Origin of the sequence: Acinetobacter haemolyticus CIP 64.3 = MTCC 9819 (genome assembly GCF_000369065.1) — a bacterium.
Taxonomy (GTDB): domain Bacteria; phylum Pseudomonadota; class Gammaproteobacteria; order Pseudomonadales; family Moraxellaceae; genus Acinetobacter; species Acinetobacter haemolyticus.
Genome location: NZ_KB849803.1, coordinates 172,782 through 230,452, shown reverse-complemented (window position 1 = coordinate 230,452; position 57,671 = coordinate 172,782). Strand labels below are relative to the sequence as shown.

At 40.1% G+C, this 57,671-nt stretch carries 47 protein-coding genes and 5 tRNA genes (2 of these 52 cut by a window edge); 37 read left to right on the top strand and 15 right to left on the bottom strand.

Annotated elements, in window-relative coordinates:
- The 18 genes from F927_RS09380 to F927_RS09295 form a co-directional block, all read left to right on the top strand.
- Positions 1-611: the 3' portion of a phosphoglycolate phosphatase gene (locus tag F927_RS09380; RefSeq protein WP_004637634.1), read on the top strand. Its footprint begins 82 nt before the window's first position; only the last 611 of its 693 coding nucleotides appear in the window; the start codon falls outside the window, past its left edge; it ends in the stop codon at positions 609-611.
- An 82-nt stretch (positions 612-693) separates the two neighbouring features.
- On the top strand, positions 694-2,187 hold the full coding sequence (trpE, locus tag F927_RS09375) for an anthranilate synthase component I (protein ID WP_005083913.1): 1,494 nt from the start codon (positions 694-696) through the stop codon (positions 2,185-2,187).
- A gap of 98 nt (positions 2,188-2,285) precedes the next feature.
- Positions 2,286-2,361: transfer RNA gene (locus F927_RS09370), tRNA-Thr, on the top strand.
- A gap of 52 nt (positions 2,362-2,413) precedes the next feature.
- A tRNA-Tyr gene (locus F927_RS09365) sits at positions 2,414-2,497 on the top strand.
- Between the two features lie 34 nt (positions 2,498-2,531).
- Positions 2,532-2,607, top strand: a tRNA-Gly gene (locus F927_RS09360).
- An 11-nt stretch (positions 2,608-2,618) separates the two neighbouring features.
- Positions 2,619-2,693 (top strand) — tRNA-Thr (locus F927_RS09355).
- 164 nt (positions 2,694-2,857) lie between these two features.
- Positions 2,858-4,048 (top strand): elongation factor Tu, encoded by a 1,191-nt coding sequence (gene tuf, locus F927_RS09350; RefSeq protein WP_005081540.1) that lies wholly within the window; start codon positions 2,858-2,860, stop codon positions 4,046-4,048.
- Positions 4,049-4,096: 48 nt separating this feature from the next.
- A tRNA-Trp gene (locus tag F927_RS09345) sits at positions 4,097-4,172 on the top strand.
- Between the two features lie 76 nt (positions 4,173-4,248).
- Positions 4,249-4,689 (top strand): preprotein translocase subunit SecE, encoded by a 441-nt coding sequence (gene secE, locus F927_RS09340; RefSeq protein WP_004637637.1) that lies wholly within the window; start codon positions 4,249-4,251, stop codon positions 4,687-4,689.
- Positions 4,690-4,695: 6 nt separating this feature from the next.
- Positions 4,696-5,229: a transcription termination/antitermination protein NusG gene (gene nusG / locus F927_RS09335; RefSeq protein ID WP_004637638.1), complete on the top strand. Its 534-nt coding sequence runs from the start codon at positions 4,696-4,698 to the stop codon at positions 5,227-5,229.
- A 111-nt stretch (positions 5,230-5,340) separates the two neighbouring features.
- Positions 5,341-5,769 carry a 50S ribosomal protein L11 gene (rplK, locus tag F927_RS09330; protein ID WP_004637639.1) on the top strand — a complete coding sequence of 143 codons (429 nt, stop codon included), beginning with the start codon at positions 5,341-5,343 and terminating at the stop codon, positions 5,767-5,769.
- Positions 5,770-5,772: 3 nt separating this feature from the next.
- Positions 5,773-6,468 (top strand): 50S ribosomal protein L1, encoded by a 696-nt coding sequence (gene rplA / locus F927_RS09325; RefSeq protein WP_004637640.1) that lies wholly within the window; start codon positions 5,773-5,775, stop codon positions 6,466-6,468.
- A 249-nt stretch (positions 6,469-6,717) separates the two neighbouring features.
- The gene (gene rplJ / locus F927_RS09320) at positions 6,718-7,224 is read left to right on the top strand and encodes a 50S ribosomal protein L10 (protein WP_004876417.1); all 507 of its coding nucleotides are present in this window, start codon (positions 6,718-6,720) and stop codon (positions 7,222-7,224) included.
- 42 nt (positions 7,225-7,266) lie between these two features.
- Positions 7,267-7,638 (top strand): 50S ribosomal protein L7/L12, encoded by a 372-nt coding sequence (gene rplL, locus F927_RS09315; RefSeq protein ID WP_004637642.1) that lies wholly within the window; start codon positions 7,267-7,269, stop codon positions 7,636-7,638.
- Between the two features lie 308 nt (positions 7,639-7,946).
- On the top strand, positions 7,947-12,035 hold the full coding sequence (gene rpoB, locus F927_RS09310) for a DNA-directed RNA polymerase subunit beta (RefSeq protein WP_004637643.1): 4,089 nt from the start codon (positions 7,947-7,949) through the stop codon (positions 12,033-12,035).
- Between the two features lie 172 nt (positions 12,036-12,207).
- The gene (gene rpoC / locus F927_RS09305; protein WP_004637644.1) at positions 12,208-16,401 is read left to right on the top strand and encodes a DNA-directed RNA polymerase subunit beta'; all 4,194 of its coding nucleotides are present in this window, start codon (positions 12,208-12,210) and stop codon (positions 16,399-16,401) included.
- 166 nt (positions 16,402-16,567) lie between these two features.
- Positions 16,568-16,933: a hypothetical protein gene (locus F927_RS09300; protein ID WP_004637645.1), complete on the top strand. Its 366-nt coding sequence runs from the start codon at positions 16,568-16,570 to the stop codon at positions 16,931-16,933.
- Between the two features lie 204 nt (positions 16,934-17,137).
- The gene (locus F927_RS09295; RefSeq protein ID WP_005083909.1) at positions 17,138-17,494 is read left to right on the top strand and encodes a YMGG-like glycine zipper-containing protein; all 357 of its coding nucleotides are present in this window, start codon (positions 17,138-17,140) and stop codon (positions 17,492-17,494) included.
- A gap of 76 nt (positions 17,495-17,570) precedes the next feature.
- On the opposite strand, the gene F927_RS09290 is transcribed toward F927_RS09295, so the two are convergent.
- The gene (locus tag F927_RS09290) at positions 17,571-18,086 is read right to left on the bottom strand and encodes a DUF4442 domain-containing protein (RefSeq protein WP_005083908.1); all 516 of its coding nucleotides are present in this window, start codon (positions 18,084-18,086) and stop codon (positions 17,571-17,573) included.
- Positions 18,087-18,180: 94 nt separating this feature from the next.
- Between F927_RS09290 and F927_RS09285 the strand changes: the two genes are divergently transcribed.
- The 4 genes from F927_RS09285 (at position 18,181) to htpG (ending at position 23,668) form a co-directional block, all read left to right on the top strand.
- Positions 18,181-19,053: an alpha/beta fold hydrolase gene (locus F927_RS09285; RefSeq protein ID WP_005083906.1), complete on the top strand. Its 873-nt coding sequence runs from the start codon at positions 18,181-18,183 to the stop codon at positions 19,051-19,053.
- A 76-nt stretch (positions 19,054-19,129) separates the two neighbouring features.
- Complete coding sequence (locus F927_RS09280) at positions 19,130-20,494, top strand: Na+/H+ antiporter family protein (RefSeq protein ID WP_004637649.1); 1,365 nt, start codon at positions 19,130-19,132, stop codon at positions 20,492-20,494.
- Positions 20,495-20,976: 482 nt separating this feature from the next.
- Positions 20,977-21,579 carry an OmpW/AlkL family protein gene (locus tag F927_RS09275; protein WP_004637650.1) on the top strand — a complete coding sequence of 201 codons (603 nt, stop codon included), beginning with the start codon at positions 20,977-20,979 and terminating at the stop codon, positions 21,577-21,579.
- A gap of 169 nt (positions 21,580-21,748) precedes the next feature.
- On the top strand, positions 21,749-23,668 hold the full coding sequence (gene htpG / locus F927_RS09270) for a molecular chaperone HtpG (protein WP_005083903.1): 1,920 nt from the start codon (positions 21,749-21,751) through the stop codon (positions 23,666-23,668).
- A gap of 100 nt (positions 23,669-23,768) precedes the next feature.
- Here htpG and F927_RS09265 read toward each other — a convergent pair whose 3' ends face one another.
- The 3 genes from F927_RS09265 to F927_RS09255 all read right to left on the bottom strand — a co-directional run bounded on the left by F927_RS09265 (position 23,769) and on the right by F927_RS09255 (position 27,782).
- Complete coding sequence (locus F927_RS09265; protein ID WP_005083899.1) at positions 23,769-24,905, bottom strand: hypothetical protein; 1,137 nt, start codon at positions 24,903-24,905, stop codon at positions 23,769-23,771.
- 211 nt (positions 24,906-25,116) lie between these two features.
- Positions 25,117-26,529: a hypothetical protein gene (locus F927_RS09260; RefSeq protein WP_005083897.1), complete on the bottom strand. Its 1,413-nt coding sequence runs from the start codon at positions 26,527-26,529 to the stop codon at positions 25,117-25,119.
- 557 nt (positions 26,530-27,086) lie between these two features.
- Entirely contained in the window at positions 27,087-27,782 is a 696-nt protein-coding gene (locus F927_RS09255) for a DsbA family oxidoreductase (RefSeq protein ID WP_005083895.1), read from the bottom strand.
- Positions 27,783-27,958: 176 nt separating this feature from the next.
- Here F927_RS09255 and F927_RS09250 point away from each other — a divergent pair, with 176 nt between their 5' ends.
- Together F927_RS09250 and F927_RS09245 are read left to right on the top strand one after the other, a co-directional pair.
- On the top strand, positions 27,959-28,708 hold the full coding sequence (locus F927_RS09250; protein ID WP_005083893.1) for a hypothetical protein: 750 nt from the start codon (positions 27,959-27,961) through the stop codon (positions 28,706-28,708).
- A 115-nt stretch (positions 28,709-28,823) separates the two neighbouring features.
- Entirely contained in the window at positions 28,824-30,629 is a 1,806-nt protein-coding gene (locus F927_RS09245) for an ABC transporter ATP-binding protein (RefSeq protein ID WP_004637656.1), read from the top strand.
- 78 nt (positions 30,630-30,707) lie between these two features.
- Here the strand turns inward: F927_RS09245 and F927_RS09240 are convergent, their stop codons facing one another.
- Positions 30,708-31,409 carry a YidX family protein gene (locus F927_RS09240; protein ID WP_005083891.1) on the bottom strand — a complete coding sequence of 234 codons (702 nt, stop codon included), beginning with the start codon at positions 31,407-31,409 and terminating at the stop codon, positions 30,708-30,710.
- Positions 31,410-31,710: 301 nt separating this feature from the next.
- Between F927_RS09240 and F927_RS09235 the strand changes: the two genes are divergently transcribed.
- Complete coding sequence (locus F927_RS09235; RefSeq protein WP_005083888.1) at positions 31,711-32,226, top strand: hypothetical protein; 516 nt, start codon at positions 31,711-31,713, stop codon at positions 32,224-32,226.
- A gap of 129 nt (positions 32,227-32,355) precedes the next feature.
- Positions 32,356-35,268: an HD domain-containing protein gene (locus tag F927_RS09230; RefSeq protein ID WP_005083887.1), complete on the top strand. Its 2,913-nt coding sequence runs from the start codon at positions 32,356-32,358 to the stop codon at positions 35,266-35,268.
- 48 nt (positions 35,269-35,316) lie between these two features.
- On the opposite strand, the gene fadA is transcribed toward F927_RS09230, so the two are convergent.
- Positions 35,317-36,489 carry an acetyl-CoA C-acyltransferase FadA gene (fadA, locus tag F927_RS09225; RefSeq protein ID WP_005083884.1) on the bottom strand — a complete coding sequence of 391 codons (1,173 nt, stop codon included), beginning with the start codon at positions 36,487-36,489 and terminating at the stop codon, positions 35,317-35,319.
- A gap of 12 nt (positions 36,490-36,501) precedes the next feature.
- A complete protein-coding gene (gene fadB / locus F927_RS09220; protein WP_005083882.1) occupies positions 36,502-38,655 on the bottom strand; it encodes a fatty acid oxidation complex subunit alpha FadB in 2,154 nt (717 codons plus the stop codon).
- A 459-nt stretch (positions 38,656-39,114) separates the two neighbouring features.
- On the opposite strand from fadB, the gene F927_RS09215 reads away from it, so the two are divergent.
- From F927_RS09215 to pgsA, 5 genes are all read left to right on the top strand, one after another.
- Positions 39,115-40,134: a hypothetical protein gene (locus tag F927_RS09215; RefSeq protein WP_005083880.1), complete on the top strand. Its 1,020-nt coding sequence runs from the start codon at positions 39,115-39,117 to the stop codon at positions 40,132-40,134.
- Positions 40,135-40,300: 166 nt separating this feature from the next.
- The gene (lpxO, locus tag F927_RS09210) at positions 40,301-41,215 is read left to right on the top strand and encodes a lipid A hydroxylase LpxO (protein ID WP_004637663.1); all 915 of its coding nucleotides are present in this window, start codon (positions 40,301-40,303) and stop codon (positions 41,213-41,215) included.
- 160 nt (positions 41,216-41,375) lie between these two features.
- Entirely contained in the window at positions 41,376-43,175 is a 1,800-nt protein-coding gene (uvrC, locus tag F927_RS09205) for an excinuclease ABC subunit UvrC (RefSeq protein WP_005083879.1), read from the top strand.
- 105 nt (positions 43,176-43,280) lie between these two features.
- Entirely contained in the window at positions 43,281-44,078 is a 798-nt protein-coding gene (locus F927_RS09200) for a thioesterase family protein (protein ID WP_005083877.1), read from the top strand.
- A 105-nt stretch (positions 44,079-44,183) separates the two neighbouring features.
- Positions 44,184-44,768, top strand: coding sequence for a CDP-diacylglycerol--glycerol-3-phosphate 3-phosphatidyltransferase (gene pgsA, locus F927_RS09195; RefSeq protein WP_005083874.1), 585 nt, complete (start codon positions 44,184-44,186; stop codon positions 44,766-44,768).
- Positions 44,769-45,005: 237 nt separating this feature from the next.
- Here the strand turns inward: pgsA and F927_RS09190 are convergent, their stop codons facing one another.
- Positions 45,006-45,773, bottom strand: a complete 768-nt coding sequence (locus tag F927_RS09190) for an IclR family transcriptional regulator (protein ID WP_005083871.1) — start codon at positions 45,771-45,773, stop codon at positions 45,006-45,008.
- Positions 45,774-46,207: 434 nt separating this feature from the next.
- Here F927_RS09190 and F927_RS09185 point away from each other — a divergent pair, with 434 nt between their 5' ends.
- The 3 genes from F927_RS09185 to F927_RS09175 all read left to right on the top strand — a co-directional run bounded on the left by F927_RS09185 (position 46,208) and on the right by F927_RS09175 (position 49,568).
- Positions 46,208-48,301, top strand: coding sequence for an FUSC family protein (locus tag F927_RS09185; protein ID WP_005083868.1), 2,094 nt, complete (start codon positions 46,208-46,210; stop codon positions 48,299-48,301).
- Positions 48,294-48,500, top strand: coding sequence for a DUF1656 domain-containing protein (locus F927_RS09180; protein ID WP_005083867.1), 207 nt, complete (start codon positions 48,294-48,296; stop codon positions 48,498-48,500). Before F927_RS09185 ends, F927_RS09180 begins: the two co-directional genes overlap by 8 nt.
- 66 nt (positions 48,501-48,566) lie before the next feature.
- Complete coding sequence (locus F927_RS09175) at positions 48,567-49,568, top strand: HlyD family secretion protein (RefSeq protein WP_004637673.1); 1,002 nt, start codon at positions 48,567-48,569, stop codon at positions 49,566-49,568.
- A gap of 1 nt (position 49,569) precedes the next feature.
- Here the strand turns inward: F927_RS09175 and ruvX are convergent, their stop codons facing one another.
- The 3 genes from ruvX to recN form a co-directional block, all read right to left on the bottom strand.
- Entirely contained in the window at positions 49,570-50,013 is a 444-nt protein-coding gene (gene ruvX, locus F927_RS09170) for a Holliday junction resolvase RuvX (RefSeq protein WP_005083865.1), read from the bottom strand.
- The gene (locus F927_RS09165) at positions 50,006-50,560 is read right to left on the bottom strand and encodes a YqgE/AlgH family protein (protein ID WP_004637675.1); all 555 of its coding nucleotides are present in this window, start codon (positions 50,558-50,560) and stop codon (positions 50,006-50,008) included. Before F927_RS09165 ends, ruvX begins: the two co-directional genes overlap by 8 nt.
- Positions 50,561-50,674: 114 nt before the next feature.
- The gene (recN, locus tag F927_RS09160) at positions 50,675-52,336 is read right to left on the bottom strand and encodes a DNA repair protein RecN (protein ID WP_005083862.1); all 1,662 of its coding nucleotides are present in this window, start codon (positions 52,334-52,336) and stop codon (positions 50,675-50,677) included.
- A gap of 333 nt (positions 52,337-52,669) precedes the next feature.
- Here recN and ppnP point away from each other — a divergent pair, with 333 nt between their 5' ends.
- The 3 genes from ppnP to F927_RS09145 all read left to right on the top strand — a co-directional run bounded on the left by ppnP (position 52,670) and on the right by F927_RS09145 (position 54,802).
- A complete protein-coding gene (ppnP, locus tag F927_RS09155) occupies positions 52,670-52,996 on the top strand; it encodes a pyrimidine/purine nucleoside phosphorylase (RefSeq protein ID WP_004637677.1) in 327 nt (108 codons plus the stop codon).
- Positions 52,997-53,104: 108 nt separating this feature from the next.
- A complete protein-coding gene (gene rlmB / locus F927_RS09150) occupies positions 53,105-53,851 on the top strand; it encodes a 23S rRNA (guanosine(2251)-2'-O)-methyltransferase RlmB (protein WP_004637678.1) in 747 nt (248 codons plus the stop codon).
- Positions 53,852-53,890: 39 nt separating this feature from the next.
- The gene (locus tag F927_RS09145; RefSeq protein WP_017394516.1) at positions 53,891-54,802 is read left to right on the top strand and encodes a DMT family transporter; all 912 of its coding nucleotides are present in this window, start codon (positions 53,891-53,893) and stop codon (positions 54,800-54,802) included.
- Here the strand turns inward: F927_RS09145 and coaE are convergent.
- The 4 genes in view from coaE to pilB are tightly spaced (at most 24 nt apart) and all read right to left on the bottom strand, a layout consistent with a single transcriptional unit that may run on beyond the window.
- Positions 54,799-55,404: a dephospho-CoA kinase gene (gene coaE, locus F927_RS09140; protein ID WP_005083857.1), complete on the bottom strand. Its 606-nt coding sequence runs from the start codon at positions 55,402-55,404 to the stop codon at positions 54,799-54,801. The genes F927_RS09145 and coaE overlap by 4 nt on opposite strands.
- A 1-nt stretch (position 55,405) precedes the next feature.
- The gene (locus F927_RS09135) at positions 55,406-56,266 is read right to left on the bottom strand and encodes a prepilin peptidase (protein ID WP_005083855.1); all 861 of its coding nucleotides are present in this window, start codon (positions 56,264-56,266) and stop codon (positions 55,406-55,408) included.
- Positions 56,266-57,492: a type II secretion system F family protein gene (locus tag F927_RS09130; protein WP_005083853.1), complete on the bottom strand. Its 1,227-nt coding sequence runs from the start codon at positions 57,490-57,492 to the stop codon at positions 56,266-56,268. Before F927_RS09130 ends, F927_RS09135 begins: the two co-directional genes overlap by 1 nt.
- A 24-nt stretch (positions 57,493-57,516) precedes the next feature.
- Positions 57,517-57,671, bottom strand: the final stretch of a protein-coding gene (gene pilB / locus F927_RS09125; RefSeq protein WP_005083851.1) for a type IV-A pilus assembly ATPase PilB. Its footprint extends 1,561 nt past the window's final position; only the last 155 of its 1,716 coding nucleotides appear in the window; its start codon lies off the right edge, out of view; its stop codon occupies positions 57,517-57,519.

Here is a 57,671-nt window from a genome sequence, read left to right as displayed (position 1 = left end):
ATCGTGCAATGAATATTAGTTTGGAAAAATTGCACTTTCCTGTAGTTACTGAAGATCAGATACGAGCATGGGTTGGAAAGGGCGCCGCAAAACTTTGTGAAACAGTCCTTGAATATTTATTTGAGGATGCAAGCCCTCAGCAACATGCGCTCTTGTTAAACACATTCGTTGATGTCTATGCACAAGAGTTATGTGTCAATACTCAGGTATATGAAGGTGTTTTACCTTTCTTGGATTATTGTCAAGCGCATGGGATTATCATGGCATGTGTGACCAATAAACCAGAGCAGTTGGCGAGAGGTATTTTGGATATTTTATCACTTTCATCTTATTTTAAGATGGTGGTTGGTGGTGATACCTTGCCTGAGCGTAAACCTCATCCCTTGCCATTATTGCACTGTATGCAGAGCCAAAATGTTGCTGCCGCACAAACACTAATGATTGGTGATTCAAGTAATGATGTTGAAGCTGCACGACGTGCAGGTATAGATTGTATTGTGGTCAGCTATGGCTATAATCATGGGGAGAATATTTACGATTGCCAACCGCAACAGGTGGTGGATCGTTTGGTGGAACTCGTTGAAGAAGATCAGATCAGGAGACAGGCATGAAAGTAGTTATGGTTTTTCGATGGCGGGCTTGAAAGAGCACTAAAGAAAAAACGCACAGAAATTAAAACCATAGAGAATATCCATGACTACCTTAGTACAATTTGAACAGTTAAAATCAGCCGGCTATAACACCATTCCCGTTTACCGCCAACGTTTAGCCGATACTGAAACCCCACTTTCCGTTTTTGCTCGATTTAAAACACATAAACATGCCTATCTTTTCGAGTCTGTTGAAGGTGGTGAAAATTGGGCGAGATACTCAATGATCGGTTTGGGTGAATCTACGGTTTTCTCATGTAATGCAGGTGTGCTTACCGTTCAGCAAACTGATGGTACCGTTACCCAACAAAATTGTACCGACCCATTTCAATATATTCGCGACTTTCAGCATCAATTTAAAGTACCAAGTAAAAAAGAATTGCCTGAACTACCGAGTTTTACAGGTGGTTTAGTGGGTTATCTGGGTTACGACGCTGTACGCTATATCGAGCCAAAATTAAAAAATGTTCCAGCAGACGATCCTGTGACATTGCCAGACTTATGGTTAATGCTGTCAAAAACAGTGATCGTATTTGATAATTTAAAAGATACTTTATTTTTAATCCATCATGCTGATGCAAATCAAGATGATGCTTATGCGCAAGCACAACAAAAATTGGATCAATTAGAGCAACTGCTTGCAACACCTGTGAGTTTGCAGGCAAAACCGCATACAGCTCCGCACTTTGAGTCGATCACGGGGAAAGAAAAGTTTCTTGAAACGGTGGAAACGGTGAAAGAGTACATTCGTGCTGGTGATGTCATGCAGGTGGTGCCAGGGCAGCGAATGGTGTCTGATTTTGATGGTGAGGCATTACAGGTTTATCGTGCTTTGCGTCATCTCAATCCATCACCGTATCTGTTTTTAGTGCAAGGACGAACGCTTGTTGATGATAAGCCTTTTCATATTGTGGGTTCATCACCTGAAATCCTATCTCGTTTAGAGGATGGGATCGCAACGGTGCGTCCTTTGGCTGGTACACGACCACGTGGTAAGACTAAAGAAGAAGATTTGGCACTCGAGCAAGATTTATTAGCAGACGAAAAAGAGATTGCTGAACATTTGATGTTGATTGATCTGGGTCGTAATGATGTTGGGCGTGTTTCAAAGATTGGAAAAGTCCAAGTCACTGATCGCATGGTAATCGAGCGTTATTCACATGTGATGCATATTGTGTCAAATGTACAAGGTGAAGTGCGTGATGATGTCGATGCTTTAGATGTGTTTAAGGCAACATTTCCCGCAGGAACGCTTTCAGGTGCTCCTAAAATTCGTGCGATGGAAATCATTGATGAGGTTGAGCCTGTAAAACGTGGCGTATTTGGTGGTGCTGTTGGTTATTTAGGTTGGCATGGGGAAATGGACATGTCGATTGCAATTCGTACTTGTGTGATTCGTGATAAAAAGGTTTACGTGCAAGCGGGAGCAGGGTTGGTTGCAGACTCAAATCCTGAATCAGAATGGAATGAAACCCAAATAAAAGCTCGCGCAGTGATCAAAGCGGTTGAATTATCATCAAACGGATTGATTTTATGAGTTTTTAGCGGTTTTTTTAAAAAAACCACTTGCATCGACTCAGAGTTTTGCTAAACTGCACACCGTTCCGATACGAAACGTACGAAACACTAAGAAGCGCCGGCATAGCTCAGTTGGTAGAGCAACTGACTTGTAATCAGTAGGTCCACAGTTCGAATCCGTGTGCCGGCACCATCTTAAGGTTTTGAGTTTAAAGTAAACGAGCTGCACTGTGCAAGTGTGATTTGGTGGGATTCCCGAGCGGTCAAAGGGGGCAGACTGTAACTCTGCTACGAAAGTTTCGAAGGTTCGAATCCTTCTCCCACCACCATATAACTTCGATTGAAGTGGTAAAGTACCAACGCGCGGGAGTAACTCAGTTGGTAGAGTGGCAGCCTTCCAAGCTGCATGTCGCGAGTTCGATCCTCGTCTCCCGCTCCATCGAAGAGATCGCTCTTATAGCTCAGTGGTAGAGCACTCCCTTGGTAAGGGAGAGGTCTCGAGTTCAAATCTCGATAAGAGCTCCAGATATACAGCTTAGTAGAATTTCTACAAGATTTTAAAGAAGCAGGCTATTATAGTCTGCTTTTCAAGTATTAGGTGTCTAGTTTTTTAGGCGAATGTCGATAAAGAAAGTTTTTCAGGGTTGTTTTTCTCTAAACTGGTGTCGACGTAAACGAGGAAAATCAAAATGGCTAAGGCTAAGTTTGAACGTAACAAACCACACGTAAACGTGGGTACAATTGGTCACGTTGACCATGGTAAAACAACTTTAACTGCTGCGATTGCAACAATCTGTGCAAAAACTTACGGCGGTGAAGCGAAAGATTACTCGCAAATCGACTCTGCTCCTGAAGAAAAAGCACGTGGTATTACAATTAATACTTCACACGTAGAATACGATTCTCCAATCCGTCACTACGCTCACGTAGACTGCCCGGGCCACGCCGATTATGTTAAAAACATGATTACTGGTGCTGCTCAGATGGACGGCGCGATCCTTGTATGTGCTGCGACTGATGGTCCAATGCCACAAACTCGTGAACACATCCTTCTTTCACGTCAGGTTGGTGTACCGTACATTATCGTATTCTTGAACAAGTGTGACCTTGTTGATGATGAAGAATTACTTGAATTAGTAGAAATGGAAGTTCGTGAACTTCTTTCTACTTATGACTTCCCAGGTGATGACACTCCAGTAATCCGTGGTTCTGCGCTTAAAGCGTTAGAAGGTGATGCTGGTCAATACGGTGAGTCTTCAGTTCTTGCACTTGTTGAAGCGCTTGATTCTTACATTCCTGAGCCAGAGCGTGCGATCGACAAAGCATTCTTGATGCCAATCGAAGACGTATTCTCAATCTCTGGTCGTGGTACTGTAGTAACAGGCCGTGTTGAGTCTGGTATCGTTAAAGTAGGCGAAGAAGTTGAAATCGTTGGTATTAAAGATACAGTTAAAACAACTGTAACTGGCGTAGAAATGTTCCGTAAACTTCTTGACGAAGGTCGTGCGGGCGAGAACTGTGGTGTTCTTTTACGTGGTACTAAGCGTGAAGACGTACAACGTGGTCAAGTACTTGCTAAACCAGGTTCAATCAAGCCACACACTAAATTCGATGCAGAAGTATACGTACTTTCTAAAGAAGAAGGTGGTCGTCACACTCCATTCCTTAACGGTTACCGTCCACAGTTCTACTTCCGTACAACTGACGTAACTGGCGCGATCAAATTACAAGATGGCGTAGAAATGGTAATGCCTGGTGACAACGTAGAAATGTCAGTAGAGTTAATCCACCCGATCGCAATGGACCCAGGTCTACGTTTTGCGATCCGTGAAGGTGGTCGTACTGTAGGTGCTGGTGTTGTTGCGAAAGTAACTGCATAATAGATTATGAAACTCAAATCGGAAGCTTCGGCTTTCGATTTGCATCATAGGTCAGTAGTTCAATTGGTAGAGCGTCGGTCTCCAAAACCGAATGTTGGGGGTTCGAGTCCCTCCTGACCTGCCACTTTTTTTAAATAAAAACGCTTGATTCTGGCTAAGTTGTCATATAATAAGTCGCGAATTCTACGACGAGTAAAAAAATGTCGAATGATAAATCGCGTGACGCATCGAGCGACGCGCCAATCCCTCAAAGAAATAACGCTGCAGAAATTGTAAGCTCAGGTTCTCCATTAGATGTTGTCTTATGGTTGATTGCATTGACTTTGCTGATTGGTTCAGCAATGGTAAATCAGCATTTACCTGCCTATTGGGCACCAGCAAATGATATTTGGGTGCGCATTGGGGTAATTTTGGCTTGTATCGCGGTCGCTTTAGGTTTATTATACGCCACCCATCAAGGTAAAGGCTTTGTGCGTTTATTGCTAGATGCGCGGATAGAACTACGTCGAGTGGCTTGGCCGACAAAACAAGAGACGATGACCACCTCGTGGCAAGTTCTTGTGGTTGTAATTGTAACAGCAATCGTATTGTGGTGTTTTGATTACGGGTTGGGCTGGTTTATTAAGTTAATTATCGGGTAAGGTGCGATGAAGCGTTGGTATATTATTCATGCCTATTCAGGTTTTGAAAAGCAAGTGATGCGTTCGCTTAATGAACGTATTCAACGTAGCACGGTAGCTGATAGCTTTGGTGAAGTTCTTGTTCCTACTGAAGAAGTAGTTGAAATGAAGGACGGTAAAAAGCGCAAGTCTGAGCGTAAATTCTTTCCTGGCTATGTGCTAGTCGAAATGGAAATGAATGATGATACTTGGCACATCGTGAAAGAGTGTCCGAAAGTTCTTGGTTTTATTGGTGGAACACCAGAAAAACCTGCGCCAATCACTCAGCGTGAAGCTGATGCGATTCTTGCTCGTGTACGTAATCTTGGTGAAGCACCTCGTCCTAAGACGATGTTTGAACCAGGTGAAGAATTGCTCGTTATTGATGGTCCGTTCACTGACTTTAAAGGGGTCGTGGAGGAAGTTCAATACGATAAGTCACGTTTAACGTTGACAATTAATGTATTTAATCGACCTACTCAGGTTGAGCTGGAATTTCGCCAAGTCGAAAAAACAGTTTAATTTGAACTGGTTGAGAAGCGCCCGATTTGATCGGGCATTGTTGTTCTAACACTTCGGTGTTGTTTAATTTTTGGGGAGCCTAGCGGCGCTTGTACCCAGAGGTAATTTTCAATGGCTAAGAAGATTGACGGCTATATCAAGCTGCAAGTTCCAGCTGGTAAAGCAAATCCATCTCCACCAATTGGTCCTGCTTTAGGTCAACGTGGTGTAAACATCATGGCATTCTGTAAAGAATTCAATGCTGCTACACAAAAACTTGAAGTTGGTTTGCCAATTCCTGTCGTGATCACTGTGTACAACGATAAGTCGTTCACATTCATCATGAAAACTCCACCTGCATCTATTCTTCTTAAGAAAGCTGCTGGTATTCAAAAGGGTTCTTCTGTACCAAACAAAACTAAAGTTGGTAAGTTGACTCGTGCTCAATTAGAAGAAATCGCGACTACTAAAGAACCAGACTTAACTGGTGCTGATTTAGACGCTCGTGTGCGCACCATTGCTGGTTCTGCACGTTCTATGGGCTTGGAAGTGGAGCTATAAGACATGGCAAAGTTAACTAAACGTCAAAAAGCCATTGCTGCAGCTGTAGAAGCAAACAAAGTTTACACTTTGGAAGAAGCAGTACAAGTTCTTAACAGCTTACCAGCTGCGAAGTTCAAAGAATCTTTAGATATCGCTGTAAACCTTGGCGTAGACCCACGTAAATCTGATCAGGTTGTTCGTGGTGCGACAACTTTACCAGCAGGTACAGGTAAAACTGTACGTGTTGCAGTTTTTGCTCAAGGCGCTGCTGCTGAAGCTGCGAAAGAAGCAGGTGCTGACGTTGTTGGTTTTGATGACCTTGCTGAAAGCATTCAAGGTGGAAATCTTGACTTTGATGTCGTAATTGCTGCTCCAGATGCAATGCGCGTTGTTGGTAAGTTAGGTACTATTCTTGGTCCACGTGGCTTAATGCCAAACCCTAAAGTGGGTACAGTAACGCCTGACGTTGCTAACGCGGTTAAGAATGCGAAGTCTGGTCAAGCACGTTACCGTGTAGACAAAGCAGGTATCATCCACGCTGCAATCGGTCAGCTTGGTTTTAGCGAAGAAGCAGTACGTCAAAACGTTGAAACTTTAATTGCAGATTTAAAACGCTTAAAGCCTGCAACTTCTAAAGGTGTATACGTTAAAAAGATCACTTTGAGCTCAACTATGGGTCCTGGTTTGATCGTTGATGTAAGCAACGTTTCTAAGTAATTAGACAGAATTTTAAAGCCTTAGACTTTTTCTTTGAAAAAGTCTAAGCAAACTTTGAATTGATAAATGAATATTTATCAGCGTCAAAGACCTCAGGCGAGAAATATTTTCGAATGTTTTTCTTAATCTTCCAGTCTGAGTAGACGCGGTGGTGTGATTTATTCCTCCTCCGCGTGTAAGTCTTAGTCAGACTTACGAATTGGGAGTGCATCTTTTGGGATGCATAAATCACCGTTAGGAGGTTTTACGATGGCTCTTCTTATCGAAGACAAAAAACAGATCGTTGCAGAAGTAAACGAAGTTGCTTCTAAAGCGTTCTCTGCCGTTGTTGCTGACTATCAAGGCTTAACTGTAGAGCAATTAACAACACTTCGTGTTGAAGCTCGTAAGTTAGGTGTTACTACACGTATCGTGCGTAACACTTTGGCTAAGCGTTCATTTGAAGGTACTCAATTTGATATCTTGAATGACGACCTTGTTGGTCCAACAATTCTCGGTTTCTCTACTTCTGAAGACGACATGGGTGCTGCTGCACGCTTGTTCGAAGAATTTGCGAAAACTAATAAAGCATTTGAACTTAAAGCAGCTGCATTTGATGGCAAGCTTTATAAAGGTGCTGAAGTTAGCGTAATTGCAAACCTTCCGAACCAAGAGAAAGCGCTTACTATGCTTGCCTCTGTTCTTCAAGCTCCTATTTCGAAATTGGGTCGCCTCATTACAGCGCTCAAAGAGAAAAACGAGTCAGAAGCGGCTTAATCCTATTTTCACACCATTCAATATCCATTTGGAGTTATTCTCATGGCTTTAACAAACGAAGAAATCTTAAACGCAGTTGCTGAAAAAACAGTTCTTGAACTTGTTGAATTAATTTCTGCTTTCGAAGAAAAATTTAACGTATCTGCTGCTGCTGTAGCTGTAGCTGCTGCTCCAGGTGCTGGCGCTGCTGCTGCTGAAGAACAAACTGAATTCAACGTTGAGTTGACTTCTTTCGGTGCTAACAAAGTTGCTGTAATTAAAGCAGTTCGTGAAGCTACTGGTCTTGGTCTTAAAGAAGCTAAAGATCTTGTTGAAGGCGCTCCTGCTGTTCTTAAAGAAGGCGTTTCTAAAGAAGAAGGCGAAGAACTTAAGAAGAAGCTTGAAGAAGCTGGTGCTACAGTTACACTTAAGTAATGCTGTAGGGAGTCGATTTTTTGAAAATCGGCTCCAAAAAATGGCTGATGGCTCTTGGGTCATCAGCCTTTTTGCGTTACAATAATCGGCTCGTTTTTTGTTAGTTTTGCGTTTTTGACGCATATAATTAGAACAAACGGCTAAATATCAAACGCTTACCAATATTTTTTTGCTTATAAAAATATTGTTAAGCGTTTTAATACCACTAAAAATTGCAGCATTTGTAAACAGTGGTGGCCATATCGGCTTGCGTAATTCCTTCTAAGCCCGTTCTGCAGGCGGCTTAGTTTACTTTCCGAGGACTCCAGATGGCATACTCATATACCGAAAAGAAACGGATTCGTAAGAATTTTGGTAAATTGCCCCACGTAATGGAAGCACCGTACTTACTTTCGATTCAAGTCGATTCGTACCGTACTTTCTTACAAGGTGGCAAAACTCCAAAAAATCGCGAAGATATCGGTCTCCAAGCCGCATTTCGTTCAGTTTTTCCTATTGAAAGTTATTCTGGCAATGCTGCTTTAGAATTTGTTGAGTATAGTCTTGGTAAACCAGAGTTTGACGTACGTGAATGTATTTTACGTGGTTCAACTTATGCGGCACCAATGCGCGTAAAAATTCGTTTGATCATTAAAGATCGCGAAACCAAATCAATTAAAGACGTTCGTGAACAAGAAGTTTACATGGGTGAAATGCCACTCATGACCGATAACGGTACATTCGTTATTAACGGTACTGAGCGTGTAATCGTATCTCAATTACACCGTTCGCCAGGCGTATTCTTTGATCATGACAAGGGTAAGACCCACTCAAGCGGTAAAGTGTTGTATTCAGCACGTATTATCCCTTACCGTGGTTCATGGTTAGATTTCGAATTTGATGCTAAAGATTTAGTATTCGTACGTATTGACCGTCGTCGTAAATTATTGGCGACTGTGATTTTACGTGCTTTAAATTATACCAATGAGCAAATCCTGAATTTGTTCTACGAAAAAGTACCTGTCTATTTAGATATGGGCAGCTATCAAATTGATCTCGTTCCAGATCGCCTACGTGGTGAGATGGCGCAATTTGATATCTTAGATAACGATGGCAAAGCGATTGTTGAACAAGGCAAACGTATTAATGCACGTCACGTACGTCAAATGGAAGCAGCGAACTTAGCGAAGCTTTCAGTACCTGATGAATACTTGTATGAGCGTATTACAGCTGAAGATATCACATTGAAAGATGGTGATGTAATTCCTGCAAATACGGTGCTTAGCCATGAAGTGATGGTGAAAATCGCTGAAGGCGGCGTGAAACAGTTTAATATTCTGTTCACCAACGATATCGATCGTGGTCCTTTCGTTGCGGATACTTTACGTGCAGATACAACAACAGGTCGTGAAGAAGCACTTGTTGAAATCTATAAAGTCATGCGTCCAGGTGAGCCGCCAACGAAAGAAGCTGCTGAAAACTTATTTAATAACTTGTTCTTCTCTTCTGAGCGTTATGACCTGTCTCCAGTGGGTCGTATGAAGTTCAACCGTCGTTTGGGTCGTCCTTACGAAGTGGGTACTGATCAGAAGTCTCGTGAAGTTGAAGGTATTTTATCACACGACGATATCATTGATGTACTTCGTACATTGGTGGAAATCCGTAACGGTAAAGGTGAAGTCGATGATATCGATCACTTAGGTAACCGGCGTGTACGTTCTGTTGGCGAAATGACAGAAAACCAATTCCGTGTTGGTTTAGTGCGTGTTGAACGTGCTGTTAAAGAGCGTTTAAGCCAAGCAGAAACTGATAACTTGTCTCCACAAGATTTAATCAACGCGAAACCAGTTGCTGCTGCAATCAAAGAGTTCTTTGGTTCAAGCCAGTTATCTCAGTTCATGGACCAAAACAACCCATTGTCTGAGATTACACACAAACGTCGTGTATCTGCACTTGGTCCTGGGGGTTTGACACGTGAACGCGCGGGCTTCGAAGTACGTGACGTACATCAAACTCACTATGGTCGTGTTTGTCCGATTGAAACGCCTGAAGGTCCAAACATTGGTTTGATCAACTCGCTTTCTGTTTATGCAAAAGCAAATGACTTCGGTTTCTTGGAAACACCATACCGTAAAGTTGTCGATGGTCGTGTAACTGATGATGTTGAATATTTATCTGCAATTGAAGAAGTAGGGACTGTCATTGCACAAGCCGACTCTGCAGTTGATAAAGATGGTAATTTAACTGAAGAAATGGTTTCTGTGCGTCATCAAGGTGAATTCGTACGTATGTCGCCTGAACGCGTAACGCATATGGACGTTTCTGCACAGCAGGTAGTATCAGTTGCGGCATCATTGATTCCATTCCTTGAACACGATGATGCGAACCGTGCATTGATGGGTTCGAACATGCAACGTCAGGCTGTTCCTACATTACGTGCTGACAAGCCGCTTGTTGGTACAGGTATGGAAGCGAACGTAGCGCGCGACTCGGGTGTGTGTGTGATCGCAAACCGTGGTGGTGCGATTGAGTATGTAGATGCATCTCGTATCGTTATTCGTGTCAACGAAGATGAAATGATTGCGGGTGAAGCAGGTGTAGATATCTATAACCTGATCAAATATACACGTTCAAACCAGAACACATGTATTAACCAGAATGTCATCGTGAACTTGGGCGACAAAGTTGCTCGTGGTGATATCTTGGCTGACGGTCCTTCGACTGACATGGGTGAACTTGCGCTGGGTCAAAACATGCGCGTCGCGTTCATGACATGGAACGGTTATAACTATGAAGACTCGATTTTACTTTCTGAGCGTGTTCTTCAAGAAGATCGTTTAACGTCGATTCACATTCAAGAATTGTCATGTGTAGCACGTGATACTAAGTTAGGTGCAGAAGAAATTACTGCCGATATTCCTAACGTTGGTGAAGCAGCACTGTCTAAATTGGATGAGTCAGGTATTGTTTATATCGGTGCTGAAGTGACTGCGGGTGATATCCTAGTTGGTAAGGTAACGCCTAAAGGTGAAACTCAGTTAACACCTGAAGAAAAATTACTTCGCGCAATCTTTGGTGAAAAAGCGGCAGACGTAAAAGATTCATCTTTGCGTGTTCCGTCTGGTACCAAAGGAACAGTGATTGACGTTCAAGTCTTCACACGTGATGGTTTAGAAAAGGACGAGCGTGCGCAAGCAATTGAGAAAGCTCAACTTGATGCATACCGTAAAGACTTGAAAGAAGAATACAAAATCTTCGAAGAAGCAGCACGTGAACGTATTGTTCGCTTGTTGAAAGGTCAAGAGTCAAATGGTGGCGGTACAACTAAGCGCGGCGATAAACTCTCAGAAGATGTATTGTCTGGTTTAGAGCTTGTTGATTTACTTGAAATCCAACCAGCTGATGAAGCGATTGCTGAACGTTTAACGCAAATTCAAGTGTTCTTGAAAGAGAAGAGCATCGAAATCGATGAGAAATTTGCAGAGAAGAAGCGTAAGCTTTCTACAGGTGATGAATTAACAACGGGTGTATTAAAAGTTGTTAAGGTTTACCTTGCGGTTAAGCGTCGTATTCAGCCTGGTGATAAGATGGCGGGTCGTCACGGTAACAAGGGTGTGGTATCAAATATCTTACCTGTAGAAGACATGCCGCATGATATTCACGGTGTGCCAGTTGATATCGTATTGAACCCATTGGGTGTACCATCACGTATGAACGTGGGTCAGATTCTTGAAACTCACTTGGGTATGGCGGCAAAAGGTCTGGGTGAGCAAATTGATAAGATGCTCCAACAGCAACGTACGATTGCTGAATTGCGTGCGTTCCTCGACAAGATTTACAACAAAGTTGGTGGCGAACAAGAAGATCTTGATAGCTTAACCGACGAAGAAGTTTTAAAACTTGCAGGTAACCTGCGTGCAGGTGTGCCTTTGGCGACACCAGTATTTGATGGTGCTGAAGAAAGTCAAATTAAAGAGTTACTTGAGCTTGCTGAATTGCCACGTACTGGTCAAACCGTATTGTTTGATGGTCGTACTGGTGAACAGTTTGATCGTCCTGTAACTGTCGGTTATATGTACATGCTCAAATTGAACCACTTGGTTGATGACAAGATGCATGCGCGTTCAACTGGTTCTTACTCACTAGTGACACAACAGCCGCTTGGTGGTAAAGCACAATTCGGTGGTCAGCGTTTCGGTGAGATGGAAGTATGGGCACTTGAAGCATACGGTGCAGCATATACGCTTCAAGAAATGCTTACTGTGAAGTCGGATGACGTTGAAGGTCGTACACGCATCTATAAGAATATTGTAGATGGTAACCATTATATGGATCCGGGTATGCCTGAATCGTTCAACGTATTGACCAAAGAGATCCGTTCTTTAGGTATCAACATTGAACTGAAAAATGGTGACTAATTAGCCATTAATCCCCCCTCAGCCCCCTTTATGAAAGGGGGAGTTCCCACTCGAAAGAGTAGGGGCTTCCCTCCTCAGAAAAAGGAGGGACTGAGGGAGGATTATTCAGTTAAAAAACAATATTTGTGACCCAGTTGAGTGAGTGTAGCTCCTCGACACACGGAGAAAAAAATTGAAAGACTTGCTCGATATCATGCGTAAGAAAACGGATTCAGAAGGTCATGCACCCGTTGAATTTGACCGTATCCGTATTGGTCTTGCGTCGCCAGAGATGATTAAGTCATGGTCTCACGGTGAAGTTAAAAAGCCTGAAACCATTAACTACCGTACTTTTAAACCTGAACGTGACGGTTTGTTCTGTGCCAAAATTTTTGGTCCAGTAAAAGATTACGAATGCTTGTGTGGTAAATACAAGCGTATGAAATACAAAGGCGTCATTTGTGAAAAATGTGGCGTTGAAGTTACAACAGCAAAAGTTCGTCGTGAGCGTATGGGTCATATTGACCTTGCATCACCAGTTGCACATATTTGGTTCTTGAAATCATTACCGAGCCGTATCGGTTTACTTCTTGATATGACATTACGTGATATCGAGCGTGTATTGTATTTCGAATCTTATGTTGTTACTGATCCTGGTATGACTCCGTTTGAAAAGTATCAACTTTTAACAGACGAAGAATACTACAATGCACTTGAAGAACACGGTGATGAATTCACTGCGAAAATGGGTGCAGAAGCAGTTCAGGATTTATTAAAAGATATCGATCTTGAAGCTGAGATTGCTCGTTTACGTGAAGAAATTCCGCAAACAACTTCTGAGACGAAACTTAAAAAAGCGTCTAAGCGTTTGAAGTTGATGGAAGCATTCAAAGATTCGAACAATAAGCCTGAATGGATGGTGATGAACGTACTTCCTGTACTTCCACCAGACTTACGTCCGCTTGTACCACTTGAAGGTGGTCGTTTCGCGACTTCAGACTTGAACGATTTATATCGTCGTGTGATCAACCGTAACAACCGTTTGAAGCGCCTTCTCGACCTTGCTGCGCCAGACATCATCGTACGTAACGAAAAACGTATGTTACAAGAGTCTGTTGATGCGTTGCTTGATAATGGTCGTCGTGGTCGTGCGATTACAGGTTCGAACAAACGTCCATTGAAATCTTTGGCAGATATGATCAAAGGTAAACAAGGTCGTTTCCGTCAAAACTTGTTAGGTAAGCGTGTTGACTATTCTGGTCGTTCGGTAATTACTGTAGGTCCTACTTTACGTCTGCATCAATGTGGTCTTCCGAAGAAGATGGCACTTGAATTATTCAAGCCATTTATTTTCGCGAAACTACAAGCCTCTGGCCAAGCAACAACCATTAAAGCTGCGAAGAAAATGGTTGAGCGTGAGACGCCAGAAGTTTGGGACGTTCTTGCTTCCGTGATTCGTCAACATCCAGTGATGTTGAACCGTGCGCCAACACTTCACCGTTTGGGTCTTCAAGCGTTTGAACCTATTCTGATCGAAGGTAAGGCGATCCGTCTTCACCCACTCGTATGTGCTGCGTTTAACGCCGACTTCGATGGTGACCAAATGGCGGTACACGTTCCATTGACATTGGAAGCGCAGCTTGAAGCTCGTGCATTGATGATGTCAACAAACAACATCTTGTCACCTGCAAATGGTGAACCAATCATCGTTCCTTCTCAGGACGTTGTATTGGGTCTTTACTACATCACACGTGATGCAGTAAATGCCAAGGGTGAAGGCATGGTGTTTGCGGATACTCACGAAGTAAACCGCGCATTGGCAACGGGTAAAGTAGCGATTCACGCACGTGTAAAAGTACGTGTACACCAAACTGTAATTGATGAAAATGGTGAGCGTGAACAACAAACAATTATTGTTGATACGACACCTGGTCGTTGCTTGTTGTGGGAAGTTGTTCCACAAGGTTTAAGCTTCGATATGATCAACCTTGAGATGACCAAGAAAAACATCTCGAAGTTAATCAACTCTTGCTACCGTAAGCTTGGTTTGAAAGACACTGTTATCTTCGCTGACCAATTGATGTATTTGGGTTTCCGTCAAGCGACGCGCTCAGGTGTATCTGTTGGTATGGAAGACATGTTAATTCCACCAACTAAACAAGTTATTATTGACAAGGCAGAAACAGAAGTTCGTGAAATCGAACAACAGTTTGAGCAAGGTTTCGTAACTGCTGGTGAGCGTTATAACAAAGTGGTCGATATTTGGGCGCGTACCAATGACCAAGTTGCTAAAGCGATGATGGATAACTTGTCTTATACACTTGTTAAAAACAAACAAGGTGAAGATGAGAAGCAGAAATCATTCAACAGTATCTACATGATGTCTGACTCAGGTGCCCGTGGTTCGGCAGCTCAGATTCGTCAGCTTGCAGGTATGCGTGGTTTGATGGCGAAACCAGACGGTTCGATTATTGAAACCCCAATTAAAGCAAACTTCCGTGAAGGTTTGACAGTACTTCAGTACTTCATCTCGACACACGGTGCACGTAAAGGTTTGGCCGATACGGCATTGAAAACAGCAAACTCTGGTTACTTGACTCGTCGTCTTGTAGACGTAGCGCAAGACTTGGTAATTACTGAACCTGACTGTGGTACAGCAGGTGGTTTAGTGATGACTCCGTTCATTCAGGGTGGTGATGTCATCGAGCCATTACGTGACCGTGTATTAGGTCGTGTAACAGCTGAAGATGTACGTCGTGCTTCTGATGATGAAGTAGTATTACCTCGTGGTACGCTCATAGACGAGAAAATCGCTGCTCAGCTTGAAGAAGCGGGTGTCGATGAAGTTAAAGTACGTTCTGTAATCGCTTGTGAATCTACATTCGGTGTGTGTGCACGTTGTTATGGTCGTGACCTTGCACGTGGTCACTTGGTAAATCCAGGTGAGTCTGTGGGTGTTATGGCTGCGCAGTCAATTGGTGAGCCAGGTACACAGTTAACGATGCGTACCTTCCACGTCGGTGGTGCTGCGAGCCGAACTTCTGCTGCGAACAGTGTTCAAGTTCGTAACAAAGGTACTGTACGTTTCCACAACGTGAAAACTGTACAGCATGCCAAAGGTCACTTAGTGTCAGTTTCGCGTTCAGGCGAAATTGGTATTGCGGATGACTTAGGTCGTGAGCGTGAGCGTTATAAGCTTCCTTATGGTGCAAGCATCTTAATCAAAGATGGTGAGTCTGTAGAAGCTGGTGGTATCGTAGCGACTTGGGATCCACATACCCATCCACTTGTTACTGAGGTTGCAGGTAAAGCACGTTTCAGCCAGATCGCTGATGGCGTAACTGCGACATCGAAAACTGATGATGCAACAGGTATGACCACTGTTGAAATCTTGCCTGTAACAGCGCGTCCTGCTTCTGGTAAAGATTTACGTCCTGCAATCGTGTTGGATACAACTGATGGCGGTGAACAGTTCTACTTCTTGCCACAGAACACAATCGTAACAGTCCGTGATGGCGAAACGATTGGTGTGGGTGACGTTATTGGTCGTGTACCACAAGAAACTTCACGTACGCGTGATATTACCGGTGGTCTTCCACGTGTAGCTGACTTGTTCGAAGCACGTAAGCCGAAAGAACATGCGATCCTTGCAGAAGTATCAGGTGTTGTAAGCTTCGGTAAAGAAACCAAAGGTAAGAACCGTTTAGTGATTACACCGGATGACGGTTCAGAGATCTACGAAGAATTGATTCCTAAATGGCGTCAAATCAACGTGTTCGAAGGTGAGCATGTAAACCGTGGTGAAACCATTTCTGATGGTCCACAAAACCCACATGACATTTTACGTTTGAAAGGTGAAGTGGCGTTAACGAACTACATCGTGAACGAAGTTCAAGACGTTTACCGTCTCCAAGGTGTAAAAATCAACGATAAGCATATTGAAGTTGTTGTACGTCAAATGTTGCGTAAAGTTGATATTACTGATGGCGGCGATACAAGCTTCATCAAAGGTGAGCAAGTGGATTACATCCGCGTTGTTCAAGAGAACCAAGCTGTGTTGGCTCAGAACAAGTTCCCAGCGAAGTTTGAACGTCAGTTAATGGGTATTACCAAAGCATCGCTGTCTACTGACTCGTTCATCTCTGCTGCATCGTTCCAGGAAACCACACGTGTGTTAACTGAAGCGGCTGTAACAGGTAAAGAAGATGACTTACGTGGCTTGAAAGAAAACGTTGTTGTGGGTCGCTTGATCCCAGCGGGTACAGGTCTTGCGTATCACTTAGAGCGTCGTCGTCAAGAAGCAGAAGCTGCTGAATTTGAACTTCATAATGATTTTAGTGAAGTTGACCAAGCATTTAGTCAAGCGTTGAACTCAGACCAGTTCTAAGTCTTAACGAATTAAAAAGGCACCTTCGGGTGCCTTTTTTAATGGAGAAAATACGAGCAAAATATTACAAAAAAAGGGTATAGCACTCGCATTTGGTTACTTGATCTGAGTAAAAGCTTCATCAAAGCATATTATTCTAGCGGCATATAAAAGCGGAGTATTTCAAATGAAAAAAATGATGATTCTAATGGGTGCGGTATTGATGTCATCGACAATCTTAGCGGGTTGTCAACATGCAAGTCCAGAAAGTAAACGTATTGGTGCTGCTGCAATTGGCGGTGGTGCAGGTGGTGCTGTAGGTAAAAATCTAGGTGGTAATTTAGGTGCAGGTCTTGGTGCTGCTGTAGGAGCTGGTGTTGCTGCGAATACGAAAGGTGCGAACAGTAAGAATACGCGTAATAGTGCAATAGGTGCTGGCGTAGGTGCATGGTTGGGTGGCGCAGTATTAGGTGGTGAAGCTGGTGCTGCAACAGGTGGTGCGCTAGGTGGTAGTGCTGGTGCAGCTTATGGTGAGAAAAAAGGTAAGTACTAATATCGGCTCAGTACTGCTTAAATAATTCAAAAGCTCTTATGATGATAAGGGCTTTTTCAGTTTTGCTTTTAGTGATGTGATCATCAAGGCAACGACTTTACAAAATATCAATCGATTGGGACAGACTGGTAACACAATGTGATCAAATTCCCCATAAAAGAAGATTATGCTTTTCAGTAGAGCATAAAAGGAGTGAGTACGATCATGAAAAAAACAATCGGTTTAGTATCTACTTTAATGTTATCGGCGGTGATGTTTGCAGGCTGTCAAAATATGAGTGCATCTGATCAGCGTATTGGTGCAGCAGCGTTAGGCGGAGCAGTTGGTGGCGGCGTAGGTAACCATGTCGGTGGCGGTTTGGGTGCAGGTGTTGGTGCCGCAGCAGGCGCAGGTGTTGGTGCAAATGCTAAAGGTGGTAGTAGCAGTACAACCACGAGCAGTGCAGTCGGTGCTGGTATTGGCTCAGTGGTTGGAAAAGCAATTTTTGGTGGTGACTCAGGTGCTGCGATTGGTGGTGCAATCGGTGGTGGTGCTGGTGCTGCTATCCAAGAAAAGAAATAGTGTTGAGCATATATCTACACTTTACGAGAGCTAAGAAAATGCCTGAAAAAATAAATTTCAGGCATTTTGTTTTGAATCAGTGTTGGTTTGAACTGCCTTTGGGTTTTTTACGTCGAATATAAAGTACTTTTTCGACTTCTGCGATTCGTGTACCTGCCTCATCAATGATATTCAAAGTGTAATGTCTATAGACTGGTTCATAATTTGCGGTCAGGCGTTTAATTTCCGCAATTTCATCGGCACTCAATTCTATGTCTGCATACACCGTATTTCTACCTGGAGAGAGGAAATTAATCGAGGCACTTTTATCCCACACAATATATTTGTGACCTAGATGATGCATCAGAAGAAGCATATAAAATGGGTCAACCATTGAATAAAGACTGCCTCCGAAGTGTGTACCTACGATATTACGATTTTTTCGTGTCAGTGGCATTTTGACGCGAATAAAATAGTTCTCTAGGTCGATGGTGTCTATCGCGATACCTGCACCACGATAAGGTGAATAATGGTTGATGATAAATTTAGACACAACTGGAATGGTGCGAATTTTTTTGAAAAAGGCTTTCATGGTCAATTTTTTTTCTTGCAACTCTATTCATACTCCATAAGTATCATTTTTATTGCATCACTGGCAATGGCTGTTTTATGACCAAGCCACTTAAAAAACAAAATGGGAAAAAGTTATGCAAGTACAAGTAAAAACAGTGACCACATCTGACCAACAAACCTTATGTGTTAAAACATGGGGAGATCAGAAAAAGACACCATTGGTTTTGGTGCATGGATATCCAGATAACCAAGAAGTTTGGGAACCGATCATCGAGAAATTAGTAAATGATTACTTTGTTGTAACTTATGACGTACGTGGTGCGGGCTTATCGTCAATTCCAAAACGTATTAAAGATTATCGTTTGCCGCGCTTATCTTTGGATCTACAAGAAGTGGTTGATCAAGTTTTACCAAACCGCAATTTCCACATGGCAGCACATGATTGGGGATCTTTACAGTCATGGGAATCAGCAACTGAGCCGAAACTCAAAGGGCGTTTGTTGTCTTATACAACGATTTCAGGGCCTTGTTTAGATCATGCATCTTTATATTTACGTGAAAAATTCAAATCCGCACCAAGCAATGTTTTGAAAATGTTAACGAAATCTTGGTATATCGGCGCATTCCATTTACCTTTGCTTGCCCCGACCGTATGGACATTTTTTAGCCCAGAAAGATGGGGGAAAATCTTGAGTGGTCTTGAGAAGAAGCAAGGTTTACCATTAAATGCAAATATTGTTGCGGATGGTAAATATGGAATTAATTTGTATCGTGCTAACTTTATTCCATCCTTAACTCAGCCACGTCAGCGCTATGCACAATGTCCTGTTCAGGCAATTGTATTACGTCGTGATGCCTTTGTAAGTCCAGAATACATTACTGAATCAATGCCAAAATGGGTTGAAAATTTTGAGTATGTAGAGTTGGATGCAAATCACTGGGCGGTACTGAGTCAACCTGAAAAAATTGCGGATTATATTCGTCAATTTATCGTGAAAAATGCATAAATAAAAAACACCAGATAGCAATCGCTCAATTTAAACTCTGCTAAAATGGCGCCCTCGTTTCATTTAGTTCAGAGTTATGTTTGCAATTATTGCAGCGGTTGCTGTCATGTTCGGCCTCTCCTTGGGGCGTGTTCCAGTGGTATTTGCATTGGTCATTGGTGCTTTGACTGGCGGCTTATTGGCTGGTTTAGGGCTACAAGGCACTTTAGATGCATTCAACAATGGTTTGGGTGGTGGTGCGAAAATCGCACTCGCTTATGGTGTTTTAGGTGCGTTTGCCTTAGCTTTGGCTCGTTCGGGGTTGCCTGATCTTCTGGCCTATAAACTGGTTAAAAGTCTTAAAAATGATGCAGATATTCGTGCGCAAAAGCAGGTGAAATTTCTCATTTTTAGTACTATCGGACTCGCTGCTATTGCATCGCAGAATGTTATTCCTGTACATATCGCTTTTATTCCTGTACTCATTCCACCGTTACTCATTGTGTTTAATCATTTACGGTTAGACCGTAGAGCGGTAGCTTGCGTGCTTACATTTGGCTTAGTCGCAACTTATATGTTCTTGCCGATGGGATTTGGCGCAATATTTTTGAATGATATTCTCGCACATAACATCAATCATTTTGGTCAGAGTTATGGTTTGCAAATCAGCAATGATCAAATTCCTCGCGCTATGATTATCCCTGTGGGGGGGATGTTTCTTGGCATGTTGACTGCTTTATTTGTGAGCTACCGTAAGCCACGAGTATATGAAGATAAGCCCTTGCATAATGTGACACGAAGTATCGTGGGCGAAATGGCACAGGAGCAACAAGCACCACAAATTGCACGATTTACCTTATTTATGGCAGCTTTTGCCGTGATTGCAACCATTATTGTTCAGCTTTACTCGGATTCTATGATTGTTGCTGGATTAGTGGGCGTTGCAATTCTGAGTTGTGCTGGGATTTTTAAATGGAAAGAAGCTGACGATGTTATCGTGAGTGGAATGAGAATGATGGCATTGGTCGGCTTTACCATGATTGCAGCTCAAGGTTTTGCTGCGGTGATTGAGGCAACACATCAAGTTCCTGAGTTGGTAAAAGCGACTGCAGGATGGATTGGGGATAGTAAGGCACTTGCTGCTTTTGTGATGTTGTTGGTTGGATTATTGATTACTTTAGGGATTGGTTCTTCATTTTCCACGGTGCCAATTTTGGCAATCATGTATGTACCTTTGTGTTTGCAATTCGGTTTTAGTCCTATGGCAACAATTGCGCTTATAGGAACGGCCGCTGCTTTGGGAGATGCAGGCTCACCAGCATCCGATTCAACTCTAGGGCCGACTTCAGGTTTAAATATCGACGGGCAACATGATCATATGCGAGATACGGTTGTCCCGACATTTTTACATTTTAATCTGCCATTATTGGTTTTTGGGTGGATTGCAGCGATGGTTCTATAGGAAAGAATAAAGAAGGCTCTTTTAGGGCCTTCTTATATTAAGAAATAATAAAGTATAAAACTCAGATTAAAAGATATTTTCTATTCGCTAATTAATAATCGAAACGATTTTAAAAAGATGGAGGATAAAAATAGATAAAAACTTAATAATTGGGTATTAAAGTGACATTTTTTGACTTTGTTGTGATTTCTTTTTCATTTATTTTATAAATTTAAACTAAAATATATAAAATAAATTCTATTTAAAACGATGTGTTTTTAATGATTAAAGTTGATAAAAAAGCTTGGTTTTCATATGTTTAAACTAAACTAAAATGCTAGGGTTTGGTTTTTGTTACATATATTTACAAATATATATCCTTTTGAATCATATGCTTGAAAATATGATTAAAATAGTCAGAATTAATATGTATTGCATAATTTCAAAACTCATGATTATTATAAATATGTAAGTTTTTATTTTTTATTAAAGAGGTTATTTAAATGTTAAAAAAATTATTAGTTGTTAGTTTATTGGGGATGTCTTCAACTGTTTTTGCTGGAGGTTTCCAGGTTAAAGTCGGAGCAAGTGTTATTGCTCCAACAGATAAAACAACCATAGCTGATGTGGGAACTTTAAAAGCAGATTATGAATTTGCTTTTACACCGTCAGTCGAGTACTTTTTCGGGGATACACCATTCTCAGCTGAATTATTACTAGCAACACCAATATCACATGATGTTTCTTTAGACGGAACGAAAGTGGTGAAGCTCAAACATTTACCACCTACCATTACTGCCAAATATAATTTTAAGAACTCAACTGCTTTTACGCCTTATATCGGTGTGGGTGGAACCGCATTTCTTGCATGGGATGAAAAAACAGTCGGTCCGTTATCAGGTGAGAAAATTAAAGTGAAAGATGACTTCGGTTTTGCGGGGCAACTCGGTTTTACTTTCCAGCCTGCTGATGCGAAAAATTGGGGGGTATTCTTTGATGCACGTTATGCTCAATTAAAGCCTGAAGTAAGATTAAATGGTACAAAACTGACTGACTTAGATATCAATCCAATGGTATATACACTTGGTTATAGCTATAAATTCTAAGCTTCATTCGTTCTTTAAAACCTCACAAATGTGAGGTTTTTTTGTGGTTATGATCTTAATTTTGGATTGATTCGATGTAAAAATTCAAAAACAAGCATTGAAAAATTGGAGTTATCCACCATTCATAAATCATTGCAAATAGATAAGCCTCACAAATAAGGAGTGATGTATGAGTGAACAAGCCTCACAGAATTATAGTTTCCAAGCTGAAGTTGCTCAGTTATTGCATTTAGTGACGCATTCTCTCTATTCCAACCCAGAAATTTTCTTGCGTGAACTCATTTCGAATGCGTCAGATGCTTGCGATAAATTACGCTTTGAGGGGATTAATCACCCTGAATATTATGAAAATGATCCAAACTTACGTGTGCGTGTAACACTTGATAAAGACAATAAGACACTGACAATTTCTGATAATGGTATTGGTTTAAGTCAGCAGGAAGCGATTGATAACCTCGGAACGATTGCAAAATCAGGTACCAAGGATTTCATGTCTAAACTAACAGGTGATCAAAAAGCAGATGCGCAGTTGATTGGTCAGTTTGGTGTGGGCTTTTACTCAGGTTTTATTGTTGCTGATAAAATTACCGTTGAATCTCGTCGTGCGGGTTTGGATGTAGCAGAAGGTGTACGCTGGATCAGTGGTGGAACAGGTGAGTTTGAAGTTCAAAGCATCGATAAAGAAACCCGTGGTACCGATATTATTTTACATTTACGTAATGATGCACTTGAATACTTAGAATCTTGGAAAGTTAAACAAATCGTTAATAAATATTCAGACCACATCAGTTTGCCGATTGAAATGCAAAAAGAAGTCTGGCAAGAAGAAGAGGTCGCTGAGGGTGAAGAGCCAAAAGGCGGTCAAATGGTCAAAACTGATGAATGGGAAGCGATTAACTCTGCAAGTGCATTATGGACACGTAGCAAGAGTGAAATCACTGAAGAACAGTATATCGAGTTTTATAAGAATTTAAGTCATGATTTTGCTGAACCTCTCGCTTGGACACACAATCGAGTAGAGGGAAGTACGGAATATACGCAATTGCTGTACATCCCAAGTCAGGCAAAACAGGATTTATTTACTCGTGAAGCCAAAGCCGGCATTAAGTTGTATGTAAAACGTGTATTCATCATGGATGAAGCAGACAACTTGATTCCAAACTATTTACGTTTTGTCCAAGGTGTAGTGGATAGTGCCGATTTACCATTGAATGTCAGTCGTGAATTACTACAAGAAAGTCGTGATGTGAAAACCATTCGTGAAGGGAATGCGCGCCGTGTATTAACCTTATTAGATGGTTTGGCAAAATCAGAAGATGAAAAAGACCAAGAGAAATTTAAAAAATTCTATTCAGAATTTGGTTCTGTAATTAAAGAAGGTTTAGGTGAAGATTTTGGCAATCGTGAACGTATTTTGAAACTATTACGTTACGCGACGTCAAATAATGATGAGATTTCAACTTCTTTTGCGGACTACAAAGCACGTATGAAAGAAGGGCAGAAAGCAATTTATTACGTGACTGCCGATAGCTTAACGGCTGCAAAAAACTCACCGCAGCTTGAGTTGTTTAAGAAAAAAGGCATTGAAGTATTGTTAATGGCAGATCGCGTTGACGACTGGGCAATGAATTTTGTGCATGAGTTCGATGGTACACCATTACAGAATGTCTCTAAAGGCGCCGTGGACTTAGGTGATTTACAAGATGCTGACGAGAAAAAAGCACTTGAAGAAGCCGCAGAGCAATTTAAACCAGTCGTTGAGCGTTTAAGTAACTCATTAAAAGACAAAACTAAAGAGGTTCGTGTCACTACACGTTTAGTTGACTCTCCTGCGTGTTTAGTCACCAGTGAGGGTGAACTTTCTTCTCAATTGATTCGTATGCTGAAGCAAGCAGGGCAAGCAGTTCCAGAGGTCAAGCCGACTTTGGAAATTAATCCAGAGCATCCATTGGTGAAAAAACTTGAGAGCTCAGCGCAATTTGATGATCTTGCGAATGTAATCTTTGACCAAGCGGTGATTGCAGAAGGTGGTTTACCTGAAGATCCTGCTGCTTATGTGAAGCGTATTAATGAGTTGTTATTGAAGTAAAATAAATTATTCGGAAAACCTCTGCTTTGTTGGCAGAGGTTTTTTATATTTATGGATAAGTCTAAAGTTATCCACAGTAATGTCTAAAAAATCATCTTCGTTAGAATAAGGTCTCAAGACGGAGGAAGGTACTCACATAATGATTGCGATCTTCACGATGATCATTAAAGTAGTTTAGGTCACCTTGCACATAGAACCATTCACGCCATAGCGGTTGGCGCCATGATACAAATGGACCCCAGCTATTTAAGCGTAAATCATTATCATTATAGTAACCCCCTGTATAGATGCCATAATTAAATCGATTATGCGCAAAGAATTGATGTTCACGGAAGGTACGATTATCCCATCTAAGGTCATCATCTTGCTTGTCTGCATAAGTAAGACTGAATTGATTGGATAAAAAGGGTTGATTCGGACGAGCATGGATGAGTTCTAGATTGGTACGTAGATAATTTTCACTTTTACTGCCATAACGATAGATTTGTTCAGCATTGAAGCTAAAGTCATGTTCTAACTCCCAGTTTTTCTTTGCTCTCAATCGCAGATAAATATCACTACCAGACCGGAGACCAAGATCAGCATTGGTTTCAAAGGGGAGTCTTTTTGATAAATCAGAGAAACGTAATGCAACAGAGCCATTACTATCGCGAGTTTGTTTTGAGCTAAATCTTTTATCTGGATCTTGATTCGGTTGCTGGTTAATACTGCTGATATGATTATCGAACTCATCATCTAAAGAGTCATCGCCAAAAACTAAGCTTAACCGTTTTTCCAGAGTCGGTAATTTGATCTTACCGCGAATACGTGGTTTAACCTCATAGTTGTCATATTCATTCCAGTAATTATCAAGCATGACGCGAATTGTTGCTGAAGCTGGTTTATCTGGATCAATTTCACCAAACCAATTATCAATTTTCACTGACGTGCGATCTGCCCATTCTCGGATATGGCGTTGTTGTTTATCCACCCATGTCTTATCTTCTGTTTCCTTAATAGGTGGCACAACGGGTTGATTCGATTGCTCAGGGAATACTGTCGGTGTTGCATCTACAAATTTGGGAATATAACCTAACCAGCTTTCTGTAGGTGCCGTATGAGCGGGAGATGTTGGAGTTTGTTGCTGCACAATCGTATCCAAATCTGTTTCTGCATAGCAGGTATTGATCGCAGCCAAAGATAATGTTGCGAAGCAATAAAATAAAGGTGTTGATACCGTTCTGATAGAAATTGCCATAATGCATGCTTTATATATTGTTCTTGGTTTCACTTTTGATGATTCATCTGTCAAAAGCAAGTTACAGAAACAAAAAACAGCAATTTAATTATATAAAACAAGGAAAAGGGCGGAGTAAATATATTTCTCGGCCCTTATTATCATGCTTGGTTAGAAGGTGTAAATGATCACGGTGTCGATACAATAAAACCATAAAAAAAGGTACTGTTCTTTAAGAAGACTCCGAGATCGCACTATTTTCTAAAGCTTGATATAAATCGTGTACTGAGATGGGTTGTGGTAAACGACTAATTGCTTGGCGAATCAATTGCCAGGTATAACCATCTGCTCGATCTAATAACAAATAAGGATAAGCCTGATCTTCACTGGACAGTTTGACGCGTTCAGCGCCATGAATCACACGGATTTTATGACGTTCTCTTAATAAGATAACTGGTGTGAAAAAGGTGGCGGCAGTTTCTTCAAATGGAATGAATTTTTGTGTATTGATAAATGATGCCGGAATATAAGGATAAGCACGTTGATCACGTTGCCATATCAAGCTGCCATTCATAATACATTCATTAAATAAGCTTTCATGTTGATGATAATGCTGTTTGAAATTTCTCCAGCTGGTTTGGTGGATAGAGCTGGTTTGAGTATGTTGTTGGTTGGTATAGGACTGCAAGATAGACGTTGCATATTCAGTATTATGTGTTCCTACCAAAACCACGTAATGTGAAAATTGTCCTTGAGCATACAGTTGCTCAGCAATAAAAATCTGTGTGGACTCCCAAACAGGTTGGGCTTCATTTTCCGCTTTGAGATATAACCAATCAATTTTGATGTTCTGATCCATCTCGTTGTGCATATCAACACGATATAAGGATGGAAAATGGCGAGCATTGACGCGTTCTAGGCGACAGAGAAAGCCATCTAAATTGAAATCATTTAAAGTCACAGGTTTCGCTTTGTTGAGATTGCTAGGACTACGATAAGATGATTTGATAGTCGATGGTGTGCCAGCGTGACTCTTGGTGGTGATTGGCTGAATTTTTTCTTGAATGATTGCGTCAAGCTGAGATTTGAATTGCTCTGTTTCTTCTCGGATTACCGATAAGATATCAGTTTGAGCTTGGTGATTTGTATTTGAAGATGCTTGTATAGGTTCTAAAACAGGAATCAGCGTTTCAAGTTCATGATCTGTTTTTATATATTCACTGGCATGGTTTTTTAACCATTGTAATGCATCATGGGATGATGGCATCCATGGGCTTTTCAGAAAAGATAATGCTGGACGAATCACCCAAACTTGCCAAAGTTGAGCTTGTCGTAATGCAGCCCACCCCATATCTCCAGAGGCGAATAATGCATTTTCAACACGACCCATAAAGTTATAGGTGCCTCGATATGTCATGGCAAAACCATGGTGACTCAACTCTTCGTTGGAAAACTCTTCATTTTGAATAAATGCCTTGAACGGTGTAATTTGATCTTGAAAAGTAGGATCGTCGCAAGATGCGCAAATATCTTTAATTCGTTGTTTTGCTTTCGCAATTTCAAACAGTGATGCTTTATCATCACTGAGCCCCTCAATCAGACTTTTGAGCTCATCAACCAAAAGTGCTTTCTCTAATACGTCCATCTATTGTTTCCTTAGAGATAGGCTTGAGCCTGTTCAAATAATAAATTAACCGTATAAATCGCAATGGATATACATTTTTTAAGTCAAATTGGTTCTGTTTTTTCCATGTAAAAAGTGATTCACAATAGTGATCAATCGTCTGGTTTTAGAACAACCATAAAAGCTGTAAAAACTTGTATTTTCATCACAAAAGACGTCACTTTATGACAATTATAGAAGAAAAAAAGTCAAAATCTATAGTCTGATAGTTAGCAAATACTCTCATTTGGCTAGGTGAAATAGAGATGCTGTTCATGCTTTATCCTTGAAAACAAAAACATTTTAAAAGAATAAATCGGATAAACAGATGATCAAATAGAAATGTATCTGTAAATTTATGACTAAGTTGTGAACAGTCTCACATATCAAAGATAAAAAAATTAAACAAATAAAAAATAAATCTAATCTAATAGTGATTGTTATAGTTAAAATACTGAAATAAAAAGAAAATATACTGATCTGTATAGAGGCAAGCAACGGTTTTACTTGTTGCTTGCTTATGGTTTAAACCACAATAATTATGGTTTTATTTCACATTGATCATCCTGACATTGGGCGGTCTCGGTTGATTCCACTTGCTGTGGAGCTGTAGATTGTGCTTGTTGCAGCGCCTGTAAGAAAATTTCACGTGGTTGAGCACCTGAAAGCGCAAGTTTTTGATCAAATACAAAGAAAGGTACGCCTGTGACATTTAACTGTTCACGTGCAATTTTTTCATCATGACGAACAAAATCAGCCAGTTCATCTGAGTCAAGGACGTATTCCACTTCAGCATTATCCAAACCAATGCGTGACGCAATTTCTTCGACCACTTCACGTTCACCAATCGCTAAGCCTTCAGTCATATAAGCATGGAAAAAAGCTTCTTTTGCTTCGTTACCTAAACCTTTGCTTTGCGCCAAGTGAATGATTCGATGGGCATTGAAACTATTACCAGAATTGGCTTTCTGCCATTGGAAATCAATACCTTCGGCAGCTGCCATGGTTGCAATATTACGTTCCATTTCTTCCATTTCGGCAAAAGTACGACCATATTTCTGAGCTAAACGTTCGGTATTTGATGTGTCATGCTTTGCTGGGGCATTTGGATCAAGCTCAAAGCTATGCCAATGAATCTCGAGTTCAATTCCAGCTTCTTCTGCAACATGTTCAAGACGTTTTTTACCAATATAACAAAAGGGACAAACGACGTCCGACCAGATATCTACGCGCATGGTGTTATCTCAATAATGATCATTACATCTGATAATAAGGGTGATCATGTTGAATTTAAAGCGAACATTATGTAATGCTGCATTACAAGGACTGAAATAAAAACATCTAAAGGTAGGTTGTTAAACGGATTAACATCAACTTTAGAACTAAAAATATAATTAAATTTGGAGATGATATGCGTCGTTTTTTGATATTTTTATTCATTATTATTGTCTGTATTGGTTCATTTTTCTTCTATCAGGATTATATAAAACAGCACCGACTGAATAATCAAAAAATGTTTGATGTGGTGATGGCTGAGAAAATGCGTGAACTCTATGATCAGGCCCAAGATTGGTCAACGCCTGTAGAGTTTGATGTGCATGATGATCGCTTATCTGGTGATTACCAAAAAATGTCTGCGTTTTTACTAGGATACTGGATGCAAAATGTCGAAGCTCGAAATCATTATTTGCGTGAGTTAAAAGCAGCGAAATGGGATACTTTTCTAGACGTTGAACGATTAGATCGAGATCGTACAGGGAATTATAAAGAAACAACCCAGATGTTCGTTGAGGTACGAAATGCTTCAGTACAATATGAACAACAGCGCCAGAAAATTTATTTGGATTCACTAGAACAAGTCAAAAAAATGTCGATTCAGCAAGATTTACGTCAAACTCTACTCACCAAGTTAGAAAGTAATCTGGAAATTGATTCAAATGAGGATATCTTCTCAATTGAACAGCAAATTATAGAAAAGGCCCAAGCGATGTTTGATTTATTGAAGGCACATCCATGGCAAATAAAAAATAAAATGATTCTGTTTCATGAAAATGCACCTGTGAAAAAATTTAATACGCTCTATCAGGAGGTACTTAAACTAAACAGTCAGATGAATAAAATTAAGAAAAATAATACAGAGATTTTGGAAGAAGCACTTTAGTTTTATCTGGATGTTTCGTGTCATTGCGTAGGTCTGTTTCAATGGATGGAAAATGATAACAATCTAATTGCTAATCAGATTTATAGAGGTATTGAGGAGAATAGACGTTAAAAATATGAATTTATGGCAACTTTTTACTAAAGTTAGACCCTTTGTTGCGCCGTATAAGTTATTGGTCATTGTGACTTTAATATTCACTTTGGTTGGAGCAATTACGGCGCAAGTAAATGCTTTAACTTTACAATACGCAGTTGATCAAATTAATCGTTTAGTTGAAGCCGGAGAGGGACTCGCTGAAGGTTGGTATATTTTAGTAACGATTAGCGTTATTTTGCTCACAAAAGAAATACTTAGTACATTGATTCAGTTTGGCCAAAAATTATTTGGTGAACGTCTAAGAATTATGGTGTCCCAAGATGTAGCACAAGCAATCATCGAAAAATTTCTAACTTATCGGCTTTCATTTTTTACTCAAGATGACAATCAAGCAGGAAAATTACAAACCCGTATTGACCGAGGTATTGGTTCGATTACACGTTTGATTCAAATCTTCTTCATTGACATTCTTCCATTGTTTAGCAGTGCAATTTTGGCATTGGCATTAATGTTCTATGCCAATTTCTGGATCGGGTTAGTTGCGCTGTGTATCGTACCGATTTACTTCTGGTTGACTTTTAAGCAGGCGCAAAAGTTAGGAGGTGTAAGGCGAAGTTTGCGTGATGGCCGAGAACGTAAAAGTCAGGGAATTTTGAGTATTATCAATTCGATTACGGTGATTAAATCTTTTAACCGTGAAAAAGTAGAGGCTGAAAAGCAACTGATTTTACAAAAGCAACTGACTGATAATCAGATGCATACCCGTCAAATTAGCTTTATTTTTGATGGGGTTAAAACCTTTACCGAACAAATTGGTATAGTTTTTATTATTATCCTGACCGCATATTTTGTTTTGATTGGAGATATGAGCATTGGAATGATCATGTTTCATATTTTGTTATTTAACAATGTTTCGGCTCCGATTCGTTCCTTGCACCGCATTTACGATGAGGTCAATGATGCTATGATTTATGCGGAAAGTTTTTTCCAAATTCTTCAAGCTGATGATGAAATAGAAAAGTCAGGGCAGCAAAAACCATCACTCTTGCGTGGAAAGTTTGAATTAAAGCAGGTTGATTTTTATTATCCCAATGGTTATCAAGCACTCAAGAATATTAATATGGTTATTCAACCCAATAAAATTACAGCTCTAGTTGGACTATCAGGTGCAGGAAAATCAACGTTAATTAGTTTGTTAGACAAATTCTATGTACCACAATCCGGACAAATTTTGATGGATGGTATTGATCTGAAAGATATGGATACTCAATATTTACGAGATCATATTGGTTTGGTACTGCAAAAAAATCATATTTTTCAGGGCACCATACAAGATAATATTTGCTATGGGAAAATGGATGCTAGCGAAGAGGAAATTATTCAAGCTGCAAAAAAAGCCTCGATTCACGAGCAAATTCTAAAATTACCAAAGGGTTATCAATCCGATGCATTGCTGTTGTCGGGTGGTCAACAACAACGTATTGCAATCGCACGTATGTTTTTAAAAAACCCTCCGATTATCTTCTTAGACGAACCTACCGCCAGTTTAGATGCGATTGCTACTGAACAGATTAAACAGAGTTTGGATGAAATCAAACAAGGGCGAACCGTGATCATTATTTCGCATAGTCTTTCTCAGATTATTGATGCCGACTATACCTACGTAATGCAGGATGGTGCGATTGTTGAACATGGTGAACATCATCAACTTTATCATCAGCAAGGGGTCTATAAAGATATTTTTGATGCGATGGCGAAAAGTTTAAATATCGAAAAAATTGCCAAAACTTTTGACAATGAAGGTGAAGAAGAGACGCATAGTTGATGAAATAAGATGTTCATTTTTTAAGGTTGGGTCTTTAAGTTGATTGATCACACAGACTTAAAGACCATTTGTTCAATCTTAATCAAAAATCTTTTCGGCAGCTTGGAACGGCAGGCTGACCACATCAATTGCAACAGCAAAAGGCAATAACACTAATTTCTCTAATGGGTTCAGACTAGATCGAGATTTATAACTTTCTTGTTTTTGCGTATAAATGGTGACTTGATAAGGCTTGCTTAATGCTTTTAATGAACTGAGGTTATTTGCGGTAGGATAGACGACACCAGCAAGTTTTATATCAAAACAAAAACGTTGTGCTTGCATACGTGTATCACTTGAAGATGAACACTCTTTTGCACCATTTTCAATAAAAAACTCTAAGTCTTTTTTACTTAAATCCTCTTTGAGTTTGACATAAGAAATGGGCAATGTTCCTGAAAAATGACCGTCATTTTTTTCAGAAAAGAAATTTAGATCACGAGTGATTTGAATGTTCTTGGGATCAAGCTTATTGATAATGGTCGCAAACTGACTGCCACCTTGGGTCAAAATATAACTGTTTTTTTGACCTGCAATCACAATACTATCTCTTGGTAAATTGGTAGTTGCTTGTGCTGGTCGCCCAAACGCCACTACATTGTCTTCAACTAAAGTAACCTTGGCTGTCCGTGTATACGTTTTACTGTCTTTGGTGATTAGGGTTTTGGTGGCACAGCCTGCTGATAAAAAACTTCCTGTTATTGCCAATGCAATCGTTGTTTTCGCCCATGTAGATAGCATTTATTTCTCCTAATCCTGTGAAATCGAAATTTTAAAAAAATTAATGTTTATAGTCGCAACAAAATGATAATAATAAAAATATTGACCAAATAAGATCTCTTATAACAAATGTATTTGTTTTTATAAAGATTAAATTAATTTGATAATTACATTCAATTTTGATCTTTTGGTCAAAGTTTTATTGATATTTACCGTTTATCTGAGCCTTACTGAATCAAGTCGAACTTTGTTGTAGCCTATTATTAGATGCTTTCATTTAACTCATTATATTTCTATTGAGTGACTGATTTTGGAGCGAGCCATGAATTTTCTAAAACGATCAGCTTGTATCGCCGTATTGATTGCTATGGGGCTACCAACAACGGTTCAAGCAAATGACGTTGTGACATTGCCAACCATTAAAATCATGGCCGAATCTGAGCTGCGTGAAGAGGTTGGCTTTATTCCATTTCAAGAAGATGAAAAAGTACGTGAAGCTTTGCAACACCATATTTACAAAGTACATAGTGATATGCAGAATGCTGGTGTAGATGAGGGAATAACGACAGTCAATTATCAGCCTCAAATGACAGCTCTGGATTTTTCTCAACTTTCACCTTTATTAGAGCAGCATATTTTAGCTGTGGCGAGAGGGTTACAATCCTCAGATCCGACGTCAGGTCTATTTAAAATGTTAGAACCTTTGAATATTGATCGAAATAATATCATGGGCATCCGAGATGGAACGATTAAGATCAATATGGATGATATCTTGAAATTGCAAAAGCAAATTGAAGATGGGTTGAGAGGACAACAAAACCAATTTTTCATGCCCTAAAATTTGAATTTATCTCTAAACAAGAAACCCCGCATTAAGCGGGTTTTTTTACTATTTATTAAGCTTTTTTGTTTGTAAAATAAAATTTAGCGTATGATGATCTAGTTAATATTTTTAAAAAACAATGATATGAGCACTAGACTAATTACACATTTAAAGAAAAAATGTGAAGCGGATGGTAATGTAAAAATTTTGCTTTCACAGTGGGAGTTTGACCAAAAGCTTGTAGGTAAAGCATTAGAGAATATTGGTGGTTTTTACCCGCATTTTAGCAATCATAATGCCTCACATTCACAGCAAATTTTAGTCAATATCGAACGTATTTTGGGTGATGATATTGATTTACTAAGTGCTACAGATGCATGGCTAATTCTTGAAGCAGCATATTGGCATGATGTAGGAATGTTGGTCGATGCTAAAAATGCAAAAGAAGTGCATTCAAATTCTGACTTCAATTTTATGATCCAAACGATTGCAAATGAAAAAGGGCATGATCTTCAAAAATTTTGCCAAGCTTATGTTGAGCAAGATTGGTTATCAGCAATTGGTACAGTAGATCACCCTTTTGATGGTGTAGAAAAATATCGCCAACTAATTGCTGAATGGTTTAGAAGAGGACATGACAAAAGAGTTGGAAAATTGGTTGAAGATCCTTTTAAAGATTTAGGGATAACTTCACCTAGAACAGAACTTTTACCCAACCGAATTTATCGTTATTTAGGACAAATTTGTGTTTCTCATGGTATGAATTTCGATACTTTAATGGAAACACTTCCCTATAAACAAACTGGATTGGGTACGGAAGATTGCCATCCACGTTTTATAGGATGTTTACTACGTTTGGGGGATTTGTTTGACTTAGATGACAATCGTTTTTGCCCTGTCATGGCAAAGCACGTCAGTAATATGCCGTCTATGAGTAAACACCATCATGACAAACATTTATCTTTACGTGAGTTTCAGCTAGATAAGCGAACAGTAAAACTTGTCGCAGAATGTCCTGATGAAATGTCTTATGTTGAAACTCAAAACTGGTTTGGATGGATACGTGAAGAATTTCAAAATCAAATGTCTCAATGGAATTTGATAGTACCAAACTTAAAGTTTGGTTCACTTCCAACTATCGAACAATTAGATGTAAAAATGGAGGTGAAATATGACAATGGAGTTAAGAAAGAAAAATTACTCCTAAATAATAAACCAATGAAATTTAAGTTAGACGAAAAAAATGCTATGGAGTTACTGCAAGGTGCGAACTTGTATAGTGATGAATACAGCATATATCGTGAACTTATTCAGAATTCAATTGATGCTACAATGTTAAGAATTTGGCATGAAGAAGATCAGGAAAGACTTAAAGAATTACACCCTTATCACGAAGATTTCCTGAAAATTCTAGAAAAATATCCACTTCAATTAGAAATTAATAAAGTAAAAAATATCGAAGGAACATTGGATAGTATTTGGGAGTTTCAAATTATTGATCAAGGCATTGGAATGAGTATGGTTGATCTTGGTTATATGCAGACTATGGCTGGATCAAGTAGAAATAATCATAAAAAGAAAATAATTAATGAAATGCCTCAATGGATGAGACCTTCGGGTGAGTTTGGGATAGGTTTGCATAGTGCATTTCTGTTAACAAAAGATTTGCCTGTAGACATGCAAAGTATTCGATTTGATACATGCAGCTATTTTTCTCACGATAGCTTAGATATTGAAATGTCCTCCCCTCTAGGTGGAAAGCAAGGTTATTGCTTTATAACTAAAAATGTTGGTGATAGAAGAAAAATTGGTACTACTACAAAGTTTTATATAAAAGTTAATTTTGATTTGGAAAAAATCTACGACAATGAAAAGCTTAGTTTACTGAATAATGTTGATATTTTTGAAAAAAAATGGATTCAATTTCAAATAAATAAAATATATGAGAGAGTCTTAAAATATGCACCAATTTGTACTTATGGTTTTACCAAAGAATTAATTGCAGATGTAATATGGGATAAAGAAAAGCAAGTTGCATTTTATTTGAAGCCTAATATTGAAATTGATTTATTGAGGAGTGAGTTTTTATTTAAAGGTCAAACAGTAGGAATTAATGATTATAGGGGTTACCCACTTTCGCATAGTCATAATTATGATTACATGGTTGATATATATGGTATTAGTGCAAAAAAAATATTAAATATCAGTAGAGATTTTTGGAATATTAATTTTGAATATACGCATGGTGAGTTTTTAACAGAATTATATGAAAAATTTATACGCTGTAAAAATGGAAGAGAAAATGATTTGTTGAGATTGATTTATGGCGAAGGTCACAGGTTTGAGGAATTTACTACAAATGAATGGGTAGATTATTCTATTGGTGAATATAAAATAAAAGACATATTAGGAAATGATAATTTTTATATTTTGAATGTAAGGTCGCATGAAAAAAACTATGAAGAGAAGAAGAAGTACCTTCGAAAACTTTTCTCTGATCATATAATTATTGAGTCTCAAGATGATTCTGAGGATATTCTTATCGAAGCTTTGAATAAATTTTGTCAAATTCATTCTTATGATATATATGACTTGAGAAATAAAGAGTCAAGCATACAATATCCTGAACTTGTTGGTGTAAGTTTCTATACTAAAAATAATAGCCATCCTGAAATAGTAATTGAGAATTTATATTGGGACAAAAATCAATCTATGTATTTTAGTGAAACTAAAGAAGAAAATGAGTTTAGTCTCCTATGGAGATATTTATCTAAATCAGATGAAATTGGGTGTTATGGTATTGAATATATAAGTAAAAGTTCTAATAGGACTGGTCTTTTAGATGAGTTTGAAATTCTTTTTATTCATCATGATGATGAGCCTTGGAGGGAAAAGGAAATTCTTTCACCTTATCAAAATGTAAATGGAAAGATAGAGCTTTTAGACTTAGATAGTTTAAGTATATATGTCGCCAATAGAAAGGGTGATTTAACAAATTTAGAAAAATATAAGGATACATATAGAAAATTAGTTTTAGAAATTGATAAGCATAAATAGAGAAAACCCCGCATTAAGCGGGGTTTCTTGTTCTCACGTGTTTAATTCTTAAACACGTTCAATAATCGTCGCGATACCTTGACCAAGACCGATACACATCGTCGCAAGACCGATTTGTGTATCTTGTTGTTCCATCACGTTCAACAATGTTGTTGTGATACGTGCACCAGAACAGCCCAATGGGTGACCCAATGCAATCGCACCACCATTCAAGTTGATGATGTCTTGTTTGTCATAAACGCCTAGACCTTTCATGACTGATAAGCCTTGAGCAGCAAATGCTTCGTTTAACTCGATCGTTTGGATGTCAGCCATCGTCAAACCAGCACGTTTAAGCGCTTTTTGAGTTGCTGGAACTGGACCGTAACCCATGATCGCAGCATCACAACCTGCAATCGCCATAGAGCGAATCACAGCACGTGGTTTCAAACCAAGCGCTTGAGCACGTTCAGCAGACATCAACAACATTGCAGATGCGCCGTCAGAAAGAGCAGATGAAGTTGCAGCTGTTACTGAACCACCTTTAGGATCAAACACTGGTTTCAATGCTTTGAAAGCTTCAAGGTTAGCATCTGGACGAATTACTTCGTCGATGTCGCAAAGGATTTTGAAACCATTTGCATCATGACCTTCAACACCAACGATTTCGTTTTTGAAACGACCTTCTTGTGTTGCAGCCCATGCACGACGGTGAGATTCAACACCGAAAGCATCTTGCTCTTCACGAGAGATACCGTTCATGCGACCTAACATCTCAGCCGTTAGGCCCATCATGTTAGATGCTTTTGCATAGTGTTTAGATGCTTCAGGGTTAAGGTCGATGCCGTGCATCATACCTACATGGCCCATGTGCTCAACACCACCGATGATGAATACATCACCTTGGTTCGTTGCAATCTGAGCTGCCGCAGTGTGGATTGCTTGCATAGAAGAACCGCAAAGACGGTTAACAGTTTGACCGCCAGCAGTTTTAGGAATATCAGCCAATAAACCAATATTACGAGCAATGTTCATACCTTGCTCTAAAGTTTGGTTTACGCAACCCCAGATTACATCTTCAACTTCGTTGGTATCAAACTGGTTACGAGCAACAAGTGCACGTACTAACTCAGCAGATAAACTGTCGGCACGTACATTGCGGAACATACCGTTACGTGATTTGCCCATGGCAGAACGAACGCCATCAACAATCACAACGTCACGTGGATTTAAAGTAGCCATTCACGTCGCTCCTTAACCGTAGAATTTTGTGTTGTTAGCAGCCATGTCACGCAACATCTGTGGCGCTTCATAAGCTTTACCTAAGTGTGCATATTTGTCGCAAAGCGCAACGTATTCAGCAACACCTGTTTGGTCGATGTAACGGCATGGGCCACCACGGAATGGAGGGAAACCTACACCCATGATCATCGCCATATCTGCTTCAGAAGCAGTTGCAACGATGTTGTCTTCTAAGCAACGAACTGTTTCGTTACAGAAAGCAAGCATCATACGGTCAATGATTTCTTGTGGATCAAATTCACGTTTTTCGCCAGTCACGAAAGGCGCAATGATTTCGTAAGCTGTTGGATCAACAGTTTTCGCTTTCTTACCTTTCTTGTCTAACACATATTTGTAGAAACCAACGTCATTCTTTTGGCCAAGACGTTTCGCTTCATACATCGCTTCGATAGAACCTTTGTAGTCAGGCTTCATACGGTCAGGGAAACCTTCAGCCATCACTTCTGCGCCATGTACACCTGTATCGATACCAACAACATCGATCAAGTATGCAGGGCCCATAGGCCAGCCGAATTTTGCCATCACATTGTCCACTTGTTGGAAATCTGCGCCATCTTTAACAAGAAGGTCGAATGCGCCGAAGTAAGGGAACAATACGCGGTTAACCAAGAAGCCAGGGCAGTCGTTTACAACGATTGGTGTTTTACCCATTTTCTGAGCTAGAACAACTGTGGTTGCGATTGCTTCATCAGAAGTCTTTTCACCACGAATAACTTCAACCAATGGCATCATGTGTACTGGGTTGAAGAAGTGCATACCAACGAAGTTTTCAGGACGTTGTAATGCTTTCGCAAGGCGTGTAATCGAGATTGTAGATGTGTTAGATGCAATGATCGTGTTTTCACGAACATGCTTTTCTGTATCTGCAAGTACGATTTCTTTAACTTTAGGGTTTTCAGTTACCGCTTCGATCACGATATCCACTTCTTTAAACTCATCGTAGCTTAAAGTAGGACGGATGCGAGCAAGGGTTTCACCCATTTGCGCAGGTTTCATTTTCTTGCGTTCAACTTGCTTTGTTAGCAAGCCATTCGCTTCTTTCATACCTAATGCAAGTTGTGGGTTACCAATGTCTTTCATGATGATTGGAGTGCCTTTGCTTGCCGCTTGGTAAGCAATACCACCACCCATAATACCAGCACCTAATACAGCTGCTTGGTTTACAGGATGAGCACCTTTTTCATATTTTTTCGCAGTTTTCTTCACAACTTGATCGTTGATGAATAAACCGATAAGTGCGCCAGCTTGTGGTGTGATCGCAGCTTTAGCGAAACCTTGAGCTTCTGCTTTTAATGCGTCATCACGAGTTGAGCTTGCACCTGCTTGTAATGAGTCAAGCAATAACTTAGGAGCAGGGTATTGTGCAGGATTTGCTTTCGCAAGAACCGCACCTTTCGCTGTATTGAACGCCATCATTTGTTCAAGTGGGTTCAATTTAATTGCATCTAATTTTTCTTGACGCTTTGCTTTCCAGTTTAAACGACCAGCAATGGCTTGTTTAACTAAATCAATAGCAGCTTCTTGTAGTTTATCAGCAGCAACAACCGCATCTACCGCACCATCTTTAAGTGCAGCAGCTGGCTTCTTCGGATTCGCCATTGCCATCCATTCAACGGCATTGTCGATACCGATCAAACGGCTTAAACGAACGCTACCACCAAAACCAGGATAGATACCGAGTTTGATTTCTGGTAAGCCGACTTGTGCTTGCTCAGACATGACACGGTAGTCACACACTAAGCACATTTCAAAACCGCCACCAAGCGCCATGCCATTGATAGCAGCAACTTTAGGGATGTCTAAATCTTCAAAGCTATTGAAGATCTCATGTACAGGCATAAGCCAGTCAACAATCGCTTGTTCACCAGCAGCGAAGTTTTCGCCAAATTCAGTAATATCTGCACCAACGATAAATGTTGATTTTCCAGAAGTAACAACTAAGCCTTTAATATCGTTATTGGCTTTAACCGCAGCAATTGCTGCTTGGAAGTCTTCAATGGTCGCACGGTTAAATTTATTAACCGACTCACCTTGTAAGTCAAAGCGGAATTCTGCAATTCCGTCCGCAAGCATTTGGACGGTAATGGCATTGCCAGCGTGGATCATGCCTGATCTCCTTGTTGTGGAGGATTCTAAGTTGATGTCATAAAGCTTATGCGCCTGTTAGGTCGCAAAAACGCTTCGGTAATCTTACGATAACTATATCTAAAAAGGGCATAACAAAGTTGTATCAAGCCGTGACGCAGTGGTCATCAAATTTTTATGTGGAAATATAAGTTATATTTGTAGATTCCAAATTTTAATTTTATGTTTTTGAAAAAATTATTAAAAATATAGAGATACGATATTTTTGCTATGTATTGTAGTCATGATGTGATGTGGCTTATTTACTTTAAAAACGGTGAGTTTTTTGGATCAAGATAAAGGTAATCTAAGTGATTAAGTATTTTTGAACTCGTAATAAAAAAAGAAGAATTTTTTATGTGTTGTTGGACAGAAGGTATTGTCTATATTTTTATCTATAGGTAGTATTTGTGTTATAAAAATGTTTAAGAAAGTAGTCTTATGTTAAAAAATAAATTTGTTGTTTTGGCAATGCTTCCATTCATGCTAAGCGCGTGTGGAGGAGGTGGTGGTGATAGTTCAAGTAATAACAAATCAGGTGGAGATGGGACACAGGACCTCACTTCCAATGGTACACGTTATTATTTTATGGATCATGAAATTTCCATATATGAAGATGATGATATAAGTATTGAAGTAGGGGATTCTTTATCTTTTGGCGCATTCGAAATTTTTAATAAGCAAGTTAAGGACCCAGAATCAAATCAACCATTAAACTCATATTTATTAACTGAGAAAAAGCTTTATTTACCGACTGATATCGCAACTAAAGTGATGAATATTCATTCAATGACCGATTGGACATATAATGTCATTGGTGATGTCAAAGAAGATTGGAAACTTGAGCGTGTTGATCTCACAAACAAAAATATGTTCGATACTGTATTGCCTAATTACCGAACTTTGGGCTTTGATGAGTTTGCTTTGGGAAATGCTGAGATATTCTTAAATGTTCATGGGAATAAGGTATTTCCTGCTGGAAGCGCGTGCTATCGTTTGGTATCGAGAAAATCGAATCAAGATACGTTTGCTTTCAGTCAAAAAACGATGATTGAACAGAGTTTTGAGGATTTTAATCTAGAGAATGAATGGTATTTATTTGATCTGATTGAAAAAAACCCATTTGTTTTTACGTATAGAGCAGCTAATGGGGGATGGCAAGGCGTATCTTGGACAACCATTTACAATACAAGTTTAGGCTTTGCAGCTAATAATAGTGTGGCTGTTGAATATCAAGGTCAAACTTATGGAGCTGATTATACCAGTAGCATTGAATGGACTGCGAAGAAAGAAATTGGACATTGGGAAACTTATTTAAAAAATGTGAATGAACCAGAGCAAATCCGTAAAGCAAAATTGAAAATTGCTCAATTAAAATCAGGTTGTTATGTGTATAATGAAAAAGCAGCTGAAGCTCTCTACGCTTTATCGTCTTTAGATTGGCAGCCTTATAAAAACTAAAACATATTCAGTATATGGATATCTTAAAATTAATGTTTTGAGATATCCATGGTTGTTATATTAACTTGATCTGATTTTTTTTTTTGAATTTGCTAATATCACCTCACTTCTAAAGTTTAAAATTCTATTGCGATATTTTAATTAATATCCAAAAGTGAGTAACTATATGATTAAGTGGATCATATTAGCGATTTTTATCATTTCTGCGTTGTATATTCAGCGCCGTGGTAAAGTAAAGCATTCGTTTTATCGTCAGTTTTTTGACCATTCTACGATTCTCGCGCCAATCAATTTTTTAATGTACATGTTTTCCAAAGTGCCGAATCAGCCGTATATCGACACGCAGCATTTCAAGGACTTAAAAGTTCTTGATGAAAACTGGGAAATGATTCGTGATGAAGCAAAAGCATTGTATGACAAAGGCGGTATTAAAGCGTCCAGTACCTATGATGACTTGGGTTTTAACTCCTTCTTTAAAACAGGTTGGAAACGTTTCTACTTGAAATGGTATGACTCGGCGCATCCATCAGCAGCAGAACTTTGCCCGAAAACAACTGCATTATTAAAGACTTTGCCAACCATCAAAGCTGCAATGTTTACTGAGCTTGCGCCTGATAGTCGTTTGGTACGACATCGTGATCCTTATGCGGGTTCGTTGCGTTATCATTTAGGTTTAATTACACCGAATGATGATCGTTGTTTTATTGATGTGGATGGTGAGCGTTACTCATGGCGAGATGGTGAAAGCGTAGTATTTGATGAAACTTATATTCACTATGCTGAAAATACCACAGACCAAAACCGTATTATCTTTTTCGCAGATGTTGAACGTCCGCTCAAAACACGTTTTATGGAAAAGTTTAATCATTGGTTTGGCAAAAAAGTCATGACTGCGGCAAGTTCTCCAAATGAAGCTGGAGATCAAACCGGTGGTTTAAATAAAGCTTTTGGTTATGTTTACCAAATTCGTATTAAAGCCAAAGCTTTGAAGAAGTCCAATCGTCAGTTGTACTACTTTTTGAAGTGGTTCATCATGTTGGGCTTGTTCTTCCTTATCTTTATTCGCCCCTATGTGTTTTAAGACGTAGTCGAATCATTCATCGCTAATTTTTTCATATTTAGCCCTGAGACCTTATCGGTTTTCAGGGCTTTTTTATTGTTTAAGTTACAGTTCATCGGGACTTGAAATTCATCGATACAAACGACATCATCAAAAGCATTACTGATCATGAAAGTCTGCCGTGAATCCAAACGCACGTGAACACATTGAAAAAATACTTGCTCATATGACCCAATTGCCGGGCGTTTATAAAATGCTGGGCAAAGATGGAGAGTTGCTTTACGTCGGTAAAGCGAAGAATCTTAAAAATCGTGTATCGAGTTATTTTGTCAAAACCATTGAGCATCCAAAAACTCAAGCATTGGTTGCGCGTATATATGACATCGAAACTTTAGTGGTTCGCTCCGAAACCGAAGCCTTATTACTTGAACAGAACCTGATTAAATTGCATCGCCCACCGTATAACATCATGCTGCGGGATGATAAGTCGTATGTATATATTTTTGTTTCAGCAGATAAGCCTTATCCTCGGATTGCAAGTGGACGGGGAAAAGGCAAACATCAAATCGGTAAATTTTTTGGACCCTATCCAAGTGCTTATAGTGCCCGCGATACCTTATTAACACTACAAAAATTGTTTAATGTCCGTCAGTGTGAAAATAGCTATTTTTCCCAACGTAAGCGACCTTGTTTACAATATCAAATCAAGCGTTGTACTGCACCCTGTGTTGGTTTGATTAGCCCAGAAGACTATAAGGAAGATGTAAATAACTCGATTCGTTTTCTACAAGGCGATACCAAAGAGCTGAATCAGGAACTGATTGGCAAAATGGAGCAAGCAGCTGAAGCCTTAGAGTTTGAGAAAGCAGTTTTTTACCGAGATCGTTTGTCCTTATTACGTGAAGTTCAAGCTCAGCAAGCTGTTTTTAAAATTAAAGGTGAAGCCGATATTTTAGCGATTGCACACCAAGCGGGTGTTACGTGTGTTCAGATTATGTATGTGCGTAATGGTCAGATGTTGGGTGGAAAAAGTTATTTTCCAGATATGCTCGGGGATGATCTGGGGCAAATGTTGAGTGATTTTATCGCGAATTTTTACTTTCAAGTCGCGGATGAAATTCCGGTTGAGCTGATCGTAAATTTAGAGGTTCCTGATAAAAAGCAATTAGAAGAAGCCTTGCAACAGACCTTTAATAAAAAAATCCAGATCAAACATAAGGTGCGTGAAACACGGGCTGAATGGCAGGAGCTTGCACAAATGAATGTGCAACATGCCATAAAAGGGAAACTCAGTAATCATCTCGAATTAAATGAGCGTTTTCATCAATTAGAGCAGGTGGTTGGTCGCCCAATTGATCGTATTGAATGTTTTGATATTAGCCATACCATGGGGGAGGCACCGATTGCTTCATGTGTGGTCTTTGATCAGGGTGGCGCAAGAAAACGCGATTATCGACAGTTTGCAATTCAGGATATTACGGGCGGGGATGACTATGCAGCGATGCGGCAAGCCCTGATTCGACGGTATAAGAAGAATATGTTGCCTGATTTACTCTTGATTGATGGGGGCAAAGGGCAGCTACATATGGCAATGGAGGTCATGCAAGAGCTTGAGTTGGATGCTTTTATGATTGGTGTGTCTAAAGGTGAGGGACGTAAACCAGGGCTAGAAACCTTGCATTTTACCGATGGAACCAAGATTCAACTTGCTGAAGACCATAAGGCTTTGCATTTAATCCAACAAGTGCGGGATGAGGCGCATCGTTTTGCCATTACCCGACATCGTGCAAAGCGTGATAAACGTCGTAGTAGTTCAGTTTTAGAAGCCATTCCCGGATTGGGACCAAAACGCCGTCGAGATTTGTTAACCCATTTTGGCGGTATTCAAGGTGTGCTGAATGCCTCTGAAAAAGAGCTGAGTTTAGTCCCGGGTTTGGGTGAGGTTATAGCAAGGACCATTTATAAAATTTTGCATGAGTGATTTGACCAATTGACCAAATCTTTCAATGATTGATTGATCAATGACCATTCACAAATGACTAAAAACATTCAAAGATAGAATCTATTGAAGATAAAAGGAAAAATGATGTCATTGCTTCCACTGTATCAACAAGTTAAGCAACAAGAAACGATTGATATTCCATCAGGATGGTTACAAGGTCGAACCGTATTTGGCGGACTCATTGCAGGACTAATGATCCAAAAAGCAATGGGGGTGGTCAACGATCCTGCAAAGCAGCTTCTCAGCTGTAATGTGACCTTCATTGGTCCCGTACAACATGGTGCAGCAAAGCTCACGGCTGAAATACTCCGTGAAGGTAAGTCTGTAACGAGTTTGGAGGTTCGTTTGTGGCAGGATGATGCAGTGCAAAGCATTTTGGTTGCGAGCTTTGGTTCGCAACGTGAGTCCCGCATTCATGTCAATCATCTGCCACATGAGCCAGATTATCCATTGCCTGAAACCTTAGATAAAACGTTTTATATCGAAGGTTTAATGCCTGAATGTATGCAGCAATTTGAATTGTGTTGGGCTGAAGGTCATTATCCAATGGCAGGAAGTGAAGCGCCTGATTTTGGTGGTTGGAGTCGTTTTGCACCAAATCTACATGCTGATCGGGAAATGCAGCTTGCAGATTTGTTTGCATTGATGGATGTGTGGCCGCCAGGGGTGTTACCTATGTTTAAGACACCTGCACCAGCCAGTTCATTGACTTGGCAAATCACTTATATCCATCCGATTGCTCAAAATATTCAGGATTGGTTTAAATACAAGGTAACAACAGAATATGCTGAACATGGTTACGCTACCGAATATGCTTATGTTTGGGATCGTGATCATCGGCTGATTGCGATCTTAAGGCAGACGGTTGCCGTGTTTGCCTAATCGACATTAGGCAGTATTTCGTATAAAGTTGCTTACAGATCGAAACAATCTCGGTACATCCTTTGCGCAATATGCAAATTTGATGCGAACAACATGGCGGTGTTTATGAGTACAGGGCGAATCCTGAACATTCCAAATATATTAACTTTGGCGCGTATTGCTCTCATACCTGTTTTTTTGGTAATCGCATATTGGCCACCAGCGATTGGCGCTGAACATCATGGTGGCATGCTACGTCATATCATATTGACAGCAATCTTCGTCCTTGCCGCACTGACCGATTGGTTTGATGGCTATTTGGCGCGAACATTGAACCAGACTTCTGCTTTTGGTCGTTTTCTCGATCCCGTCGCAGATAAGCTAATGGTGGCAGCAGCCTTAATTGTGCTTGTGCAATGGCAACCTACCAATTCAATGGCATTTGCAGCGATTGTGATTATTTCGCGTGAGATCACTGTTTCTGCTTTACGTGAATGGATGGCTGAGCTCGGGGCGCGAACCAATGTTGCAGTTTCTACAGTCGGAAAATACAAAACAGCATTCCAAATGATTGCGATCAGTGTGTTCTTGTTGAACTGGCAACCCTTAGAAATGTGGGCATACGCTTTGTTATATGCTGCGGTACTGTTAACGCTATGGTCAATGTTTATTTATCTGAAAGCCGCATGGCCGTATTTAAAGCAGCCTTAATCTTTCCTTTTTTGGTTGTTTCTTAAACCTTTCTTCGGGAAGGTTTTTTTATGCCTAGTTTGCGATTTTTTAGAATAAATATAAGAAAAAAGCCCATCAGTTGATGAGCTTAGTTCTCTGAGGAAAATCATGCTCTTTTGGGAGAGTATGCTGAAGAACAAAATCATAATATGAGAATTTTTGCATATTTTCAATCTTTAAAAATGTAAAAATTTTTAAATATTCTCATAATAAGTTTTATCCATTTTCAGAAAGTAAGGCAAACTTATGTTCAATTTGTGCTGCATTATTTTGTAAAATCTCGATCAGTTTCTGAATATTTAAAAAATCAAAGCGATTTTTTGAAGCGACTAAGGTGAGTGCAATGGGTGCTTCTTTGTTAGAAAAGCGAATAGGTACTGATAGTCCACAAACCATTGGGTCAATCTCACCTTGTGATAAATAGAAGCCTTGTTTTTTGATTTTTCTCATCTGTTGGGCAAACTCATCTAAATTCTGGGCAAAACCCACCTGAGCTAGCTCTTGAGTGAACTGTTGATAATAGGCTTGGATGCGTTGTTTGCTCAAATGGGCAATCACGATTTTAGGAGAGGCACCAATATAAACAGGACGAGGGCAACCTCGACCAAAAGACAGCAGCTCTGCTTCTTTAAAAGTTTCATGATGTAAATCAATACAATAATCATGATTTAAATAAGTGAGTAAACAACATAGCTCAGTTTTATCCACGATATCACGCATAAATGGAATACTGATCTGAACCAATGGGTCGGTGCTATGCGAAATATAATCTAAAACAGCGATTTTGGAGCCTAAAGTATAATCTCCTGAAGTTCCGCTAATGCGTTTAAGCATATCGGCAGAAACCAATTCTTTAAGATAACGGTAGGCAGTCGGCTTGGACAATCCAAGTTCATCACAAATGATATCGACATTGATGATTGGGCGTGTAACCGAAAATAAATCCAGCACAGTGAGAATCTTACCAAAACTCGAACTTGCCATGATGATGTGCCTACTCCTTAAAAAGAACGTGAAAATCAAACTTTTATTGTTTTATAACAGAAAAGCGTTGAGTCTGATATGGGCCTTAGAATTTGTTGGGCTCACCTGAATAAATCTAAAGCTGTCTGAGAAAACTTAGCGAATTCAATAAAAACACGGTTATTAAACACATTAAATTATCAAATTATGATAATTATGTTGACTAATTTATCATTTTTTGGAAAAATTATCCATGCAATGTCTTCATTGGATAATTATTGTGCTAAGCAGTGATTTCCATAACGCTGTCCACATTGTGCCTCATTTCAAATTAATCAGCTTAGTGTTCATCGGCTGTTTTGGGTTAATCCTAAAATAGGCTGGATGTGTTGTCTCTTGATTTATATAGACCGCAATATGATGAGCAAAAACTGACCTAGCATTGAGATATATACATGTTACTTAAACAGTTGTTGGCTTTTAGACCAAGCCGACTAGACATCATTTTTGCCTGCAAAACCTTTGTGGCAGGTATGTTGGCACTGTTTGTTTCATTTGAACTGGATTTGATTAATCCGATGTGGTCGATTGGAACCGTTTTGATTATTGCTAATCCATACTCAGGAATGGTGTCATCAAAATGTGTTTATCGACTGGTGGGTACTGTTGTCGGAGCAATTATTGCTTTGATCTTAACCCCTCATTTTATTAATACACCGTGGTTATTCACGATTATTTTGTCACTTTGGGTTGGCTTTGCTTTGTACGTTTCTTTATTGGATCGTACACCTCGTAGCTATGTCTTTATGTTGGCAGGGTATTCAACTGCGATGATTGTTTATAACGCTATTACTTATATTGATAGCTACAATATTTTTGATATTGCTTTAGCACGAGTATTAGAGATTTCGATCGGTGTCATTGCAACTGCTGTTGTCTCTGCAACGTTCTTTCCAGTACATGTTGGGGCGATGATTAAACAAAGAGTAAACAAGGCATTGCATGATCTAGAAAGCACGTTTGAGAATTTGGTGACCGTTCAGGAGACGCCTCAAGATTATACTCAGATTTTATCAGTGATTACCCGAGATGCTTCAGATATTCATGCGCTTGCTGTGCATTTAAATTATGAAAAAGGTGAGCTTAAAGGGATGACGAAACCGTTGCAGGAAATGTTGCATCAGGTTTCCCTCGTGGTGGCCAATCTAGTAGCGCTTTCTCAACGTGTGAAACAGCTTGAACAGATGCAAATGGTTGAGCTTGCACCACATCTAGATCGAATTAGACAGCGTACTTTATTATTTTTAAAGCAAGAAAAAGCATTGCTCCCATCGGATTTACAAACGTTGCCGACAGGGTTTGAACAAGATTTTTTCGAATTAATTGCAATGGCAACATCCGAGCAGCAAGTTGTTTTGGGTGCTCTAAAAATGGATATCCGCCATTTTATTGCCAATATTTTGGCTGTGAAACTCATTTGGCAACACATTCAGCAAGGGAAAAAAGATATTCCAGCGGAAATTACCGCTATTAGTACCACCTATCCGAGTTTACATCGTGACCATGGGATCGCAGTTCGTGGTGGGATCAGTGCTGTATTAATTACTTTTATCGTTACTGGTGCGTGGATTATTTCAGGTTGGAAAGCTGGGTTTATGATGGCGCAGATGGGGGCAGTAACGGCATGTATTCTGACGGCCTTGGATAATCCAGTGCCTGTGTTGCGAATTTTTATTTGGGGCAGTTTGTTTTCAGCAGTCTTGGTCTTTTTGTATGCATTTGGAATTTTTCCGCATGTGACACATTTTTGGCAATTGGCTTTGGTTCTTTTTCCTGTGTTTTTGGTTGCTGTGAGTATGATGGCAAATCAAATGTTGATGCCCGTTGGAATGGTGCTCGGTATCAACACAATGATGGGTTTGAATCTACATAATCAATACACCATGGATGCTGTGTCTTATTTAGACAGCTCCTTTGCGATGGTATTGGGTGTTTTGGTTTCATTGATCGTCATCGATCTGGTGAGAGCTGTTTCTCCAGATACCAGTGCAACACGTATTTTGGCTTTACATTATCAAGCCATGCGTCAAGCAATTCATATGGCTTACGGAAGTGACTTCAAGATCCACCTGCGCAGTATGCTAGATCGAGTGGGCGTATTGAATACTAAGATGGTACAAGATCTTGAGATAAAAACTTCGATTCAACATGCTTTGGTTGAGAGTAGTTCAATTGTTGATTTGGTTCGTTTGCAAGAAATTAGTCAGAAACTCCCTCAGTTTGAAACTTTGCAGAACCAAGTGAAGAGATTACAGCAACAATTGACTGATTATTTCAAAACCCAAGAAAAACGGTTGTCAGTGAATCACTTTCCAGCAGAAATTGTTCAGCAAATAGAGCAATTGCAATTCATTTCCTCCGAAATTGAGGACGAGCAATTACGTCAACGTATGCAGATTTCATTGAACAATATTCGTGTCAGCATTGGACATATGCCTGCTGAAGAGATGTTCTCAACAATAAATGCTGTAGGTGTATCGCATGGGTGAAATAAATCTATATGGAATTTATATTCCGATTTTGTTGGTACAAGCCATTATTGCCTATGTGTTATTTAAGTTCTCTAATCCGCTCACAGATCGTTTAATTGCAAAAGGTTGGATTGCATTACCTAGCATTTTCAATCTGTGTTTTTACTTGGGACTATTGTTATTCGTACATGGATTGTTTGTTTGGTTGTGGGTTTAGTGGCTTTCACAAGTGCTCATTTTTGAAAATTGAATCAGTTAAGAATATGTACGAAAGGTGATGAACATGAATGCATTTGATGTGCGAAAAGTTATACGTCCCGTGGTTTTACTTCTCGCGATTTTGATCGCTGTCTATACGGTTGTGCATTTGTGGAATTATTACAATGCATCGCCCTGGACACGTGATGGACGTGTCCGCGGTGATGTGATTCAGGTCGCTTCGGATGTGAATGGTTTGGTTACTGAGGTTTTAGTTCAAGATAACCAGACGGTGAAGAAGGGACAGGTGCTTTTCACCATCGATGTGGCACGCCAAGCTTTGGATGTTGAGCAAGCAAAATCTGATTTGGCCAAAGCCAATGCAGGATTGGCACAAGCGCAAGCGAATCTAGCTGGTGCAAAGGCAAGCTTGGTTAAGACTGAGGCCAATATGAAATTGGCTGAAAAGAATGCAGCACGTTATGCGAGTTTGATGGATGGTGCGATCTCAAAGCAAGAGCAAGATCAAGTTTTTGCCGCGCGTGATCAGGCACTTGCAGAACGTGAGCAATTGACGGCAACGATCGAGCAGGCGAATGCTGCGATTCAACAACAACATGCGTTGATCGAAGTTGCTCAGAGTAATTTACATTTAGCACAATTGAATTTGCAGCGCTCAGAAGTGGTCGCACCTGCGGATGGGACTTTGTCTAACTTTGACTTGAGAGTTGGTAATTACGTGAAGGTTGGGCAGCCTGTGGCGGCACTGTTAGACCGTCATCAACTGTACGTGGTCGGATATTTTGAAGAAACCAAACTTAATCGGATTCATGTTGGAGACCAAGCGACTGTACAGTTAATGGGGGATAAACAGAAGATCCAAGGGCATGTACAGGGGATCGCTACAGGGATTGAAGATCGCGAACGTTCAGGAAGCTCTAATTTATTAGCAAACGTAAATCCAACTTTTAGTTGGGTGCGTTTAGCGCAACGTGTGCCTGTGAAAATTGTTTTGGATGAGCAACCGCATAATCCATTGGCTTTTGTCTCAGGACGTACTGCGACGGTCAGAATTATTGAGAAATAAGCTAAGGTGTAATTCCAACAGGATTGCGATACCAACTTTGAATAAGCAGTGCAGCGGCAAAGCTGTCTGCTGATAAACGCTTTGCTTGTCCTTTGCTTTGATAAAATTCGAGTTCTTCCCGTGCTTCTCGTGTAGTTAGGCGTTCATCTACCATCCAAGTGGTAATATTGGTTTGATGGCGTAGGCGTCTTGCAAACTTTCGAGCTCGGGCTGACAGTTCAGACTCACTGTCATCCATATTTAGGGGTAAGCCAACAATAAATAGATTGGGCTGCCATTCTTTGACGATTTTTAACAGTTGGTTCCAGTCGGGAATACCATCTTTCATGCTGAACAGTGGGAGTGGATTGGCACTTTCAATACTTGATTGGCCAATTGCCATTCCCATTTTTTGTGTTCCAAAATCAAAAGCCATAATAGATTGAGGGGGATTTAACTCAGGCATGACCAATCTCTGAGGCAAGCCAAGTACGATCTACGCCGATTTTTTTGTATGCCGCATCCCAACGATCGCCATAGGGTAGATTGAAAATCAAATCCATATCAGAATCACAAATCAACCAGTCGCCACGTGCCATTTCTTCTTCAAGTTGATTTTTTGCCCAACTCGCATAACCTAGCGCGATCTGATAACGGCCAACACCTTCATTGTGAGCAATCGCATCTAAAATATCTTTGCTGGTGGTAATACATACATTTTCACCAACGGCTATCGATGAATGCCAAGTCGGTTGTCCAGTATGTAATACAAAGCCAGCTTCTGGACGCAATGGTCCACCCTGCAAAACTGCATGGGGTTGTACATTATCCGCATCAATTTCTAAATCATTCAGTAGCTCTTTGATCTGTAATTCAGATGGGCGATTGATAATGATGCCTTGTGCACCGTCTTCATCATGGCGTGCAACATAGATGACCGTATTTGCAAAGAATTCATCAGCCATGTCTGGTGGGGCAATGAGACAACGATGCGTTAAATATTGTTTCGTCACCTAGGCGGTTCTCCATCAAAAGATTGAGTTAATCTATGTATATAGGTTCTTTTTATCAACATACAAGAGTTAATCGGATTTCGCCAATCATTTTCTGATAATTTGTTGCAAAGTTCAGGCTGACTGGAATTTGAGTTGGCGTAATTGCTTGGCGTGTTGCAGGGTTGTTTCGCTAATTTCTACCCCACCAGACATACGCGCGAGCTCTAAAATACGGTGCTCTTCATCCAACTCAATGATGGTGCTACTCGCAGGATCTGTTTGTTGTTTTTTCACCAATAAATGCTGATCAGATTGTGCTGCCACTTGGGCTTGATGCGTAATACAGAGTAACTGGACGTGTTGAGCCAAATCAGCCAGTAACCGGCCAACAACTTCAGCTGTTCCACCGCTAATCCCCACATCGATTTCATCAAAAACCAACACCTCGGCTTCGGTTTTCTCTGCATTCATCACTTGCATGACTAAGGCGATACGGGATAATTCTCCGCCCGATGCAACGCGTGCCAGTGGTTGTGGTGGAATCCCTTTATTCGCAGTAAAGAGCAGTTGAATTGTGCTCAGCCCCTCGGCATTGGCTTGTTCCATCGGTTCAAATTTGAACTCAAAATGTGCTTCTGGTAGCGCAAGGGGTTTCACTTGTTCAGTCAGTTGTTTAGCTAAAGGAATAGCAGCTTCACGACGAATTTGATCTAGATATTCGGCTTTTTGCACAAATGCTTGATGAGATAATTCAACCTGTTCTGCCAAAGTTTCAGGATCTTCAAGTTGATGTAGTTGTTCTAGCTCTTGTTGCCAGGTTTCATATTCTTGTTTTAATAATTCAGGTTGGGTGCGGTATTTTCGTGCCAAACGATGAAAGACTTCTAAGGTGGTATTTAGTTGTTCCATACGTTCAGGATCAAAACTTTGGCGGTCAATGAACTGACGTAGACTTGCAGTTGCATCGTCAATTTCACTTTGAGCATTTAATAATGAATTATAAATATTAGAAAGATGCTCACTACGTCCAGCATGAGATTCTAAACGGCGGATAATTGATGCAATTTCTTGGGTAATATTTTGCTCGGCTTCATCTAAGACATTTAAGCTATAGCCACAGTCTTGCATGATATGTTCGTGATGGCTTAGGCGATCAAACTCTTGTTCTGTTTCTCGATAATCCGTTTGAATGACTTCTTCGAGTTCTTCAATTTGTAACTCCAAACTTTGAATTTTTTGGATGCGTGTGGCTTGAGCATCTAAAGCTGCTTGATGTTGGCGAATATTATTTTGCCATGTTGCATAGGCATCACGCACTGCTTGAGCAGGTTCTGCAAAGTTATTGTAGCGATCTAACCAATGTTTAGGGTAGGGTGGTTCGAGTAATTGTTGCTGGCTGTGCTGACTATAAAGCTGAACCAGTAAACGTCCGATTTCTTTAAGTTCGGCTAAACTGCTCGGTCGACCATTGATCCACGCTTTACTGCGTCCAGTAGCAAAAATAACTCGTCTTAAATGAATTTCCCCAGTGTCATCTTCAAGTTCATGTTCAGTCAACCAATGAGCTTCAGCACTGTCTGCTTGATAACTGAACACGGCGGTGACATCTGCCTTGTCAGCACCATAGCGAACATAGTTGGTATCGGTGCGTTCACCCAAACATGCAGACAAAGCATCTAACAATAATGACTTGCCGGCACCTGTTTCACCTGTTAAGACATTAAAGCCTTGTTCAATGTCTAAAGCCAAATGGTCAGCTAGTGCAAAATTAATTAAAGTTAAATGGGTCAGCATGAATGCATCCAATGCATGAAATCTTTTGCTTAAAGATAGAGAAATTTTACCGAGGCGACAAGAGTATCTTGTTTGATCGAAACAAAAGAACGCTGAATTTATTTGAATTCAGGATTAGTGGAATATTGTTGTAAATAAATGACTTGATCATTTTAAAGCGCGCCCCTTGTTATATTCGTTGATTAAAGAGGTTGCGGGGTCAGTTTATTTTATCTCAGCGCTGAGAAAATTGCGGAGAAAGCATGATAAAAATGGATTGATTCGTGGCGCTGGCACAATTAAACTAGCTCCATCATAACCTAATATAAATGCTGCATTATTTGGAGAGTAGGCATGAGTTCAGTGCAGTTTGATCATGTTACGGTCATTAAAAAATCAAATGTGTATTTTGGCGGGGCATGTATCAGTCATACCGTACAGTTTGAAGATGGAACGAAAAAGACGTTAGGTGTGATTTTACCCACTGAACAACCTCTAACTTTCGAAACCCATGTCCCTGAGCGTATGGAAATTATTTCAGGGGAGTGTCGTGTGAAAATTGCCGATAGTGCTGAAAGTGAATTGTTCCGTGCGGGACAGTCTTTTTATGTACCAGGTAATAGTATGTTTCATATCGAAGCAGATGAAGTCCTTGATTATGTTTGCCATTTAGAAGGCTAACCTATTTGGACCTAAATCGAGTACACTATATCTAAAGAGAATCCTGTAAAGCCATTTACAGGATTTTTTATTTTTTTAAATTTCCCCCTTAAGTTAAAGAGGTTGTTCATGGCAAAACCTGAATATTATTATGGCGTTCACTCTGTTGAGACGTTGTTAGAGTTAGAGCCTGAACGTGTTTTGACCTTATTTACCTTAAAAGGGCGTGATGATCAGCGTTTACAAAAGATTTTGCAGTTAGCAGAACCTTTTGGTATCAGTGTACAAAAGGCGAGTCGTGACAGTCTAGAAAAATTGGCAGGTCAGCCCTTCCATCAGGGCGTTGTTGCAGCTGTGCGTCCACACCCGACCTTGAACGAAAAAGATCTTGATCAACTGATGCAACAATCACCAAATGCTTTATTGTTAGCTCTAGATCAAGTGACAGATCCACATAATTTAGGTGCTTGTATTCGTACAGCGGCGGCAATGGGTGTACAGGCTGTAATCGTGCCGCGAGATCGTGCCGCTAGTTTGACACCGACCGCCCGAAAAGTTGCCGCAGGTGGTGCTGAAAAAGTTAAATTTATCCAAGTGACCAATTTAGCGCGTACTTTGGCACATTTGAAAGACACCACGCATACTCGTGTGATTGGTACCATGTTAGATGAAAAGGCTTTGCCGATTCAACAATGTGACTTTAGTGGACCTGTTGTGATTGTTATGGGGGCTGAAGACACAGGTTTAAGACCAATTACGCAGTCGCAATGTGATCAAACGGTTTATATTCCAATGTCAGGTGATTTACAGAGTTTAAATGTGAGTGTCGCGACTGGCATGGCGCTCTATGAGGCTTGTCGTCAGCGCAACCTGTAAACTTGATGCATTACTCAGCCATCGATTAAGTGATTGAACATGACCTCGCGAACTCAAGGCTACATATTTATCTTGATCACGATGTGCATTTGGGGCGGATTTACTATTTTTTCTCGTCTCAATGCCCATTGGCATATTAATGCCTGGGATTTAGTGGCCATGCGTTTTGCGATTGCATCGATGATCTTAATGCCAATCTTAATTTATAAAAAAGATTTGGCTTTTTTATGGCAACCTCGTGCCGTGATTTTGGCATTGATTGGTGGGTTGGCGTATTGTTTTACGGTCTATATTGCTTTTTTACATGCACCAGCAGCACATGCTGCCATTTTCCTTAATGGTTGTATTCCTCTTTGTACCGCCGTGGCGGCCTATCTCATCTTTAAGCAACCTTTTGATAAACATACTTGGATGAGTTTAGTCATCATGTTGAGTGCATTAGCGCTGATGAGTTATTTGATGTTGCATGAACAAACCACTGTATTTGGGGTGGGGGATGTACTTTTGTTCATGAGTGCAGTCTGGTGGGGTATTTTTACCGTACTTCTTAAACAATGGAAAATGTCGGCGTGGCATTCTACGGCGAGTGTAGTGATTTGGTCAGCATTGATTTATCTACCAATTTATTTTTTATTTATTCCAAAGCATTTCCATGAGGCAGAACCTTTACATTTAGTTATACAAGGACTGTTCCATGGCGTATTAGTCGTCATTATTGCAACCTTGACCTATGTTGCTGCAATTGAGCGTTTAGGCGCATTTAAAACAGGAAGTATTGTCACTTTGGCACCCTTTATTGCCGCCGTGATTGCAGTGCCGTTGTTAAATGAGCCTTTAAGTCTTGCTGTTGCGTGTGGTCTAGTCGGGATGGCAATTGGTGCATTACAGCCTTGGAGATGGCGGAGACAAGACAGTTTAAGTCAGCAACTTTCCCAGCAAAATAAAAATTAGCTGTGTTTTTCAGCACGTTGCAAATAAGTAAGATGCAAGGGTCTCAGTTGTTCATGTAAATGTTCTAATAAACCATCATTCAACACAATATCATTGGCCAGTTGCTGTTTTTGATTTCTTGGCATTTGCGCTGCGATAATTTTTCTAATTTGTTCTTGGTTTTGTACATCTCGTTGGCTAGCGCGTTGCAATTGCGTTTGCTCATCTGCATCAACCAGTAGCGTATGATGGACCAATTCATGTTGATTTGTTTCAAATAAGAGTGGTGAAACCAAAATGACATAAGGGCTTTCAGCATGCTGTAGTTGTTGGATAATAGACTGACGAATCGCTGGATGGGTAATCTGTTCTAAGGTTTGACGGGCTTCAGGAGATTTGAAAATATGCTCTCTAAGCGCACGTCGATTCAGATGACCGTCTTCAAGTAAGACCCAGTCACCGAAAGCTTGATGGATATCTTGCAGCGCCTTTTGACCTGGTTCGACGACCTCTCTCGCCACAACATCTGCATCAACGACTGTAATACCTTGGGACTCAAACCATTGAGTCGCAGCTGATTTACCGCTGCCAATACCACCTGTAATCCCCAAGATAAATTGCATATTAGCCACCTAAATAAACTTTCATAATTTGATCACCCCATAAAAATGCGATCCAGCCTGCAATTGCAATATAGGGGCCAAAAGCAAAGGGCTGATTTTCACCGCGCATTTTCAATAAGATGATACCAATAATTGCACCGACAACAGAAGAAAGTAACACAATTAAAGGCAAGAGCATTGGACCCATCCAAGCCCCTAATGCAGCCAGTAATTTAAAATCGCCATAGCCCATACCCTCTTTGCCAGTAAATATTTTAAAAAGATAATAAACAATCCAAAGGCAAAGGAAGCCAATCACATAACCCCAAATTGCTGAGTTTGCTGTGGTGTAGATCGCAAAACTATTAATGGCTAAACCGAGTGCTGCCAATGGGAGTGTAAAGCGGTCTGGAAGCAATTGTGTATCAAAATCAATAAAAGTAAGGGTAATTAACACCCAAGTCAGAACTAAACCGAATAGCATTTGGAGGGTAGGACCAAAAACAGCAACGACCACTAGAGAGCATCCCATGGTCAATAACTCGATCAATGGGTAACGAATACTAATCGGGTTTTGACAGGCACCGCATTTACCACGGAGTACTAACCAGCTGATCACTGGGATATTTTGATACCAGCGGATAGGGGTGTGGCACTTAGGGCAAGTTGATGCAGGGTGACTTAAAGTCAGCTTTTCTTCTTCAATGATAGGTTGTTCTGGATGGAGTAGCATTTGGCATTCTTGTTGCCATTCCTGCTCCATCATTCTTGGCGTTCGGAAAATAACAACATTCAGAAAGCTACCAATACATAAACTAAAAAGCCCAACTGCTAGATAAAGTGCAGTTGGGTTTTCGATAAAATAATTTAAGAATTGCTGCATTAGACCACAGAGCCCATTTGGAAAATTGGAAGGTACATCGCGATAACAAGACCACCCACAAGTACTCCTAGAATTGCCATAATTAATGGCTCCATCATTGCGGTTAAGCCATCGACCGCATTGTCGACTTCATTTTCGAAGTGAGTAGCAACTTTATCAAGCATACTATCTAAAGCACCTGATTCTTCACCAATTGCGACCATTTGAATCGCCATTGATGGAAAGCGATTAGAAACACGCATGGCAAATTGTAACTGTTGTCCTGTAGCAACATCTTCACGAATTTTCATCACGGCTTCTTCATAAACAACGTTGTTGGTTGCACCAGCCGTTGATTCGAGTGCATCAATCAATGGAACCCCTGCTGCAAATGTTGTTGCAAGTGTACGACTATAACGCGCAATAATTGCTTTATAAACCAAATCACCAAATATTGGTAAGCGTAATGCAAGTTTATCAAGAGTGTCGCGGAATTTTTTACTACGCTTTTTTGCTTCAAGAAAACAGGCAATAATCGCACCGACAACGATAATTAAAATAAACCAATATTCTTGCATCCAAACGGACATATTCACGACCATTTTGGTAAAAGCAGGTAAATCTGCACCAAATGAGCTAAATAGATCTTGGAAAACAGGGACTACCTTGACCATCAAAATAATGGTGACAATCACTGCAACCACGATAACTGTCGCAGGATATTTCATGGCTTTTTTGATTTTTTGTTTGAGTAACTCACTTTTCTCTTTATAAATCGCGACGCGATCTAGCATGGTTTCTAGTGCACCAGATTGTTCACCAGATTCAACTAAAGAGCAAAAGAGGTTGTCAAAGTATTGTGGGTATTTTCTTAATGCGCCCGCAAAGGTATTACCGCCTTCAACTTCGCCTTTGAGTCCAAGTACCACTTCCCGCATCGATGGATTCTCTAAACCTTCAGCCACGATTTCAAAGCCTTGCACGAGTGGGACACCAGCTTTCATCATGGTTGCCAGTTGGCGTGTAAATACCGTGATATCAAGGGTGGTGACTTTCTTCTTCATCAAACCTTCAAGAATGTTTTTGCGTTTTTCTCGAATGTTCTTAATCGTTACCCCTTGTTTGCGTAATGTGACTTTGGCTAAAGCCATATTACGTGCTGGTAATTCCCCTTTAATTTTTGCCCCTTTGCGATCTACCCCTTCGTAAGCAAAAGTAGGCATCATTTGCGCTTTTTTAGCTGCCATGACTGATAATCCTTTTTATTAATTTTATTCACTTGTGACGCGGTTAATTTCTTGCAATGAGGTAATGCCTTGCATGACCTTTTTTAAACCTGAGCGTCTTAAATTATTAAATCCTGCTTTTTCTGATGCCGCTGCGATTTGTAAAGCATTGCCATCCTCCATAATAATTTTAGAGATCT

What these genes read in the sequence shown, in the direction of transcription:
- trpE (WP_005083913.1), top strand. Translation starts at nt 694, where the DNA reads ATGACTACCTTAGTACAATTTGAACAGTTAAAATCAGCCGGCTATAAC.
- tuf (WP_005081540.1), top strand. Translation starts at nt 2,858, where the DNA reads ATGGCTAAGGCTAAGTTTGAACGTAACAAACCACACGTAAACGTGGGT.
- secE (WP_004637637.1), top strand. Translation starts at nt 4,249, where the DNA reads ATGTCGAATGATAAATCGCGTGACGCATCGAGCGACGCGCCAATCCCT.
- nusG (WP_004637638.1), top strand. Translation starts at nt 4,696, where the DNA reads ATGAAGCGTTGGTATATTATTCATGCCTATTCAGGTTTTGAAAAGCAA.
- rplK (WP_004637639.1), top strand. Translation starts at nt 5,341, where the DNA reads ATGGCTAAGAAGATTGACGGCTATATCAAGCTGCAAGTTCCAGCTGGT.
- rplA (WP_004637640.1), top strand. Translation starts at nt 5,773, where the DNA reads ATGGCAAAGTTAACTAAACGTCAAAAAGCCATTGCTGCAGCTGTAGAA.
- rplJ (WP_004876417.1), top strand. Translation starts at nt 6,718, where the DNA reads ATGGCTCTTCTTATCGAAGACAAAAAACAGATCGTTGCAGAAGTAAAC.
- rplL (WP_004637642.1), top strand. Translation starts at nt 7,267, where the DNA reads ATGGCTTTAACAAACGAAGAAATCTTAAACGCAGTTGCTGAAAAAACA.
- rpoB (WP_004637643.1), top strand. Translation starts at nt 7,947, where the DNA reads ATGGCATACTCATATACCGAAAAGAAACGGATTCGTAAGAATTTTGGT.
- F927_RS09300 (WP_004637645.1), top strand. Translation starts at nt 16,568, where the DNA reads ATGAAAAAAATGATGATTCTAATGGGTGCGGTATTGATGTCATCGACA.
- F927_RS09295 (WP_005083909.1), top strand. Translation starts at nt 17,138, where the DNA reads ATGAAAAAAACAATCGGTTTAGTATCTACTTTAATGTTATCGGCGGTG.
- F927_RS09285 (WP_005083906.1), top strand. Translation starts at nt 18,181, where the DNA reads ATGCAAGTACAAGTAAAAACAGTGACCACATCTGACCAACAAACCTTA.
- F927_RS09280 (WP_004637649.1), top strand. Translation starts at nt 19,130, where the DNA reads ATGTTTGCAATTATTGCAGCGGTTGCTGTCATGTTCGGCCTCTCCTTG.
- F927_RS09275 (WP_004637650.1), top strand. Translation starts at nt 20,977, where the DNA reads ATGTTAAAAAAATTATTAGTTGTTAGTTTATTGGGGATGTCTTCAACT.
- htpG (WP_005083903.1), top strand. Translation starts at nt 21,749, where the DNA reads ATGAGTGAACAAGCCTCACAGAATTATAGTTTCCAAGCTGAAGTTGCT.
- F927_RS09265 (WP_005083899.1), bottom strand. Translation starts at nt 24,905, where the DNA reads ATGGCAATTTCTATCAGAACGGTATCAACACCTTTATTTTATTGCTTC.
- F927_RS09260 (WP_005083897.1), bottom strand. Translation starts at nt 26,529, where the DNA reads ATGGACGTATTAGAGAAAGCACTTTTGGTTGATGAGCTCAAAAGTCTG.
- F927_RS09255 (WP_005083895.1), bottom strand. Translation starts at nt 27,782, where the DNA reads ATGCGCGTAGATATCTGGTCGGACGTCGTTTGTCCCTTTTGTTATATT.
- F927_RS09250 (WP_005083893.1), top strand. Translation starts at nt 27,959, where the DNA reads ATGCGTCGTTTTTTGATATTTTTATTCATTATTATTGTCTGTATTGGT.
- F927_RS09245 (WP_004637656.1), top strand. Translation starts at nt 28,824, where the DNA reads ATGAATTTATGGCAACTTTTTACTAAAGTTAGACCCTTTGTTGCGCCG.
- F927_RS09240 (WP_005083891.1), bottom strand. Translation starts at nt 31,409, where the DNA reads ATGCTATCTACATGGGCGAAAACAACGATTGCATTGGCAATAACAGGA.
- F927_RS09235 (WP_005083888.1), top strand. Translation starts at nt 31,711, where the DNA reads ATGAATTTTCTAAAACGATCAGCTTGTATCGCCGTATTGATTGCTATG.
- F927_RS09230 (WP_005083887.1), top strand. Translation starts at nt 32,356, where the DNA reads ATGAGCACTAGACTAATTACACATTTAAAGAAAAAATGTGAAGCGGAT.
- fadA (WP_005083884.1), bottom strand. Translation starts at nt 36,489, where the DNA reads ATGGCTACTTTAAATCCACGTGACGTTGTGATTGTTGATGGCGTTCGT.
- fadB (WP_005083882.1), bottom strand. Translation starts at nt 38,655, where the DNA reads ATGATCCACGCTGGCAATGCCATTACCGTCCAAATGCTTGCGGACGGA.
- F927_RS09215 (WP_005083880.1), top strand. Translation starts at nt 39,115, where the DNA reads ATGTTAAAAAATAAATTTGTTGTTTTGGCAATGCTTCCATTCATGCTA.
- lpxO (WP_004637663.1), top strand. Translation starts at nt 40,301, where the DNA reads ATGATTAAGTGGATCATATTAGCGATTTTTATCATTTCTGCGTTGTAT.
- F927_RS09200 (WP_005083877.1), top strand. Translation starts at nt 43,281, where the DNA reads ATGTCATTGCTTCCACTGTATCAACAAGTTAAGCAACAAGAAACGATT.
- pgsA (WP_005083874.1), top strand. Translation starts at nt 44,184, where the DNA reads ATGAGTACAGGGCGAATCCTGAACATTCCAAATATATTAACTTTGGCG.
- F927_RS09190 (WP_005083871.1), bottom strand. Translation starts at nt 45,773, where the DNA reads ATGGCAAGTTCGAGTTTTGGTAAGATTCTCACTGTGCTGGATTTATTT.
- F927_RS09185 (WP_005083868.1), top strand. Translation starts at nt 46,208, where the DNA reads ATGTTACTTAAACAGTTGTTGGCTTTTAGACCAAGCCGACTAGACATC.
- F927_RS09180 (WP_005083867.1), top strand. Translation starts at nt 48,294, where the DNA reads ATGGGTGAAATAAATCTATATGGAATTTATATTCCGATTTTGTTGGTA.
- F927_RS09175 (WP_004637673.1), top strand. Translation starts at nt 48,567, where the DNA reads ATGAATGCATTTGATGTGCGAAAAGTTATACGTCCCGTGGTTTTACTT.
- ruvX (WP_005083865.1), bottom strand. Translation starts at nt 50,013, where the DNA reads ATGCCTGAGTTAAATCCCCCTCAATCTATTATGGCTTTTGATTTTGGA.
- recN (WP_005083862.1), bottom strand. Translation starts at nt 52,336, where the DNA reads ATGCTGACCCATTTAACTTTAATTAATTTTGCACTAGCTGACCATTTG.
- ppnP (WP_004637677.1), top strand. Translation starts at nt 52,670, where the DNA reads ATGAGTTCAGTGCAGTTTGATCATGTTACGGTCATTAAAAAATCAAAT.
- rlmB (WP_004637678.1), top strand. Translation starts at nt 53,105, where the DNA reads ATGGCAAAACCTGAATATTATTATGGCGTTCACTCTGTTGAGACGTTG.
- F927_RS09145 (WP_017394516.1), top strand. Translation starts at nt 53,891, where the DNA reads ATGACCTCGCGAACTCAAGGCTACATATTTATCTTGATCACGATGTGC.
- coaE (WP_005083857.1), bottom strand. Translation starts at nt 55,404, where the DNA reads ATGCAATTTATCTTGGGGATTACAGGTGGTATTGGCAGCGGTAAATCA.
- F927_RS09135 (WP_005083855.1), bottom strand. Translation starts at nt 56,266, where the DNA reads ATGCAGCAATTCTTAAATTATTTTATCGAAAACCCAACTGCACTTTAT.
- F927_RS09130 (WP_005083853.1), bottom strand. Translation starts at nt 57,492, where the DNA reads ATGGCAGCTAAAAAAGCGCAAATGATGCCTACTTTTGCTTACGAAGGG.